The organism is uncultured Maricaulis sp. (assembly GCF_947259345.1).
Classification (GTDB): Bacteria; Pseudomonadota; Alphaproteobacteria; order Caulobacterales; family Maricaulaceae; genus Maricaulis.
The window spans coordinates 1-57,671 of the sequence record NZ_CAMYLS010000001.1; the positions used below are offsets into that span (position 1 = coordinate 1).

At 61.4% G+C, this 57,671-nt stretch carries 49 protein-coding genes, 1 tRNA gene and 1 pseudogene (1 of these 51 running past the window's edge); 24 read left to right on the plus strand and 27 right to left on the minus strand.

The features are described 5' to 3' along the window. The first annotated feature begins 182 nt into the window (after positions 1-182). From lepA to serA, 3 genes are all read left to right on the plus strand, one after another. Positions 183-1,991: a translation elongation factor 4 gene (gene lepA, locus Q0X62_RS00005; RefSeq protein WP_297730273.1), complete on the plus strand. Its 1,809-nt coding sequence runs from the start codon at positions 183-185 to the stop codon at positions 1,989-1,991. Between the two features lie 71 nt (positions 1,992-2,062). Continuing rightward, a complete protein-coding gene (locus Q0X62_RS00010; RefSeq protein ID WP_297730275.1) occupies positions 2,063-2,593 on the plus strand; it encodes a peroxiredoxin in 531 nt (176 codons plus the stop codon). A gap of 134 nt (positions 2,594-2,727) precedes the next feature. Then, entirely contained in the window at positions 2,728-3,933 is a 1,206-nt protein-coding gene (serA, locus tag Q0X62_RS00015; RefSeq protein WP_297730277.1) for a phosphoglycerate dehydrogenase, read from the plus strand. On the opposite strand, the gene Q0X62_RS00020 is transcribed toward serA, so the two are convergent. The 5 genes from Q0X62_RS00020 to Q0X62_RS00040 form a co-directional block, all read right to left on the minus strand. Beyond that, positions 3,930-4,658, minus strand: a complete 729-nt coding sequence (locus Q0X62_RS00020; RefSeq protein ID WP_297730279.1) for a DUF4386 domain-containing protein — start codon at positions 4,656-4,658, stop codon at positions 3,930-3,932. The genes serA and Q0X62_RS00020 overlap by 4 nt on opposite strands. Before the next feature lie 113 nt (positions 4,659-4,771). After that, a complete protein-coding gene (locus tag Q0X62_RS00025; protein ID WP_297730281.1) occupies positions 4,772-5,446 on the minus strand; it encodes an HAD-IB family phosphatase in 675 nt (224 codons plus the stop codon). 52 nt (positions 5,447-5,498) lie between these two features. Next, entirely contained in the window at positions 5,499-6,386 is an 888-nt protein-coding gene (locus Q0X62_RS00030; RefSeq protein WP_297730283.1) for a hypothetical protein, read from the minus strand. After that, positions 6,386-7,039, minus strand: coding sequence for a peptide-methionine (S)-S-oxide reductase MsrA (gene msrA / locus Q0X62_RS00035; RefSeq protein ID WP_297730284.1), 654 nt, complete (start codon positions 7,037-7,039; stop codon positions 6,386-6,388). The genes Q0X62_RS00030 and msrA overlap by 1 nt, the downstream gene beginning before the upstream one ends. An 84-nt stretch (positions 7,040-7,123) precedes the next feature. Beyond that, positions 7,124-7,717, minus strand: coding sequence for a DUF1579 family protein (locus tag Q0X62_RS00040; protein WP_297730286.1), 594 nt, complete (start codon positions 7,715-7,717; stop codon positions 7,124-7,126). Between the two features lie 159 nt (positions 7,718-7,876). Between Q0X62_RS00040 and Q0X62_RS00045 the strand changes: the two genes are divergently transcribed. Continuing rightward, positions 7,877-7,966, plus strand: a tRNA-Ser gene (locus tag Q0X62_RS00045). A gap of 328 nt (positions 7,967-8,294) precedes the next feature. On the opposite strand, the gene Q0X62_RS00050 is transcribed toward Q0X62_RS00045, so the two are convergent. The 8 genes from Q0X62_RS00050 to Q0X62_RS00085 all read right to left on the minus strand — a co-directional run bounded on the left by Q0X62_RS00050 (position 8,295) and on the right by Q0X62_RS00085 (position 14,761). After that, entirely contained in the window at positions 8,295-10,028 is a 1,734-nt protein-coding gene (locus Q0X62_RS00050; protein ID WP_297730288.1) for a recombinase family protein, read from the minus strand. Beyond that, a complete protein-coding gene (locus tag Q0X62_RS00055) occupies positions 10,028-10,465 on the minus strand; it encodes a DUF2924 domain-containing protein (RefSeq protein WP_297730290.1) in 438 nt (145 codons plus the stop codon). The genes Q0X62_RS00050 and Q0X62_RS00055 overlap by 1 nt, the downstream gene beginning before the upstream one ends. Continuing rightward, the gene (locus tag Q0X62_RS00060; protein WP_297730291.1) at positions 10,465-10,938 is read right to left on the minus strand and encodes a DUF3489 domain-containing protein; all 474 of its coding nucleotides are present in this window, start codon (positions 10,936-10,938) and stop codon (positions 10,465-10,467) included. The genes Q0X62_RS00055 and Q0X62_RS00060 overlap by 1 nt, the downstream gene beginning before the upstream one ends. Positions 10,939-11,155: 217 nt before the next feature. Then, positions 11,156-11,674, minus strand: a complete 519-nt coding sequence (locus Q0X62_RS00065) for a DUF5681 domain-containing protein (RefSeq protein WP_297730293.1) — start codon at positions 11,672-11,674, stop codon at positions 11,156-11,158. Then, positions 11,671-12,981, minus strand: coding sequence for a DNA methyltransferase (locus Q0X62_RS00070; protein WP_297730294.1), 1,311 nt, complete (start codon positions 12,979-12,981; stop codon positions 11,671-11,673). The genes Q0X62_RS00065 and Q0X62_RS00070 overlap by 4 nt, the downstream gene beginning before the upstream one ends. Continuing rightward, positions 12,978-13,205, minus strand: a complete 228-nt coding sequence (locus Q0X62_RS00075) for a hypothetical protein (RefSeq protein ID WP_297730296.1) — start codon at positions 13,203-13,205, stop codon at positions 12,978-12,980. Before Q0X62_RS00075 ends, Q0X62_RS00070 begins: the two co-directional genes overlap by 4 nt. Before the next feature lie 99 nt (positions 13,206-13,304). Further along, positions 13,305-14,024 (minus strand): hypothetical protein, encoded by a 720-nt coding sequence (locus Q0X62_RS00080; RefSeq protein WP_297730298.1) that lies wholly within the window; start codon positions 14,022-14,024, stop codon positions 13,305-13,307. 242 nt (positions 14,025-14,266) lie between these two features. Next, a complete protein-coding gene (locus tag Q0X62_RS00085) occupies positions 14,267-14,761 on the minus strand; it encodes a hypothetical protein (RefSeq protein WP_297730300.1) in 495 nt (164 codons plus the stop codon). 126 nt (positions 14,762-14,887) lie between these two features. Between Q0X62_RS00085 and Q0X62_RS00090 the strand changes: the two genes are divergently transcribed. Further along, positions 14,888-15,061, plus strand: a complete 174-nt coding sequence (locus Q0X62_RS00090; RefSeq protein WP_366946079.1) for a helix-turn-helix transcriptional regulator — start codon at positions 14,888-14,890, stop codon at positions 15,059-15,061. Between the two features lie 47 nt (positions 15,062-15,108). On the opposite strand, the gene Q0X62_RS00095 is transcribed toward Q0X62_RS00090, so the two are convergent. The 3 genes from Q0X62_RS00095 to Q0X62_RS00105 all read right to left on the minus strand — a co-directional run bounded on the left by Q0X62_RS00095 (position 15,109) and on the right by Q0X62_RS00105 (position 19,476). Continuing rightward, the gene (locus Q0X62_RS00095; RefSeq protein WP_297730304.1) at positions 15,109-16,206 is read right to left on the minus strand and encodes a hypothetical protein; all 1,098 of its coding nucleotides are present in this window, start codon (positions 16,204-16,206) and stop codon (positions 15,109-15,111) included. Positions 16,207-16,371: 165 nt separating this feature from the next. Beyond that, a complete protein-coding gene (locus tag Q0X62_RS00100) occupies positions 16,372-17,574 on the minus strand; it encodes a hypothetical protein (protein ID WP_297730306.1) in 1,203 nt (400 codons plus the stop codon). Between the two features lie 294 nt (positions 17,575-17,868). Continuing rightward, positions 17,869-19,476, minus strand: a complete 1,608-nt coding sequence (locus Q0X62_RS00105) for a DNA cytosine methyltransferase (protein WP_297730308.1) — start codon at positions 19,474-19,476, stop codon at positions 17,869-17,871. A gap of 73 nt (positions 19,477-19,549) precedes the next feature. On the opposite strand from Q0X62_RS00105, the gene vsr reads away from it, so the two are divergent. Beyond that, a complete protein-coding gene (vsr, locus tag Q0X62_RS00110; RefSeq protein WP_297730310.1) occupies positions 19,550-19,990 on the plus strand; it encodes a very short patch repair endonuclease in 441 nt (146 codons plus the stop codon). Here the strand turns inward: vsr and Q0X62_RS00115 are convergent. From Q0X62_RS00115 to Q0X62_RS00160, 10 genes are all read right to left on the minus strand, one after another. Next, a complete protein-coding gene (locus Q0X62_RS00115; RefSeq protein ID WP_297730312.1) occupies positions 19,987-20,790 on the minus strand; it encodes a DUF6339 family protein in 804 nt (267 codons plus the stop codon). The genes vsr and Q0X62_RS00115 overlap by 4 nt on opposite strands. Continuing rightward, positions 20,790-21,686 carry a hypothetical protein gene (locus Q0X62_RS00120; protein WP_297730313.1) on the minus strand — a complete coding sequence of 299 codons (897 nt, stop codon included), beginning with the start codon at positions 21,684-21,686 and terminating at the stop codon, positions 20,790-20,792. Before Q0X62_RS00120 ends, Q0X62_RS00115 begins: the two co-directional genes overlap by 1 nt. A gap of 3 nt (positions 21,687-21,689) precedes the next feature. After that, the gene (locus Q0X62_RS00125) at positions 21,690-23,528 is read right to left on the minus strand and encodes a hypothetical protein (protein ID WP_297730315.1); all 1,839 of its coding nucleotides are present in this window, start codon (positions 23,526-23,528) and stop codon (positions 21,690-21,692) included. Beyond that, positions 23,510-24,487, minus strand: coding sequence for a PD-(D/E)XK motif protein (locus Q0X62_RS00130; protein WP_297730317.1), 978 nt, complete (start codon positions 24,485-24,487; stop codon positions 23,510-23,512). The genes Q0X62_RS00125 and Q0X62_RS00130 overlap by 19 nt, the downstream gene beginning before the upstream one ends. 43 nt (positions 24,488-24,530) lie before the next feature. Next, complete coding sequence (locus Q0X62_RS00135; RefSeq protein ID WP_297730319.1) at positions 24,531-27,260, minus strand: Z1 domain-containing protein; 2,730 nt, start codon at positions 27,258-27,260, stop codon at positions 24,531-24,533. A gap of 309 nt (positions 27,261-27,569) precedes the next feature. Beyond that, a complete protein-coding gene (locus Q0X62_RS00140; protein WP_297730321.1) occupies positions 27,570-29,519 on the minus strand; it encodes a serine hydrolase in 1,950 nt (649 codons plus the stop codon). Positions 29,520-29,529: 10 nt separating this feature from the next. Then, positions 29,530-31,017: a serine hydrolase gene (locus tag Q0X62_RS00145; RefSeq protein WP_297730323.1), complete on the minus strand. Its 1,488-nt coding sequence runs from the start codon at positions 31,015-31,017 to the stop codon at positions 29,530-29,532. Positions 31,018-31,048: 31 nt separating this feature from the next. Then, the gene (locus tag Q0X62_RS00150; protein ID WP_297730324.1) at positions 31,049-32,608 is read right to left on the minus strand and encodes an amidohydrolase family protein; all 1,560 of its coding nucleotides are present in this window, start codon (positions 32,606-32,608) and stop codon (positions 31,049-31,051) included. Between the two features lie 44 nt (positions 32,609-32,652). Beyond that, on the minus strand, positions 32,653-34,212 hold the full coding sequence (locus Q0X62_RS00155; protein WP_297730326.1) for a serine hydrolase: 1,560 nt from the start codon (positions 34,210-34,212) through the stop codon (positions 32,653-32,655). 32 nt (positions 34,213-34,244) lie between these two features. Next, positions 34,245-35,438: a membrane dipeptidase gene (locus Q0X62_RS00160; RefSeq protein ID WP_297730327.1), complete on the minus strand. Its 1,194-nt coding sequence runs from the start codon at positions 35,436-35,438 to the stop codon at positions 34,245-34,247. A gap of 158 nt (positions 35,439-35,596) precedes the next feature. Between Q0X62_RS00160 and Q0X62_RS00165 the strand changes: the two genes are divergently transcribed. From Q0X62_RS00165 to Q0X62_RS00200, 8 genes and pseudogenes are all read left to right on the plus strand, one after another. After that, positions 35,597-36,310 carry a GntR family transcriptional regulator gene (locus Q0X62_RS00165; protein ID WP_297730329.1) on the plus strand — a complete coding sequence of 238 codons (714 nt, stop codon included), beginning with the start codon at positions 35,597-35,599 and terminating at the stop codon, positions 36,308-36,310. Between the two features lie 250 nt (positions 36,311-36,560). After that, positions 36,561-38,900 (plus strand): TonB-dependent receptor, encoded by a 2,340-nt coding sequence (locus Q0X62_RS00170; protein WP_297730331.1) that lies wholly within the window; start codon positions 36,561-36,563, stop codon positions 38,898-38,900. A 130-nt stretch (positions 38,901-39,030) separates the two neighbouring features. Next, complete coding sequence (locus tag Q0X62_RS00175; protein WP_297730332.1) at positions 39,031-40,149, plus strand: hypothetical protein; 1,119 nt, start codon at positions 39,031-39,033, stop codon at positions 40,147-40,149. Between the two features lie 49 nt (positions 40,150-40,198). Next, positions 40,199-41,221 (plus strand): DUF1611 domain-containing protein, encoded by a 1,023-nt coding sequence (locus Q0X62_RS00180; protein WP_366946080.1) that lies wholly within the window; start codon positions 40,199-40,201, stop codon positions 41,219-41,221. Between the two features lie 2 nt (positions 41,222-41,223). Then, positions 41,224-42,201, plus strand: a complete 978-nt coding sequence (gene dgcA / locus Q0X62_RS00185) for an N-acetyl-D-Glu racemase DgcA (protein WP_297730336.1) — start codon at positions 41,224-41,226, stop codon at positions 42,199-42,201. Between the two features lie 55 nt (positions 42,202-42,256). Then, the gene (locus Q0X62_RS00190; RefSeq protein WP_297730338.1) at positions 42,257-43,393 is read left to right on the plus strand and encodes a DUF819 family protein; all 1,137 of its coding nucleotides are present in this window, start codon (positions 42,257-42,259) and stop codon (positions 43,391-43,393) included. Between the two features lie 34 nt (positions 43,394-43,427). Continuing rightward, the gene (locus Q0X62_RS00195) at positions 43,428-45,425 is read left to right on the plus strand and encodes a serine hydrolase (RefSeq protein ID WP_297730340.1); all 1,998 of its coding nucleotides are present in this window, start codon (positions 43,428-43,430) and stop codon (positions 45,423-45,425) included. 373 nt (positions 45,426-45,798) lie between these two features. Next, positions 45,799-46,215, plus strand: a pseudogene (locus Q0X62_RS00200) (DDE-type integrase/transposase/recombinase); the annotation flags it as partial. Between the two features lie 123 nt (positions 46,216-46,338). Here Q0X62_RS00200 and Q0X62_RS00205 read toward each other — a convergent pair. Further along, positions 46,339-48,435, minus strand: a complete 2,097-nt coding sequence (locus Q0X62_RS00205) for a hypothetical protein (protein WP_297730342.1) — start codon at positions 48,433-48,435, stop codon at positions 46,339-46,341. Between the two features lie 168 nt (positions 48,436-48,603). Here Q0X62_RS00205 and Q0X62_RS00210 point away from each other — a divergent pair, with 168 nt between their 5' ends. The 10 genes from Q0X62_RS00210 to modC all read left to right on the plus strand — a co-directional run. Continuing rightward, complete coding sequence (locus Q0X62_RS00210; protein WP_297730344.1) at positions 48,604-49,800, plus strand: class I SAM-dependent methyltransferase; 1,197 nt, start codon at positions 48,604-48,606, stop codon at positions 49,798-49,800. A gap of 36 nt (positions 49,801-49,836) precedes the next feature. Next, on the plus strand, positions 49,837-50,898 hold the full coding sequence (locus Q0X62_RS00215) for a glycosyltransferase family A protein (protein ID WP_297730347.1): 1,062 nt from the start codon (positions 49,837-49,839) through the stop codon (positions 50,896-50,898). Between the two features lie 63 nt (positions 50,899-50,961). Continuing rightward, complete coding sequence (locus Q0X62_RS00220; protein WP_297730349.1) at positions 50,962-51,696, plus strand: sugar phosphate nucleotidyltransferase; 735 nt, start codon at positions 50,962-50,964, stop codon at positions 51,694-51,696. Beyond that, positions 51,693-52,748 (plus strand): NAD(P)-dependent oxidoreductase, encoded by a 1,056-nt coding sequence (locus Q0X62_RS00225; protein ID WP_297730351.1) that lies wholly within the window; start codon positions 51,693-51,695, stop codon positions 52,746-52,748. The genes Q0X62_RS00220 and Q0X62_RS00225 overlap by 4 nt, the downstream gene beginning before the upstream one ends. 9 nt (positions 52,749-52,757) lie before the next feature. Next, positions 52,758-53,996: a class I SAM-dependent methyltransferase gene (locus Q0X62_RS00230; protein ID WP_297730353.1), complete on the plus strand. Its 1,239-nt coding sequence runs from the start codon at positions 52,758-52,760 to the stop codon at positions 53,994-53,996. A gap of 328 nt (positions 53,997-54,324) precedes the next feature. Next, positions 54,325-55,008: an SDR family NAD(P)-dependent oxidoreductase gene (locus Q0X62_RS00235; RefSeq protein WP_297730355.1), complete on the plus strand. Its 684-nt coding sequence runs from the start codon at positions 54,325-54,327 to the stop codon at positions 55,006-55,008. Positions 55,009-55,109: 101 nt separating this feature from the next. Next, entirely contained in the window at positions 55,110-55,688 is a 579-nt protein-coding gene (locus Q0X62_RS00240) for a hypothetical protein (protein WP_297730357.1), read from the plus strand. Between the two features lie 71 nt (positions 55,689-55,759). Continuing rightward, positions 55,760-56,539 carry a molybdate ABC transporter substrate-binding protein gene (modA, locus tag Q0X62_RS00245; RefSeq protein ID WP_297730359.1) on the plus strand — a complete coding sequence of 260 codons (780 nt, stop codon included), beginning with the start codon at positions 55,760-55,762 and terminating at the stop codon, positions 56,537-56,539. A gap of 12 nt (positions 56,540-56,551) precedes the next feature. Continuing rightward, a complete protein-coding gene (gene modB, locus Q0X62_RS00250; RefSeq protein ID WP_297730361.1) occupies positions 56,552-57,244 on the plus strand; it encodes a molybdate ABC transporter permease subunit in 693 nt (230 codons plus the stop codon). Next, positions 57,241-57,671, plus strand: the start of a protein-coding gene (gene modC, locus Q0X62_RS00255; RefSeq protein ID WP_297730363.1) for a molybdenum ABC transporter ATP-binding protein. Its footprint extends 697 nt past the window's final position; 431 of the gene's 1,128 nt are visible here — the first part of the coding sequence; its start codon is at positions 57,241-57,243; its stop codon lies beyond the right edge, outside the window. The genes modB and modC overlap by 4 nt, the downstream gene beginning before the upstream one ends.

The window sequence follows — 57,671 nt, forward strand, 5'->3', positions numbered from 1 at the left end:
CCCGCCTGCCATCCGGGCATTCCAGTCTGGCGCTGTTGCGTCGCCAGGCGGGCGGGAAGGCCGCTGAACGGGGGACAGGTAGAATTAACGCGCATGGCGACGTTAATTCTACCTGTCCCCATTTCGGCCAAACAGCCTATCCCGCTTGGCCAAACGGCTTGGCGATGCTACCTGCCCGCTCCATGACCATAGATCCGTCCCTCATCCGCAATTTCTCCATCGTGGCCCATATCGACCACGGCAAATCAACGCTGGCCGACCGCCTCATCCAGGTGACGGGCGGGCTGACCCAGCGCGAGATGAAGGAGCAGGTGCTCGACAATATGGAGCTCGAGCGCGAGCGGGGCATTACGATCAAGGCCCAGACCGTGCGTCTGGACTATACGGCGAAGGACGGGAAGACCTATGTCCTCAACCTGATCGACACGCCCGGCCATGTCGACTTCGCCTATGAGGTCAACCGCTCCCTGGCCGCCTGCGAAGGCTCCCTCCTCGTCGTCGACGCCTCCCAGGGCGTGGAAGCCCAGACCCTGGCCAATGTCTATCAGGCCATCGAGGTCAATCACGAAATCGTCCCGGTTCTCAACAAGATCGACCTGCCGGCCGCCGAGCCGGAGCGGGTCAAGGAACAGATCGAGGATGTGATCGGGCTGGACGCGTCTGATGCCGTTGAGATTTCCGCCAAGACGGGCCTCGGCATCGAGGATGTGCTGGAGGCGGTGGTGAAGCGTCTGCCACCGCCCAATGCCGGCAATCCGGACGCGCCGCTCAAGGCGATGCTGGTCGACAGCTGGTATGATGCCTATCTCGGCGTGATCTGTCTGGTCCGCGTGATCGACGGGACGCTGAAGAAGGGCATGAAAGTCCGCCTGATGGGCACCGGCGCCGCTTACCCGGTCGACGGGGTCGGCGTCTTCCGGCCCAAGAAGGAAGCCATCGACAGTCTCGGCCCGGGCGAGATCGGCTATCTCAATGCCTCGATCAAACAGGTGCGGGATGCGCGGGTCGGTGACACGGTCACTGATGACAAGCGCCCGGCCGACAAGGCCTTGACCGGCTACAAGCCGGCCCAGCCCGTGGTCTTCTGTGGCCTCTTCCCGGTCGACAGTGCCGAGTTCGAGGATCTGCGCGAAGCGATCGAGAAGCTGGCCCTCAATGACGCCTCCTTCTCCTACGAGATGGAGACCTCGGCGGCGCTCGGCTTCGGTTTCCGCTGTGGCTTCCTCGGCCTGCTCCATCTCGAAGTCATCCGCGAACGTCTCGAGCGCGAATACAATATCGAGCTGATCACCACGGCGCCGTCCGTGGTCTATCGCATCATCATGAATGATGGCTCCGAGATCGATCTGCACAATCCGGCCGACATGCCCGATCCGGTCAAGATCGACACCATTGCCGAGCCCTGGATCAAGGCCACCATTCTGGTGCCGGACGAGTATCTGGGCGGGGTTCTCAAACTCTGCCAGGACCGGCGCGGCAACCAGGTCGAGCTGACCTATGCCGGCAATCGCGCCTTGGTCGTCTATGAGCTGCCGCTCAATGAGGTCGTGTTCGACTTCTATGACCGCCTGAAATCGGTCACCAAGGGCTATGCCTCCTTCGATTATCAGTGGATCGAGGATCGCGTCGGCGACCTGGTGAAGATGTCGATCCTGGTCAATGACGAGCCGGTTGATGCGCTGTCCATGGTCGTCCACAAGGCCCGCGCCGACATGCGGGGTCGGTCCATGTGTGAAAAACTCAAGGATCTGATCCCGCGGCACATGTTCAAGATCCCGATCCAGGCCGCCCTCGGTGGCCGCATCATTGCCCGCGAAACCCTGTCCGCCCTGCGCAAGGACGTGACCGCCAAATGTTATGGCGGCGACGCCTCGCGCAAGCGCAAGCTTCTCGACAAGCAGAAGGCCGGCAAGAAAAAGATGCGCCAGTTCGGCAAGGTCGAAATCCCGCAGGAAGCCTTTATCGCCGCGCTCAAAATGGATGATGATTGATCGGGGCTTGCCTTCGGCTGATCACGCGCCATCTTCTTGACCAAGACACGCATGCCTCAGGGAGATTGATGATGCGCCGCCATATCGCTGCCAGCCTTGCTGCCCTTGCCCTCACCGCTTCTCCGGCCCTCGCCGAGCTTGATGCCGGTGATGCCGCCGCCGATTTCACCGTCTCCGGCTTCCAGGCCGGTGAGCCGGTTTCCTTCCACCTCGCCGAGGCGCTGGAAGAGGGGCCGGTCGTGCTCTTCTTCTTCCCGGCCGCCTTCACCTCGGGCTGCGAGGCCCAGGCCGCGGCCTTTGCCGAAGCGATCGACCAGTTCACGGCCGAAGGCGCGCGCGTCATCGGTGTGACCGGCGGCAATACGGACCGCCTGGCCGAGTTCTCGACCCAGCATTGTGCCTCGGCTTTTCCGGTCTTTGCCGTCGAGGACGGCATGGCCCGAGACTATGATGCGCGCATGATGATGCGTCCGGGCTGGACCAATCGCACCTCCTATGTGATCGATCAAAATTCGACGATCGCGTTTTCCTGGTCCGATATGAGTCCTTACGAGCATGTCGATCAGACACTTGCCGCCGTTCGTGCGCTCAACATCGAATAATCTTGCGCGCCGACCGGTCGGGGCCGGGGCGCGGTAGCGATATCATGCAGTGGACAAGCGCGTGGACATCGTGTTGCGGTGCGCCATGAAGGGAGGCGATTCTGGCCGCCTCGATGTCCTTGGGAAGCTGCGTGATGTCCGACACTGTCGTTCTGTTTGAAAATGTCCACCCGGTCGCCGATATCGCCTTCAAGGCCGACGGCTATGCCATCGAGCGCCACACGGCGGCGCTGGATATCGAGGCGCTGCATGCGGCCCTCGGGCCGGCCGTGCTGGCTGGCATCCGCTCGCGCACCAAGATGAACCGGGCCGCCTTCGATGCCGCGCCCAATCTGCGGGCTCTGGGTTGTTTCTGCATCGGCACCAATCAGGTCGATCTCGATGTCGCGGCGGATCGGGGCATTCCGGTCTTCAACGGTCCCTTCGGCAATACGCGGTCCGTGGCCGAGCTGACTCTGGCCTCGATCATCATGTTGATGCGCGGCATCCCCATGCGTTCCGGCGCGGCGATGCGCGGCGAATGGCAGAAATCGGCGACCAATTCGCACGAGGTCCGCGCCAAGAAGCTGGGCATTGTCGGCTATGGCAATATCGGCTCGCAATTGTCGGTGCTGGCCAGCGCGCTGGGCATGCATGTCTATTTCTACGACACCGAACCCAAGCTGGCGCACGGCAATGCGCGCTCCTGTTCGAGCCTGGATGAATTGCTGGAAGTCTCGGACGTCGTGACCCTGCACGTTCCCTCAACCGACCAGACGCGCAATATCATGAGCCGCGAGGCGATCGCCAAGATGAAAAAGGGCGCCATCCTGATCAATCAGGCGCGGGGCGATCTGGTCGATATCGACGCGCTCGCGGCGGCGCTGGAAAGCGGTCATCTGATCGGCGCGGCGGTCGACGTTTTCCCCAAGGAACCAGCGTCCAAGGACGAGGCCTTCGTTTCTCCCCTGCAAGCTTTCCACAACATCATCCTGACCCCGCATATCGGCGGCTCGACGCTGGAAGCCCAGCAGGCCATCGGCGAGGACGTCTCCGGCAAGCTGGCCCGCTTTGTCTCGCTGGGCGCCACCAAGGGCGCGGTCAATGTCCCCGAGATCGAACCCGGTCAGATCAAGCCCGGCCGGACGCGTCTGTTGAGCTTCCACTCCAATGCGCCGGGCTTCCTGTCACGGCTCAATGATGCGGTCAGCGCGTCGGGCGCCAATATCGCCGCCCAGCAACTCGAGACCCGCGGCCAGCTGGGCTATGTCGCCGCGGATCTCGAGGGCGATCTACCGGCCGGTTTTGTCGACCATATCAGCGCGCTGGACGGATCGATCAGCGCCCGGCTGATCCGCTAGGTCGACGGGGCGACCCGGGTCTCCCACCGGCGGCGGTTGAGGCCGACGATCAGCAGCCAGCCAGTGAATACGAATTCCGGCAGGGCGGCGGGAATAAGCAGCAAACCGCCGACCCCGGACAGGGATGGCAGTCCGAAATGTACGATGCCGAGCGCCAGATAGCTCAGGCCTGACAGCCCCATGAGGATGCCAAGAAAGCGCGGAAAATAGCCGGACCGGACCAGCAGGATGCCGAGCGCGCAGCCATGCAGGCCGAACAGCATGAGTGCGAGGATATAGCCTTCATTGTGCAGGCCGAGGAAGGTGAGGGCGAGTGTGCCGGCGGCGCCCGGCTCGAGCTGGCCGGCAATGGCAGTTTCGCCGAGCAGGATCAGCGGCGCTGTCTGGGCGAGGAGGGCTGCAACCAGGACAGCACTCATCACCAGGCGAACCGACAGGGCCAGTAGTGCGAGGCCGCGGTCCACCGGGGCCAAGAGGCGGTAGAAGGTCACGGCCAGCACAATATCAAGCACCAGGACCAGGAAATCGGCGAGAAGGCCCAGGCGAAACAATCCGTTCCGGCTCTGGATCAGTTCGGCGGTGGCGCCGGCATCCTGCCAGTCGATCAGGCTGCCGCGGACCGCCATCTGGGCGAAGATTCCGCAGAGGATGATCGCAAGATAGGCCAGGCCGGACAGGCGGGCGAGCGCGACAGGATGGCGGGGGGGTGCGGATGTGCTGGGCATGTGTGCTCCGATGCGGATCTGGTTGTGGCGCCGATGCTCGCGGCCCGCGCGGCTCGCGTCTTGCCGATTTCCGAATCGGCGCATCTTCCCATGAAATGGGGCCGTCTGGTCCGCTAGACGCCCAGCGCCTTGGCCAGCCCGTCGACCGTCCGCACATAGCTGGCGCCGGACCATTCGCAGGCCGCGATCACCACATCGCGCTTGGCGATCAGGCCGAAGCCGATGAAGCGATCGGCGGCACCGGCCTCATAGGCTTCGAAATCCGTCATGCCGTCACCGACCATGATGGTCTCATCGGCCTGTCCGGAAATCGAGGTCAGGATTTCGGCCTTTCCGCCATTGCGCGAGAGCGGGTAGTCCGTATCCAGGCCGGCGACGCGGTCGTCCTCCCACACGAAGCGATTGGCGTGAATATCGCCCTGTCTGAAGCCGAGATCGGCCAGAACCGGTTCGAGCAGGTCGGCAAACCCGCCGGAGATCGCGTGCAGCGTATCACCCTTCTCCCGCAATCGCGCGAGGAGCGGGGTCATGCCCGGTGTCACACGCTGCCGCAAATGCTCCGCAACCGCCGCAACGCCGTCGCGGTCGAGGGCCGCGAGTTGCAGGCGCGCCTCCAGGCTGTCGCGCAGAGCCATGCTGCCGGACATGCCGGCCTTGGTGATCTCGTGCAGACGGGCCTTGGCCGCGGCCCGGTCCGCGCGATCGGCGAGGGCGGCTTCCAGCGCGGTATCCAGCGACTCCACGCGCAGCAAAGTCGAGTCCACATCAAAGGCGATCAATCGTGTCACAGGCCTGTCCTGGTCTCGTCCGGCGCCAGATTAGAGAGACACGACACGCTTGTCAGTCTTCAAGCCAGCTTGCGGGCAGGATCACCGGGCCGGTCTCATTGGCCGGACTCGTCGTGAGGTTGGTGATGGCGCCGGAACCGAGGTCAATCCGGAAGATGTCGCGGGCCTCGCTGTCGGCGGGCAGGCCCGTGAAAACCAAGTGCTGGCCCGTGCTGGACCAGGCGGAGGCAAGGTCATGACCGGGACGTGCGGTCCAGCGCCGGGCCTCGCCGCTCGCAAGCTCGAGTGTGAAAATCTCGGCATCCCCGTCGACGAACATGTCAAAGGCGAGCCGGTCATTGTTAGGCGACCAGGCCGGATGACCAAGATAGGTCGCACCATCTAGATAGACCCGCTCCTGCCCGGTGGCCATTTCGTGCACGACCAAACTCCAGCCAGCCTCGGTCCTGCGGGCAAAGGCGAGGCGGGTCTCGTCGCCGGACCAGGCCGGGTAGCGCTCGATCGCGTCGGACATGATGACCGGGGCGGCCGCGGGGCGCCCAAGGGCGCTGGCGAGCGTGACATCACCGCTTTCGGCATTGCCGGCACTGACCCGGTCGCTTTGCGGCAACCAGACCGGCAAGGCCTCGCCGTCGAATGGACCCAGGCTTTCGCAGCCTGGCAGGCGGCGCGCCTCGGCCGGGTCGGTGGCGAAGTCGGCATACACACCGCTCTGCTGCGCCGGGCGGATCCGTGGGCTGCCCTGGGGGCCGGGCCCGGCGCAGATCATTTGCAGCGGTCCGCCCAGCAGGGGGACGGCAAGAATATCGCCGGCGTCATTCGCATCGCTGGCGAAGAGAACAAGGTCGTCATGCCCATCCGCAGGTGACGGGGTTGGTGCGCAGGCCCAGAGGACCAAGAAGAGCAGGCTTGATCCGGTTGCTGCGCGACCCGCGGGCATCAGGCCGGGGCGCCCGCGCCGATCGGGCAGACCACGCCGGTGCCGCCGATCCCGCAATAGCCGGACGGGTTCTTGGCCAGGTATTGCTGGTGATAATCCTCGGCATAGTAGAAGGGCCCGGCCGGTGCGATCTCGGTGGTGATCGCACCCAGGCCAGCCTTTGCCAGTTCTGCTTCATACGCCTTCGCCGACTGCCGCACCGTGTCGAGCTGCTCGTCCGCCGTCGTGTAGATGGCCGAGCGATACTGGGTGCCGCGATCATTGCCCTGTCGCATGCCCTGGGTCGGGTCGTGGGCTTCCCAAAAGCGTTTCAGGATGTCCTCAAGCGATATCAGGGTCGGATCGAATATCACACGAACAAGCTCGGCATGCCCGGTCGCGCCGGAACAGGTCTCTTCATAGGTCGGATTGGGTGTCGATCCGCCGCCATAGCCAACCGCCGTATGCCACACGCCGGGCGTCTCCCAGAAGATCCGCTCGGCGCCCCAGAAGCAGCCCAGGCCGAGATGCAATTCCACCATACCCTTCGGACGCGCCATGCGGATTTCGCGCCCGGTAATGAAATGCACCGGCGCGGTGGCAATGGGGGTCTCGCGACCGGGCAGGGCCTGGTCAGCAGGGATGATTTCGGATTTCCAGACAGGGTCTGACATGCGGGGGCTCCAGCGCCACGGGATCGACCCTCAAAATAGGTGTCCCGCGCGCAAAAACCAGAGCCCCCGTCCGCTGAAACTGCGTCAGCTGCCGATCCGGCTCCGCTCGATGCGCTGGAAGGGCTGCCAGGTCTCGCCGGCATCGCCACTCGCTTCGATCAGCATGCTGTGATGGTCGCGGTCGGCGATCTCGATGGTGAGCCGGAAATGCGTGCGCGAGCCGTCCGCATTCACGAAGGGCGTGTCAGCGCGCAGATCGTCGACGACGAGGCGGTTATCGTCTTCCATCACGCCCTCGTACACATCCATATTGCCCCAGGTATCGTCCAGCGCCACCAGCCGGAAGACATCCCGGTTCTGGTCGTACTGGATCGTGGTTTCCAGGCGCCAGGGCTTGACCGGACGCTCGGGCACATCCTCGCGCAGGGCCATATTGTCGAGCAGATAGCGGATGGTGACGGTGTAGGCCGTCTCGCCACCGGTCCAGCCGCCCTCGCGGTCACTGTCATACTCCCGAACCGACCAGGCGCCGGCCAGCGGTGCCAGCCGGTCCATCTCCGCGCGGGCTTCTGCCCCCCAGCTGCGGCGCATGGCCTCATCCTGAGCGAGCACGGCCGACGCGGCTCCGGCGAGCAGGCCGAAGACCAGGCCGCAAGCGGCCCATTGTCTGATTGTCATGAATTTCCCCTGTGACCAGACGTGAATGACGAATGGCCCCCTTTCGCCGTCAGATTGCCGTTCCGACCGGCGACTGACAAATGACGTCTTCGAAAGGTGCGAAAGCTGCCCGAGACGCCTTGCAGGATGCGCCGCGATGGGTATAGTCCGCGCCTTCGCGGTGAGGTGGCCGAGTGGTCGAAGGCGCACGCCTGGAACGCGTGTAGGCGGGTAACCGTCTCGTGGGTTCGAATCCCACCCTCACCGCCACATATCTTCTTGAAATAATTAGATAAAACGGCGCCGCGCAATTCCCGCGGTGTCTCCGCGCCTTCGCGGAATTTTCCCTGCATGGAGACTTGGGTGTCTCGGCGATCCGGGCGCGATATGGCCCACCGGTCTCTGTTCGCGCTTTCGGGCAGATCGGGTAGGGCGATTTCCCTGTTCTCCCCAGATCGCAGGGAAATTGGCGCGAAATAGCCCCATATCCCCGATGCAGGGAGGAATTAATCGCGACAATTCAGTGGGTTGTGAGGTATTTCCCTGCGCCGAATAACAGGGAATTGGCTTTCCCTGTTACCGACAAGAACAGGGAAAATTATTTCGCCGAACAGAGAATTTTGCCGTCGATAAATCCAAGCGTTCTGGCCTGCTCATGCCAGTCGAGCGCAATGGGATGGGTCAGGAGATATTGCAGTGTCAGCTCGGGCGGTTGACGGCCGTCGAGGATGGCGGTGGTTATCTCCGGCGAGAGGAAAGCCAGGCGGATGCGTTGTCTCACCGGACTGTCAGTCCATCCGTAGCGCCTGCCGATCGCGGCCAGGGAGATCCCGCGCCGGGTTTCTGACATCCACTGGCGGGCCTTGGCGATGGCGTTGATCAGCGTCTGGTCGGGCGCGCGTTCGAACTGACCGGTGATGATCTTGATCTCGACGCCGCGCCGGCGCAGCTCAAAGCCGGTCTCGATCCGCAGCTTGTCGGGGTCGATTGAATCGGGAGCAATCCCGAGTGCGCGGGCCATGCCCGTGCCCGAGAGCTGGATGGTGAGATGTCGAGGTGCGATCAAGACCCGCTCCACGAGGGCCCGAACCACCTCGCCGTCGCGGGCGCGCAGCCGGTCATGGATGCTGCGCATACCATCTTGCGCCCTGTAAAGCGCGATGGGATCGGCATCGTGAAAAAGCGTATCGCCGGCTTCGGCGAGGTGGTCTGCGATCGCGCCACACACGGCCCGCTCCATTTTGAGGGCGGGCAGGCGCCAGCCGGAGGGGTCATCCTTGCTACCTTGCATCAGGCGTCGTGAGACATAGTAGCGAATGCGCTTGTGCCCGGTTTGTGTTGCTCGCCGAGAGTGGCTGGGCGTCAACCGGTCACCCGTCTCATCGAAGAGCTTGCCGGCCAGCAGTGACTTGGCATCAGGCTGTTTGAGTTTCCGGGTGATCGGGTCCCGCACCCGCGGCCGGGCCGCGTGCGCCTGGAGCTTGTCTTGAACCCGGCTCCAGAGCTCGTCGCTGATGATTGCCTCGTGCTGGCCGTCATGGACCAGATGCTTGTGCCGGATGCGCCCGACATAGATCGGATTGGTCAGGATATTGTGGACCGCGCCGTGCGACAGGACCGCGCCACCAAATTCGCGGCCTGACGCGAACACCCGGTGCTTGGATCGGATGCCCTGGTCCCTGGCCTTGGCGGCAACGGCAGAGAGGCATTCGTGCTTATCATAGAGCGCGAAGAGCGTGCTGATGTGTCCCGCCTCGGCAGGATTGATCAACAGGCCCCTGACCTTCGGGTCGGGATCGACATCGTATCCCATGGGCACCATCCCGCCCATCCACAGACCCTTCTTCTTGGAGGCAGCGATCTTGTCGCGAATGCGCTCGGATGTGACCTCGCGTTCAAACTGGGCAAAGGACAAAAGCACGTTCAAGGTCAGCCGGCCCATCGAGGTCGAGGTGTTGAAGGCCTGGGTGACCGAGACGAAGGAGCAGTTGGCGGTATCGAGCCGATCGATCAGGCGGGAGAAGTCCGCGAGGGATCGGGTCAGCCGGTCGATCTTGTAGACCACGATCATGTCGACACGGCCGGCATCCACGTCCGCCATGAGCCGCTGGATGCCCGGGCGTTCCAGCGTACCGCCGGAGATGCCGCCATCATCATAGCGCTCCGGAACCATCTTCCAGCCTTCCGCCTTCTGGCTGGCGATATAGGCGGCGCAGGCTTCGAACTGGGCATCGAGCGAGTTGAATTCCTGATCCAGGCCCTCCTCGGATGATTTGCGGGTGTAGATCGCGCAGCGGATCGTGCGGCGCTCGCGGCTTAAGGGCGTCTCCATCACGCGGCCTTCTTGCGGGTGATGAGGCCGAAGAAGCGCGGGCCGGACCAGTGGGTGCCGGTTATCATCCTGGCGATGGCGGAAAGCGAAGCGTATGTCTCTTCCTTGTATCGATAGCCCTCTTCCACAACATCAACCCGGTGGGTGACGCCATTCCATGTTCGCATCAGCTGCGCGCCGGGTTTGAGTTTGGGGGCGGCGGGCTTGGGTGTTTCGCCAGCGGCCATGGAAAGCAGGCGCTTTTCGAGGCGCGGGCTGATCCCGCCCCTGGCGTCGGCCTGAAGGTCATAGGCCACAAGGCGGGCGAGGAAGGCCTGGCTGAGACCGCGCGGGGGCTTGCTCGCAAAGCTCGCCATCCAGATCGCCACCAGCTCGTCGCGTGACTTATCCAAGAGACCCTCAAGATCGACCACGATCTTGCGATTGCGCCGGGCCATCAGGCCGCCTCGACGAGTTTGTAGCGCGAGGACCGGCTTCCTTCGAACGGGGGCAGTTTGTCGATCTCGTAGCCGGATTTCTTGAGCCCGGTCAGCGCCGCCCGCGTCGTATGGGGGAGCCAGTCGAGTGCGGTGGCCAGGTCGGGCACGGTGGCGCCGGTGTCGGATTTCAGGAGTGCGACCAGGCGGGACTTTTTGGTTGGCGGGGCGCCAGGCTCCTTCGCCGCGGGCTTGGGCGTCTTCTGATCCGCTATCGTGGGCGGCGCATCGGTCAGGGCCGCCTTGCCGACCTCGGTGAGCGCGATCGCCTTGCCGGTCCTGGTGACAAAACCCCGGCTGGAGAGGTGTTCGAGATGGGAACTGAGTGCCGGCCCCGCGGCCGGAAGGCCTGAGAGTTGATCAATCGGGATCGGGCCGTCCTTACCGCTGAGCGCGTCGAGAATAGTGATATGGGCTTTGGTGAGTTTGGACATGATGGGTCTCCGGCGTGGACCCCGCGCGGGATGCGAGGGGCTGCACTGAGACGAGCCCGGGACCTGCAGGGAAGGTGTGACCGGGCGTGATCCGCATGCATGCTCGGGTCGCGGGCCAAGTCCAGTCTCCAGATACACGCCGGCCCGCCCTGGAGAGCAGGACGGGCCGCGGCGATGTCACTATTATTGTCCTGTTTGCCGCCCTGGGGCGTTAGGCCTAGAGGCCCGGTTCGTCGGTGTCCCCTTCTGTTCCCTTTTCAGTATTCGCGTCCTCGTCCGGCAGATATCCATCCCAGGTTTCAATCACGCTGGGCTCGCCATCTTCATGGTAAAGTATCCGCTCGCCGGGCTTTTTGTAGCACTCCTCTTCCGGAATTTTCGCGTGCACAAGTTTGACGACAATCTCCTTGTTCGCACTCTCCCTATCGGCACGGCGTTGTTCGGCTTCAAGGTGTTGAGCCTTGAGCTGATGCACTTTCTCGAACGCCTTGGCATCGCCTTTCATGGCCTTTTCCATAAGTCGCCGGGCCATCAGCTCATCACCTGTCATCACGACGGTCTTCCCGTTCATCCGGACGGTCTGCTTTTCATCAAGCAGGTCAGCCATGTGGGCGGCCACGTCCTTGGGCTGCTTTTTCGGCCGGCCTCGCGGATTTCCACTCTGTCCTTTCTTGAAGCGCGTGTCCTCCGGCGGTTTGCCATATCCAATATCGTAGTCGGCAGCATCCTTGCTCATTCCAGACCCTCCCACTCAAGACGGATCTCGCTCACAAACGAAAAGCGCTCGCCGGTCTGCTCAAGACGAGCGTCCTCACCCGCTGCCGCTTCAAAACGCCGGACGATGAGGTCGCAATAGCGCGGATCCAGTTCGATCAATCTTGCCGACCGGCCGCATCCCTCAGCGGCCAGAAGCGTTGAGCCGGACCCTCCGAACGGATCAAGCACCAGACCCTCCAGCGGCGTCACATCCTTGATCGCATCAGCCACCATGGCGGTCGGCTTGACGGTCGGGTGCATCGCCAACTCGTCGCGCCGGCCTGCTACCCCTGGATAGTCCCAGACATTGGTCCGGTTGCGGCCAAACCTGCCCAGCTGGACATTATTCGTGTGCCGGCCGCCGCGCTTGGCAAACACCGCGACAAGCTCATGCTTTGACCGATAGAGCGACCCCATGCCGCCCACCTCCTTGTTCCAGACGCAAATGTTCTTCAGCTCACCAATCTCGCCCTCGCCAGCAGCCACAAGCTCGCAGATATGACGCCAGTCCATGCAGGCAAACGTGATCCCGCCAGGTCTCAGGGCAGCGCTGATGCGCGCGGCCATGGTCTGGAGAAAGCCCGAGAATTCCACATCAGTCATCTCACCCGACGCCATGACGAACTCGTCGTGAGTCTTCTTGCCCAGCCCGCTGACATGTCCGGCGATCGGCACGTTGTACGGCGGATCCGTAAAACACGTGTCCGCGATCTCATCGCCCAGCAGAGCATGATAGGTCGCGGCATCGAGCGCGTCTCCGCAAACCAGGCGATGCCGACCCAGCAGCCAGACATCACCAAGCCGGCTGACAGGCGGCCCGTCGTCTGGCGGCGGCACCTCCTCGGCCTCCTCCGGCGTCTCTTCACCGGCCAGGATCACATCGATCTCGCCAGTCTCGAAACCGATCGTCTCGATCTGGAAATCCAGATCCATCTCGATCAGCCCGCCGATCTCCAGTTTCAGGAGTTCATCGTCCCAACCGGCTGTCTCGGCCAGACGATTATCCGCAATGACATAGGCGCGCTGCTGCGCCTCGCTCATCCCGGACAGCCGCATCACCGGAACCTCGGTCAGGCCAAGAGACTTTGCGGCCTCCAGACGGCCGTGACCGGCAATGAGATCAAGCTCGTCACTGACCAGGATCGGGTTAGTCCAGCCAAATGCCTGGATGCTGGCAGCGACCTGCTCGATCTGACGTTTCGAATGAGTGCGAGGATTATTCGAGTAGGGCTTGAGTGCGCGAATCGACACCGTCTCTACGCGGAGGTCCCGGATCGGAGCGGTCATGATGCGCCTCCGAAAACGGGCAGTGGAAAGTGTGCGACAACCTCGGCGGCAAGGAAATCGAACTCCGGCTCACAGGCGTAGTAGGTCCGGCCGTTTGCCATGTTTGCCAGGCAGTAGATCCAGAACCAGGATTGCTTGCCGTCGAGATGATCATCGATATCGATCAAACGGTTTGCGAAGTGAATGTGGCCCGGTTGGACCACAGGGGGATTGAATTTAGTCATTGTTACCTCTTTTGGTTTGCTAAAAGAGGTCGTTAGTTGGAGCACTCAGGCAGGTCTGGTTAGCAAAACAAGTGTACTGGTCGTCAAAACAAGTATCCGCTAGATGATATTGCGCTTTTTCACATAGCTCTCGATCGCAGTCCGCGTGCGGGAGGACCAAGATGCGGACGTCAACTTTATGATGACTTGCGTGACCCAGGCCCCGCTCTTTGATGTGGCAGTAACGCTATATTTGGGGTCCGAGCGCGCCCCGATTGTCACCGGCTCACCCGTCAAATATTCCCAAAGCTTACAGAGCTCCTCGACGGCCCAGGGCAGCGTTGCATCGCGTTGACGGCTGAGCTTCTTGCCCGGATTTCCAAACCGGTCGTTGGGCGGGGTATTGAGATGGTCAATGGCGCGCCAGGCTGCGTCTCTCAGGGAGGCTTCGCTTACCTGGCCTGCGGCTAGGGCCTCTACGACGCTGGGCGAGCGTTGCAACTCGGGCGCATCCATCATCAAGAGCTGATCCAGCAGGGCCTCATGGGCTCGCCCATTAAGGTCCAACACGAGAGCGCAATCGATGACCGGGTGCTCAAGCAGGGTTTCAAGCGCCTGGGTGGCCTGCCGGATTTTGAAGGATCGAGCGCCGCGACGATGGCCACATCGAAGCGACGTGCCGATTTCAGTCAACTCAAGGCGCAGCTGGCCTTTGTCGACTGGAACTTTTGACGGTGCGAGCATTTCCAGCCAGCCGTCCAGGTCCTCGTCCGTGAACTCTACTGGTTTAAAATCAGAAAACCCGTCATCGCTCCACGCCTCATCAATTTTTCTGGGCATGCTCTTCTTGCACTCCGTGATCTTTCCGGGCGCATCACGGCAAGCAATCTAGGCTCGGTCAACTATTGTTTGGGCCGCTCTGATCAATGCCAGGGCGGCTTCGGTACGCCTGATCACAGGCCCAAGTGAATTCGGCAGAGGACCCGTTTGGTGCCGGACGGTCAGCGTGGCTGCGTCTTCCAGTTCGCCCGTCGCCTGCGCGGCGAGATGATGAAAGAGATCAATCTCATCCGGGGATGCTGTCACGCCTCGATTGCCGCGATGAGGGCATCCGCGACCTGCGCCATGTGGTGCAGGCGGTAAGGTGTGTACCGATCCTTGCTCGTCGGGCGGTGATTAGGAACCAGACTCATTTTGCGTTTGCCCATATTGGCGACAGTCTGCACCGTTCCGGAGGGCATCAGCCAAGCGCTCTCCAGCTTGGCATTATGGCCATCGATCGCGACCGCAAGCAGGTAGAGGCCCGGATCATCGCGCCAGGTTGATATCCCGACATCAAACTGGACGGTTTGTGGCCGCGTTTCATCCTGGAAGGTCCAGCTCTTGATCTGCAGGCCGATCGCGTGGTGTGTGACCTTGTCGTGGACCATCACGTCGATACCGTCAGCGTCGACCAGAGGCACGTAGCTCGACAGCCGCCCCTTTGATGCGATCATCAACTGGCAGGCCACAAGGATTTCTGCGGCTGTTCCAAGCTGGCCAGACGTGGGCCGTGTGTATGTCGGTTGAGCTTGCATGACATGCACACAAAGGCTTGGGCCCGAGGGGAAGTCAACGCAAAAAGAGACTCATAGTCTGTAGTCCGAAAGTATGCGCCGGTGTCCGTTGCTTGCATGGACATTCGCCAGCGGCTTGCAGACAACATGCGCAAATTCAGGCGCCAAAGAGGCTGGTCCCAGGAAGAGCTGGCCCATCAGGCCGGCGTGCACCGCACTTACATTTCTGGGGTGGAGCGGCTCGTGCGTAATCCGACAATCACGATTGTTGGACGGATTGCGGAAGCGCTTGGAGTCTCTGTTGGCGACTTGGTGGACTGAGGTCCGCTTTGGCGCAGGAGCGGACCCAGGAAACCACGCGCGTTGCCTCAACCCGACAAGATACGGGGCTCGGGGTGGCGGCTGGAGATCTGATCGCTGTTCTGATGGTTCAGCCAGTACTCGAACAGGTCGAGACCAGCATCAAGTTTCTCGACATGGACGACCTCCTTGGATTCCTCTTCGTCATATGGCGCGGCGAGTCCTTCGACAGTGGAGGCGTCGCCAACTACGACATAGCCGAAGCGCTTCAACTTCACCGCATCGACTGTTGCCCGGCCGCGCGCAAACTCAAGGGCAACTCCGGGCTGAACCCCTACGCGGTAGATCTCGGGGCCGATGACCTCGTAATAGGCTTGATCGCCTATTGGGCGATGTATCAACAGGTGCGGCGGTGCCAGAAGGTCGCTCGCGACCTTTACCTGCAGCTTTGTTGTCCTCCCCGCCGTGTTTTCACGGTAGACCTCCAATTCGAGAGTCTCTTCGAGCGCACGGTAGGGGGTCGTCTGGAAGTGGATGACCCCGTTCGATGACATCGCGATCCGGCGCAGGTCCTCCTCGGCTTCGATCGAGGGGAGGTTCGTCAAATACACGTAGGCGACGTTGGCCAATTCCCTCGTGCCCTGAAGGTTCCAACGAGACGACCGTAACTCGCCGCTAGTGACTATGCCGGAGAAGGCTTCGGGACTCGTGATGTGGAACAGAAGAACGTCGTAGTCGTCGTCCGCGCGGCGCCAGCACTGCCCCGATGCATGCCGTGCCAGCCGCCTAGGGCCTTTGACCTCACACCGGTAGAGCTGTGCGCCGTCATCATGGCTTCTAACAAAACCATCGGACCGGAGCTCGAGAACGAGCCGGGTCAGCTTGCTCTCACGCGGACCGCCGACATCGACAGAGATTTGCGCGACATGAATTCCTGGTTCTTTGTTGAAGACCAAGATGGCCGGGCTGAAGAAGCTTGGTTGGTAGAACCGCCATTTGGAACCAAACTCGATGAACAGAATTTCGGGCAATAGCGTGCTGCCAAAGGCTGCGTGCCCGAGCCTCAGTTTTATAAGGCCGTCGAAGCGGTGGAGAACTTCGGCCCCGAGCCCTGCAGATTGCCTTTCCGGCGGCCTGGCAAGCCGTGAATTGTCTGACGTGTTCAAATGTTTGCTCCGTTCCGACAGACTCTCAATTCAAATGCGGGACCAAATGGGGCACAGGTCATGAAACCGCCCCCGATTGTTCAGATGGTGGAGCGGCTCGCAGAAACTTGGCGCTAGCCAACCAACTAAGGAGTTCGAACAAATAACTGACCGGATTGCAGAAATTCAATCTAGAATAAGTTCTGAACGGAATAATTCACCGATGTAAAATGTGGCAGAATGTTCATCGCTTTTTGCAGTGTTTTTCATTTCGTTCAGGGGCATTTCAATAAAGTTGCCGTAGTTCGGGTCTGGTACTGTTGGTTGTTCCCGTAGTCGCGCGAGAAAATCCCGGTTTATTGATTGGCGGATCATAACGCGCCCAACTTCTCGATCGCTAATGCGGACCGGCCGCGGCAAAGTGAAATTAACCTCGCGAATTTGAAAACTGCCATCACTGTGCAACTCCGCCTGATCGAGTTCAGTACGCGCCCGCTGATCTCTTTCATTTACATACTCTTGGCGTTCAGCCTCTGCCCTTTGGGCACGAGATCGTGTGACACCTGGATGTGCGCCAAGAGGAGCAGCAGTGGCTGCTGCAGTCGTTTCAAATCCCGATAGCCGAAGTGCTCGAGAGGCAACACCGCGGGCCGCCGCATCTTCCGCCAACTCTAGCTGTGAACTGCCCAAGCGGAAAGGTTCCTCCACCTTAGGGTCGACGACCGTCAACCGACTTGGTTCGCCATTCTCCATACCTATGCACAAACCGCAAACAAGGCGTTGTCCGCTGTGACCGGGCGGAAACTCAATTGATCTCTTTTGGGCAATGCCGCCCGAGGGCGGTGGCCCAGAATCACCAAGCTGTGCCTCCCCATATTTTCTTCCTGATTGGGTGCCTTTGCATTCGACGACATGCCAAATCCCATTTGTGTCGCGAGCCACGAAATCAGGGGTTTTATTAGGTCCACGTTTGGCGGTGCGGCGTTGAGAGGCACCCAAGGAGGCGGCGACCCGCTGCATAAAATATCGTCCATCGACGATATGGCTGAAGGTTAATCGCTGGCTCAGCCAGTGCATTGGAACGCCCATCCCAAAATCGTCACTCAGGATGGTCTTCTGGTGGGCATCAAGATCGGCAAAACTTTGTGTCAACCGCAAGTCATTGTCGTTAGTTACGGCGGCTAAGTAGCGAACCCAAGCCCAGAACTCACTCAGTGAAACTCCGGTGGATGATGTTGGCGTCGTCAGATAGCCGATCAGCAACAAAGTGGAGGGGATGTTGACTTGATGCGTTTCAACACCGCTGTGAAAAGTAGAAGGAAAGTCCGGAAGCTTTCCAGACCCTGGCCATGTATTCTCACGTACGTCAACGACAAGTGATCGATTCATGATCGCCTTCTTTTAATAGCTTAGAGCAGCGCGGCAAACGAACGGAACCGGATTCAGCATCATACGAGAACTATGGTGCAAATTTCGCTACCAGATCATTTGGCTCGCTCTAAATTAAGTAGTTGGGTGTCAGAGCTCAACCCAGAGGGGCAATCAGGATAGTGAGGCGCTGTTCATTAAAGCCCCCGCCGAAGCTTCAGAAGGTGGGATTTCGAAGCGGGCGAGACGTAAAGAATAACCAACATTTGGCGCATCTTGGGCAGTATGGGAAGAGCGAACGATGGACTGTCGCGCCTACACCTCGACGCTTTGACCTATGCCAGCACGCGAAGTCACAGGCGCCTGATCCAGCAATCCTCGCAGCACCGCTCCGACCTGCATCGCCAGATAGGGCGGCACCGCATTGCCGACCTGGACGAATTGCTGCGTCCGATTGCCCAAGAAGACGTAATTGTCAGGGAAGGTCTGAAGGCGAGCGGCTTCGCGAACCGTAAGGCTGCGGCATTGCGTGGGGTCAGGGTGGATGAAGTAGTGCCCGTCCTTGGATATGTGGCTGACGACCGTGGTCGAAGGCGCATCCCAGCACTGGACGCGGAAGCGGTCGGCAAACTTGCCTGACTTCCAGTTCTTGTGGTTCGGGGCCAGCGCCTCGGGAAAGTCCGAAGCCTTGGGCGGACGGCCGTTCGCCTGCGAGAAGGCCGAACAGAAGAAGTAGCGCGCCAAGTCGGACGGCATGTGTCCGCGGGACTCATGGCCGGTCAGATGCTCGAGCGCCGGGTCGGTCAGGAAGTCAACGAGCTTTTCCGACGCTGAGCGTGGCGCGGCGACGGTGGTGTCGCTCCGATCAGCGATCCGGTTCTGACCGCGAAATCTGGACAGGGCTGCCTCGGCCGCGCGATTGGTTTTGCCGAGAGGGCTGTCGTCATCGGTATTACGTGTCGCCTGCTCGACCCGTTCCATGCCCGCAACAGCCTGTTCGAACCAGGCGTCCTTGCTGTCCCCACGGCTCAGACCGCTGCGCAACGTCGGCAGCCCCTCCAGTACGTCGCGTACCGTGGCGCGATCGGCTTTTCCCGACGTCAGCGGCGTCCGCAAAAATCCGGGCGCGAGTTGTGCGAACAGGTCGTTCCGGATGCCGACGATGATCACGCGGTGCCGGGCCTGTGGAACGCCGTGCTGTTCAGCACAGATCAGGAAGTCCCGGTTCTCGTAGCACTCGCCCAGCGCGGCCTCTTCCCGATCGGACGGTGACAGGGCGATCAGGCGATACCCGTTGCCGCGACTGCCTGCCGCCTCGAGGTCGGAGCGCACCTGAGCGAAAATGCGTTTGCCGGAGACCGAGGAGGACAGCATGCCCTTCACGTTCTCCATCACGAAGGCTGCCGGGGAGAGGCGGTTCAGGATGCGGATGTATTCGCGATAGAGGAAATGGCGATCATCCTCCTCGGCGACATAATCCGACTTGCCCCGGTTTCTCGAACGGCCAACCAGCGAGTAGGCCTGACAGGGCGGCCCGCCGATCACGACGATGTCGTCGCCGCACCCGGCTGCCAGGATGTCGTCCATCCGGCGGTCCATCTCGGCATTGCCGGCCTCGGTGCCCAGCTCGAGAAGAAGGGCTTCCTGCTCCGCGGCCGACCATCCCGCCGGGTGGGCAGCCTTGAGCGCGTCCAGCGCGATCTCGCCATGAGCAAACGCATAGTACGCCTTCGGCAGGCGACCGGCCGGGAATTGCCGCGTGAATGCGCGAAGGGTCAGTGTGCGATGGGCCGAGGCTTCCTTCTCGACCGAGAGTGCGATCTCGAATACACGTTCGCCGCTCTCGTCCAGCACCGACGAGAAGCCTTCAGCCAGCCCGCCCGGGCCGGCGAAAAGGTCAACCACTCGAAAACGGCGCGACATGCGTGATGGGTCCTTAACTTGACGGATATCCTGTGTACCAGGACCGTGGGCGATTGCCAGGGGGCAAGTGACATTGACCGATATCGTCGATCGCAAGACCCGGTCCCGCATGATGGCCGGCATTGGCGGGAAGGACACCAAGCCAGAGCTTGTTCTCAGGCGAGCGCTGCATGCCCGCGGGCTTCGCTACCGCCTTCACACGAAGAACCTGCCAGGCAAGCCCGATATCGTCCTTCCGAAGCACAAGGCCGTAATCTTCGTGCACGGCTGCTTCTGGCATCGCCATCCCGGGTGCCGTTATGCGACGACGCCGGCGACTCGGGCCGAGTTCTGGGCGGAGAAGTTTCGCGGCAATGTCGAGCGTGATGCCCGAATCCTGGCCGATGTTCGATCTGCGGGTTGGCGCACCGCGGTTGTCTGGGAGTGCGCGCTCAAGGCTCGTGATGTCGATGCGGTTGCCGACCGACTCTCAGGCTGGCTCCACCGGGAGGGTGGTCACGTCGAAGTTGGCTAGCCCACGCCGAGCGCGCTGGCGAGAGCACGCAGTCGGCGCGGTTTTACCTCGTGTTCACGGCAGGCCGCTTCGAACACGGCATCCATTTCAGCCGCGAGACTGGCGTCATCGAGACAGTCGAGGCGCCTGACCATGCTGGCCAGCCGGATCGCCTTGACCGCTGTCCGCATCACGGGTTCCATCCGCGATTTCCCGACCCGTTCGGCGCACCGGTTCCAGGCCTCCGCGATAGCGAGGGCAAGTCGCGCATCTCCGGCGATTGCGGGCCGTTCCACGATCTGGACGGCGGCATCCTCGGTCAGTGCGCCAAGAAGGTCCCACCGAGCAGATGAACTTTCGCCACGGTCGAGACATTCGGCGCGCAACCAGAGGCGCTGGAAGGCATTCCGGGGGCCACCCCGGAAGCGATCCGCCGAAAGGCCCGGGAACCGCCAGGCCGTTATCGGTCCGAACAGGATTATCGAAAGGTAGGCCCAGACATCGTTTCGCAGGGTTTCTGCGGACGCCAGCAGAGCGTGGCCCGCGAGCAAGCGCGCGCAGGCGGCATCGAAGCCGGCCTGTTGCGCCTGGCTCGGTGCAGTCGGATATCCATGCTGGCTGGCAAGATCGGCCATGTTGCGCCGCAGGGCCTCGAGCTCGGCCGGTGTCGCGGGGGATCCGCCGGTCGGCGCAACGGTTACACCGGAGGGCATGACCTCCGCGAAGTCGGCGGCGGTGTCGCTCCCGGCCCGCTCGCGAAGCTCCGATACCTGGATATCGACGAGAGCCGCCGAAATGCGCGGCAGAAGAACAACACTCATCAATCTGCTCCTGCATGATCGGCCGCGGCCTGGATTTGTGACCGGAAACTGCCGGGGCTCGTTTCGCGGATGCGCCGGACAGCGGCGAGAGTCTGACCTGGAAAGGCCTGGTCGAGCCAGCTGCGGATCTGCCCCCCGACGGTAGTTTCCTCGCAATCGGAAAGCAGGTCGGCCGCGCCGTCGTTGGCAAGCGTCGTGTCGATCATCTGTGTCATGACATCAGCCATTACCGTGTGAAGCGTCAGCGGGTCAGCCTCGAGGAACCGGGACGAGAAATCATCACTGTCACTGTTCACGTAGAGGCGCACACAGCCGCCGAAATCCTGGTGCGGATCACCGGGCGCCCAGTGCAGCATCCACAGCGCGCCAGCCTCGCTTCGCCCCGGAAACATCTTGGAGAAACTTGCAAGTTCAATCGGGAAACGCGGTTCCTGACCTTCAAGCCGGGTATCGACCACGTCACTCCAGAGACGGGCGCCGCTTTCGTGAGGCGCAATCGGGCTGCCCTGGCCGCCCGCAGTATCCAGAACGATGTCGGTTTCCAGGCGCAGCCGGTGCGAGAGTGTTCGGCCCGGAAGGTCGATCGAGATTTCCGCCTTGCCCTTGATCAGCTGGCTAGGATAGCGCCGCACGCGCCTTGGCAGGCTGCCCTCGCCGGTGCCGACCGAGACGAGGACGCGAAACGCAGTCCCGGCGGGATCGAGACCGAGTGCCGCACAGGCCGCCTCGAGGTCGACCGACAGCGTTCTGCGCGCCACTATATCTGTACCGTAGTCCCAGTCCGGCAGATAGGCCGCGAGATCGCTGACCCGGCCGGCCGCATCCTGAAGAATCCAGTCCGATGCATCGACCTCGCCTGCCGGGATCGTCAGGTGGGGAAAGGCAATATGGGTCACGGCCTACTCCTCCTCGATCAATTGGGCTTGCAGGGTGACGGCTCGGCCGGATACCACCGTGAGAAACACCTCAAGGTCCGTCTCCGTGTGAGAAACCGTCACCTCGGAGGCAAGCGGCACATTGTTTCCATCGCCGTTCAGGATCTCGAGGATCGCAATCGGCATGGTTGCGTCAGGGTCGAGCGAGCCGCCCTCGACAACGAATTCCGGGCGAAGCCGTATCCGCCGCCGCGTGCCTTCGTCAGCGCCGGGCACCGCAATAGTGAAGCGTGCAACTGGCTGGTCGCCGCGCACTTGCAGGCCAGCGAAAGTCGGCTGTGCCAGGCGGGCAGCCCGACGTGGCGTCGACTTTCTCGAGCGCCTCCTTTTCTGCGTTGACCGGGTCGGCGCGGCCAGCATCTGGCCAATCGCGGCGGAGACCTGCGCAAGCGGCGCGCCTTCCCCCGCGCCCTTCGCGTGTACCAATGCTGGATTGGCAAAGCCTGCTGCCGCCTCGCGGACACGGCGGATCGCGACATTGACGAAGGTCTTGCCATTGCCGGGCGGCAGAATGGCCGGTTGCCAGTCATCGTGAGCGGGAGGTTCTGCAGCCGCAAAGGCTTCCTCGACCTCCGCATCGGCTGTTGTCACGAACGCGCCACCCCATTCGAGCACATCGGAAGAGAAGGGTTCGCCATCGTAATACCGGACAACGAGCTCGACCGGGCGCATGACGGCGATGTGTGCGGAGTGCGCAGGAATGATGCTGAACTCGTCGGGCACCAGTTTGCGGCGCCGACCGCGCATGCCCGAGGCGATCTTCAGCTTGCCGAGATCGCGGGCCGGGCGATGCGACCGGATAGTTTCGCACGCTCCGGGATCCCGGCGGATTTCCTTGAGCGCTTCCGCGTAAAGATCGAGAGGCGGGAAATCCTCCGGGCGCGGGATCGCGAACGCTCGGCCATCAAGTTCGATGGAAACGCGCATCCGCCGGTCTTCGGGCACGTCGTCGAGCATGCGTGGCCAGAAGTACCACAGGATCGACTCCGCCAGCATGCCCGCAGCAACAGAGCCGTCACCGTCCACGAAACGTGGCATGACGATCATCAGTGACGTGCCGCTTGAAGCGGGATCGCGCGGCAGGAAGCCGAGCGTGTCCGCGAGCGTGGCGGCGGCTTCACCTTCAAGCGGATCAACGAAGTTTTCGCCCGCTTCGCTTACGCCCCACCAGTGTCGACCGGTGAAGCGCTGGATGTCGCCATCGTCCCGGCGACGTTCGAATGCCGAGCCGAGATGGCAGCCCATGAGCCTGCGGATCGGTTCTCCACCCGCCATGGTCTGCGTGTCGACCACGAGTGTCGCGCATTCGCTGGACAGGTAGAGCGAGGTCTTCCCATACCCGTATGTTCCGCCGCCCTGGTGCGTATCGCGGCGCGAGCCGACATTGCGGAGAAAGTCGATGAAATCGGTTCTGGTCTCACCTTCCGGAATGCGATCCGCGCGGGTCGGTCCCGCGAGGCCGATCGTGCCGAAATCGCAGATTTCCAGGACCCAGGGTGCGTCCGCCTCGGCCAGCCGACCGAAGGCGCTCTTCGGCTCTCCGTCCGCCAGCGGCGCAAGGTCGGTAAGCGTTCGTTCGAGCATGGCGGCCTTTTGCTGTGGGTCGAGCCGCCGCAGGCGCAGGTGGATATCCGGTCCGCGGCCCAGTTTCGCCGCATCGGTACTGTTCTGGATTGCCTCTCGCACGACGGTCGGCAGAAGATCGATGTTCGGCGTGCCGAGCAGCTTGCGAAAACCGTCCGCCGCCAGGTTGCCGGACGGAGAATAGGGCTCGCTGTATCGGATCAGTCGGGGCTCAGACATGTACAGACCTCTTGAAGTGTCGCGTTGAGGGCATCCGCGGAGAGGCGGCAATCGCGGGCCTTGGCCAGATCGATTTCGTAGCTGAGCCCCTCGACGCCATGGGGCAGCTTCCCGCCGACGAATGACGGCGCGCTGATCCGGGGAAAGTCGCCGGTGACCGCGTACAGGACCTCGGACACCATGCGGAATTTCAGCCGGTTCCAGACCGGGACATACGGATCCGGGCAGCCCGCCCTGTCCAGGATGCTCCGGATCGCGGGTGCGTCATCTGACCGTTCAAACGCGGTTTCCGCCAGGCTCGCGATTGAAACCGGGCCTCCGGCGACGTCTTCGAAGGTGACGCGGAAGAGGTGGAGATCTCCCCCCGCGGGTGGATCCAGCTGGTCGATCGAGGAGATGGTCAGCCGGTCCGAGTTACGCGCGCGTGTCGCCTTGACCTCGATGGCATGATTGCCGGCCGTGAAGTCGTGGCGACCCCGCAGTGGTCCCTGCCAGGCGCGCCACGCATTGGGCGAAAGGTCCAGCAGGTGGTTTAGCAGACGAAGTTCGCCGGCGAGGCCGCAGATTTCCTCATCGGGCACGGCATCGTCGCGCGCAAGAAGCAGGTCACGAAACTCGCGCAGCGAGTCCGTGAGCGCGCAGCGGCTCGGTTCACCGCGCTCGATCCGTCCGAGGATGTCCGACACGAATTCGGCAAATACGGTTTCCAGGGGCTTGTTGGTGCAAGTCACCGTGACATAGCAGACGGGACGGCCGTCGACGGGATAGGTGATCTCGGAAATCGCGAGGGACGGCGTGGACTCAAAACCCCTCGCTCCGTCACGCGTATCGACGGGCAACATGATCGAGGCGGCATCGCCGGCGAGGCTGAACCGCACCATGCCGTGACGTGTCTCGATGTCTGCCGGTCTGCTGATCGCGTCCCGAAGGCCGGTTTCAGCCAGTCCGCTCCGGAGCATCGCCCAGTGCTCCTGCGGGGACAGGATGAGGGGTTCCCTCGCCTCAGGCATCTTCGTAACCGGCGGCCTGGCGCTGGGCGCGCTGTTCTGCCTCGTTTTCCTCGATCGCGTCGAGTTCGTTCGCGGACAGTTCCGTCAGCCTCACGTGGAGATAGACCTCCCGCCCACCGCTTGTGCCGGGGAAGACCATGCCGAGGCCGAGAATGTCCATCGGCGCGCCAAGGCTTGTTCTCACCGTGCTGGCACGCCTGGGATCCGGCGCGGAGTTTCTATCAATCGGATAGAGCAGGAGCTGCGGCTTTGCACCGACAGCGGCCTGCCGGGCAATTTTCAGACTGATCCAATCGTCCACTAGCGGCTTGCCGTCGAGTGCTTCCCGACAGTCGAACAGGACATCTCGGCGGGACATCAACGCCTTGATATCCGCCATCGTCGGCGATTTCTGCTCACGTTCCGGATCGCCCAGTCGTGTGCGCCGGACGGTCTTTACGCGCCCGATCGAGCCGAGCGCAGCTTCTGATGGTGCGCCGTTGCGCCCCTCGATCACACCCACATTCCAGGTCGCCAGTCGCTCGCGCTGATTGTCGATGAAGTCGTGCAGGAAATCGGTCTGAAGCTCGCGATGGTCTTCATGGACGGAGTATTCGCGCAGAAAGGCGAGGATCTGCGAGACCGGGACATCGCGGTAGAGGATCCGATCGACGGAGGTATCGCGTAGCTTGAGCATCTCGCACTGCGAGACAAGGGCGCTGCCGGCGTCCCAGTTGCCCTTCAGCGTCGCTTCCGCGCCATCGCCGAGGGGGAAGCGGATCGTCTGGGGGTGTTCTCCCCAGTAGCCGATATTGCACACCTCGGCCGATCGCATCTTGTTGCGCGCGGTGATGGCCATGCCCGGGATGGAGCGAATGCGCACCGCGAACTCGGTCGGTGTGACCGGTCGCTGACGATACTCCTCCATGTCCTCGCGGATTTCCGCCTCGATCCGGGCCAAGGACCGGAAGGCCAGCATGAGTTCCTCGGGCATCCACACGCGGGCAAGGTCCTCGTAGCCGCCGCGATAGCCGAACCAGCGCCCCATCTGGAGCAGGGTGTCGTATTGCTTCGACTTGCGCAGGAAGTAGCTGACGCACAGACCCTCCAGCGTCAGACCGCGAGCCAGGACCGTGCCGCCGACCACGATGTAGGTCTTCGGCCCCTGGTCGTAGTCGATGCGGTCATCGCTCTCGCCGTTCTCGACTGGGAATTCGAGGGCGTCCAGTACGCGGGGAATGTGTTCGGTCAAGGTGTCGAAGGTCACGGTGCTTGGCCAGCCGGGGCGGCGGCTCACGGCGGTGATTTCGTCTTCCCAGAGCGACCGCATGCGGTCGAAGGCTTCGCCACGTCTGTCGCGCAATGCCGCACGTCGCATGTCGACCCAGCCCTCGATTGCGCGCGCCACGACATTGTGAAGTCCGACGCGATAGGAGGTATGAACCAGCATGGTCATGTGGGCGTCGACATGACCTCGCGCACGGCGCGCAGCGCAGGCGGCAATGTAATAGAGGATCGCGTCTTCCAGGCTGCCGGGCATGCCGGGCGTGAAATCGTCCGGATCCTCACCCCTAGCCGGTTGGAGCATGTCGAGCTCTTCCGGAGCGATGTCCCGGATAACGTTGAGACCTTCCTCCTCGGGCTGCTCGTCGTCGGCGTCCCGGGGTTCCACGCCGAAGAGATCGGCTGCACCGAAATATCCGGCCGGTTTGGGCAGAGCGGTAATGAAGCTGCGCGGATAGAGATCGTCCAGTTTGCCGTCCGGGGCATACGGATCGATCAGTACATTGGCGAACGGTGTGGCCGTGTAACCGACATAGGACGAGCAGGGCAGCTGCTTGAGAAGCTGGCGAATGCAGTCGTTGATCGTCGCGATCTGCATGTCGTCCGGAGCGCCATTGGGAGACGCCTGATCGGCTTCGTCATCGATGATCAGAACCTTGAGCTGACGACGGGCCAATTCGCCGGTGCGGCGCGCTGTGTCCAGAAGTTTGCCGAGTGGGCCACCCCATTCGCCACCGTCCGACCTTGGTCGGCGTGCGATCTTCTTCACGACGGCATAATAGGTGGTGTCTTCCGAAGGGCTGGAAAAGCGGCCGCTCGGCCGGCCGGCAAAATCACCGTCGGGCGTCGGGGCGGTTAGCGCTTCCCAGTGGTGCTCGTAGCGCGAGATGATGTCCTTTTCCAGGCGCGCCTGCGTCTGGCTGCGCAGCTTGTCGGTCATGCCGGCAAGGACGATGACGAGATTGTAGCCGGCGTCGACCGCTTTCGCGATGACGGCGGTCATGTTGGCCGTTTTGCCGGACTGGACGTAGCCCACAACAAGCCCGCGACAATCGAACTCATCCCGATTGGGATTGCCGAGGAGGGAGACGACCTCGGAGGACGAGGCGTCGATCGAGTTGATCGTCGGGTCCTCTTCCCAGCCCTTTTCGTCGATCAGATAGGACCGAAGCGCCTGCCAGTGGAAGTCTTCAGGCCGGGGCCCGCTGTACCAGTCTTCCGGCCGGTCGAAGATCGAGTGCGAGGTTCGGACCTCGTTGCGTTCCTGCTCGGCCACCAGCACCGCCGTTGCCGCCTCGAAGTCGGCCAGCCCCTGACCTGCAAGCGCTCCCAGCATGGCCTCGATATTCTCGCGGCAGAGTTCGGCCGCGCGCTCTGCTCCGCCTTCGCATCCGGGCAGGAATTTGCGGATGTTCTCGAGAAAGGCACGGGCCTGAGGGTTCAGCGGTTCTGAGGTCATCGTGCTTGATCCTTATGGCATTCCACATTCGCGCGAAAGTCGTGTCGTCGGCCGACGCACGGCGAGGAGAGGTTCTATCCCTATCCCTTTGCGAGCATGGAGGAAAGCGTATGCACCTTGGCCAGTTGCTGAATGCTTATAGAAATTGTGGATATCGAGGTGCGCCGACGGCCTCCCGGTTCGACTCTCGTGTTTTCAGGGATCTGCGCGGAAACGGGCGCATAATCTCCAGTATGGGAAACCCGTATCCGGACCATCCGTTCGAGTGCGGCCCGCACCTTTGCCTGTACGGGATCCGCGGTTTTGGCGCTATTCCGTCTCGACGTAATGGTAGACGTGCTGGCTGTCGCGCGCGGTGAGCGTGCGGGCACCGTCTTCTTCGCCGACCTCGGCTTCCAGGTGAATCACGCCTGGTCCGACCGAGACGATCGAGACCGTCCCGTCCGGGTTGGCGCGGGTGGCCAGCGGCGCGCGTATGGATCCGGCCTCGACCCAGGTCTCGCCATCCTGCTCAAACACTGTGATCGTACCGGTGCCCGGGCTTTCATAGCGGGTGGCGAGATTGTCGAGGATCGCCGGGTCGCCGGGAATGTCCAGACCCTGGCGCCTGACCTGTGATTGAGCCTCAAGGCGGGCGGCCGCGGCCTCGACCTGGCTCATGGCTTCGGGATGGCCGTCATAGAGGACTTCGACCAGGCGTCGCAGGAATGGGCGCAACATGACAGCGCCGGTGTCGGCATTGGTCAGGATGACTGCACCCACACCGGACTCGGGCAGCGCGTACCAATTGCTGTGATATCCCGATAGCGTGCCGCCATGGGTGACCACCGGGATGCCCCAATGCTCTTCGTCGAACAGGCCCATGCCGTACCAAACGCCATCGGCAACCTCGACGCCCCGTTCGCGGCGCGCGAGGAGGTTTTCCTCGCTGACCAGGCGTTCGCCGTCAGGTGTCAGGCCGCGTGACAGTTCGAGCTGAACATAATGCGCCATGTCCGATGTGGTGGAGAAAGCGCCGCCGGCCGGGCGATAGGGGAAGACCGCCTGGTTGAAATGATTGGTCATGACGGTTTGCTCGCCATTTACATTCAGACCGTGGGGTGGTGCCCAGTTCCCGGTTTCGCCGGTGTCGAAATCAAAGGTCGTGTCGAACATGGCGAGCGGCTGGAATATCAGCTCGTCCATGGCGCGGTCATAGGCCGCGCCAATTTCCATGTCCGGATAAGCCAGTGCGCCGCCGACATAGCCAGCCGCCGCGGCCATGTTGTTATTGTACTGGAAGAGCTCGCCGAACGGGCTGGTCGGCTCGGTTTCCGACAATTGCCGGAATACATCCGACGCCGGCGTGTCCTGGTCGGCGAGAATAAAGCCCCAATCCTTGCGTGGCAGACCTGTGCAGGCGCAAAGGAGGTGGCGGACCAGGGTGGATTCGGTGGTGCTGTCTGATCCGAGGCGGAAGGACGGGTAGAGATCAACCACAGGCTGGTCCCAATCGAGCAGGCCCTGGTCGACCAGGATGGACAGGAGCAGGGTCGACATGCCTTTCGTGTTGGACGCAATCATGAAGCTGGTATCAGCGTCGACGGGTTCAGGCTGACCGAGCGAGCGGACGCCGACGCCGCCTTCATAGACGACTTCACCCTGGTCGATGAGCGCGAAGCCGACCCCCGGCACGTCCAGCCGTTCAGCGGCCTCCTCAACGAAATCGCGTAGCAGGGCGATGCGTTCGGGTGTCAGGCGATGGGCAGTCTGACCGGAAAAGTCCTCCGGCGCATAGCCTTCAGCCTGGACGGATTCGCGCGCCTGTGACACGGCGGCCGAGCGGATATTGGCGGTCGACTGGGCCCCGTTGACGATCAGGACCGTCCAATCATCGCCCTGGCGTAAAGCCATTGCGTTTACGGTGGCCTGTTCGGAGGGCGAGGTCGCATAGCTGATGCTGACCCGCTGGTCCCAGCCATTCTCGGATGCGGCTGGCGTTGTCAGTTCGACCGTGCGCTGCGCGTCCGGGTCATAGACCTGCCAGGCGGCGCGGGCGGCCGCCAGGGCATTCTCGGCCTCGCCGACCGCGATAACAGCAATGTCGAGATTGCCTTCCGGGGCGGTGATCACGGCGAGGTTGCCGCGCTGATCCAGCGTCCACTCTTCCGGCTGGGCGATGGAGGGCGCATCGGCTGGCTGCGCCAGTGCCGGCCCGGCGAGCCCGGCCGTCATGAGGGCGATGGCAGAGACAAGTGTTCGAACGGTCGGCAGGGACATAACGGACTCCTCAATCAGTAACGCGGTGATAGGCCATGTAGGGTTGATAGCTGAAGGACAGGACGAGACCGGATCGCCCGGGATAGAATTGAACCCGGTCAAACGGGCCATCCTCGCCGGCGCCGGTGACTTTCTCAAAAGTCATTGGACCGATGCGCTCCCAATAGGAAACATCGTCCAGGAAACGAATTCGGATAGCATTCTCGCCGGCTCCGGTGACCTCGATATCGTATTCCTCGCGCGCAGGTTGGGCGTAGTTGCGTCGGTTCATGCGGTAGGCGCCGGTTGGCAGGACCTCGCCCTCGGCACGCGGCTCGCGGGGTGTGGGGGCTTGCGGGAAGACGCGCCCGATGATCGCGTTGGTCAGGTCCGTGCGCCCGACCGAGCTTTCACTGCCCCCCGTGGTCGAGACGAAGAAGCCGAAATTCTCGCGCGGCGCGAGGATCAGGTTGGAATGGAAATCGCCGGTATTGCCGCCATGACCGATCAGGCGCGGACCGTCTTCCTGCACGACGTAGAAGCCGTGCGCCATCCCGGGCAGGTCCGGCGCGTTGCGGATCGAATTGCTCATCAGCAGCTCGACCGATCCCGTTCCGAGAATGCGGACATCCCCCAAAGCGCCGCCATTGAGCATGGCGCGCATGAAGCGGGACATGTCGTGCGCAGTCGCGGAGGCGGACCCGGCGGGCATGATCAGGCTGAACAGCTCAAAGGGCTGGGCGGTCAGCAGGCCGTCCTCGATCTCGTAGCCCGTGGCCATATGGGCGGCGAGATGCGCGGGCAGGGGTTCCCGAAAGCTTGTGGCGTGCATGTCCAGCGGTTCGAAAATATGGGTGTTGGCATAGTCGGCGAAGGCTTCGCCCGATAGGCGCTCGACAATATAGCCGGCCAGCGCAACGCCGTAATTGGAATAGGCGATCTCGGTGCCCGGCGCCCAGACCCGTTCGGGAATGTGTTGTTGGATCCACTCGCCATAATCCACCAGCTCATCCACTGTCGCGGCGGTAATCCCGCTGACATCGCTCATGCCTGGCGTATGCGAGAGCAGGTCACGGACCCGCACCGGCTGACCCTCGAAGTCTGGAATGTGGAAGTCGATATAGGCGTTTACATCCTCGTCGAGATCGACGTGCCCCTCCTCGACCTGCTGCATGAGGGCCGTCCAGGTGAAGAGCTTGGAGACCGAACCTGGTCGAAACAACGTTCTGGCCGGGTCCACACGCGAGCCGTTTTCAATGTCTGCAAATCCATAGCCGGCGGAGAAAAGAAGCTCACCGTCATGGACCACCGCGACGGTGGCGCCGGCGATCTCATGGCTCCTGATCTGCTGGGCCATGACACCGTCAATGAAGTCGGCCAGACCATCCAACTGCGGTTGGTCAGCGTCTGCTGATACCGTCGCCGGAGCCGCCTGACGGGCGTCGGCATGGGGCAGGCTCGCGACTGTGAGCAGGGCGAGGGCGGTCGTGGCACCAAGCCAGGCACGGTGATGTGTCATGAGGCACGTTTCCTGTTGGCTGCGGGCGTGATCAGTCGGGTTGCTCGATGCGGCGGACCGGCCGTCCTGGCAGAACGGCAGTGTCGAGTTCGCCGCCGCTGACCAGCACTTGTCCGCCGACGATCACATATTCAAAACCAACCGAGGTTCGGGCCGGTTCGGCATAGGTCGAGCGGTCGCTCACCATCGCGAAATCGAAGATGACGATATCGGCGTCGGCGCCCTCCTGCAGGCGGCCCTTGAGCGCCATTTGCGGGACGGCGTCCTCAAGGATTTGGGCCGGGATCAGGCTCACCTTGGCGAGTGCGTCGCCCAGGCTGAGCGATTGGCTCTCCCGCACATAGATACGCAGAAACCGGGAGAACGTACCTGCACTGCGCGGATGCGATTCCGCATCCGCCGGCAATGGCCAGACATTGTCGCCGACGGGGTCTCCATGCTGGCTCCATCCGCCGCCATCCGAAGCGATGGCACCGCCGGGAAACAGGATGGACTGGGCGAGGATGGCCGCGTCTTCCGCATTATTGTCCGGGTCGATGAAGTGCACGACAATATCCGTATTCGGCTCCTCCGCCTGAAGGCGATCGAACTCCGCATCACTCAGCGGCACACCGTCGAGGGTAAAATCGGATTTTTCGATATCACCCAGGCGTGCCTGCCAGGTCTCGCCTTCAAAAAGGGCGGTCCCGATGGCCGTCGAGCCCGCACCATAGGGGTAGGCCTCCACCGAGATATTCACGCCATTGGCCTGGGCGCCCTCGATCATTGGACGGATCTCGCCGATATCGCGAATGCTGATACTGTTGAGGTGGGAGATGTGCATGTCGGCGCCTGTGGCGGCCGAGACGGCAACCATCTCCTGGAAGCCTTCCAGCGAGCTGTCGGGCTCGATATTCGACAGATAGCGGGCATGGGTGAAGGTCGGCACATCATGCGCGGCCGCCACCTCGTGAAGGGAATAGTACTCCATCCGCCCGGAGCCCGGCACGTAGCCAAGCAGGACGCCAATGCCCAGCCCGCCCTCTTCGAGGCCCGTCTCGACACGCTCCAGGACCTGCCGGGTTTGCGCCGGACTGGCGGGGGTATAGCGCCAATCCGGCGCATCCGGGTCCGGAGAGAAGGAGTCCCGGAATGAGAGCGGTTCATAGCCGGTCAATTCGGCAGAGCGCGCTCGCAACCAATTCACTGATGCACCGTAATTGATCGGCCGCCCTTCGGCTTCGGCGGTGTTGTAAAAGTCGGCGACCGGATAGACTCCGGATTCCAGTTCCAGCGCGGTCGTGACGCCATCGAGCGCCTGGACGCGCCCGGCGAGCACGGACTGGCCATGGGCGTGCAGATCGATAAAGCCCGGCGCCACAACATGGCCCGATGCGTCGATCATCTGATCGCCGTGGATCATGTCGCTCGTGATCTCGACAATGCGGCCATCGCGGATTCCGACATTGAGGACGGCGTCGAGCCCGCTTTCCGGATCGATCACACGGCCACCCATGATGGCGAGGTCGTGGCTTTCGTCCGTCGAGGCGGGCTGGGCGCACGCGGCGGACAGACCGGCAAGGATAAAGCAGAAGGGTAGCATCTTGATCATGAAGGGACTCCTCGCGGCGTCGAAATTCCGGCGTCGGTTGCTGTCTATTGTTTGGTGAAGTGCAGGTCGCCGAAGTCGAAGGAGAAATCGGTCGTGTCTGAGACCGGCTCCATGGTCATGCCTGTGACCTGACCGTCTACAATGATGAAGTCGGCATAGGCGTCGGCATTGAGGCTGCGGTCGGGCCAGCGGGCCACAAAGCGGTCCGGGGCGACCGGGACAAGCGGTGCGTCGAGGACCTCGGAGCGGCTCATATCGATGAAGAGCCCGCCATTCCTCATCTCGATCGACACGGCACCATACCAGGGATCCATATAAATGCCGGTGTAGGCGGTGAGATCGCGAACCGGTTCGATCGCGACATCCGGCTGATCGCCCGCGCCGGAATCCTGAACCGCCATTTCCTGACTACGCGTATAAACACCGTGCAGCACACCGATCCAGTCAGCGGCCTCATCACCCGCTGCGGCTTCCGCCAGCAATTGGAGGGCGAGCGCTGACGACGCGTAAGTCGAGACATTGGAGCTGACGAAAACGGCAATATCCTCTTCCGGCAGGAGCCCGAAATAGGACGAGGCGCCCAGCAGGCCGCCGCTATGGCCAACCATCAGCTGGCCGTGGAAGTCGCGCAGCGTCCAACCCAGCCCGTAGAGCGAGAAATGCGTGCCGCCGAGCTGTTGCAGAAGTGGGCTCACGCCCTGTGGCGTAACGCCGGTCCACAACTCATTGACCTGAGCCTCGGAAAGCAGACGCGTGCCGTCCTCGGCAATCCCTTCATTGAGCCAGAACTGGGCCCAGATGGAGAGGTCGTCGATCGAGCAGCTGATGCCGCCGGCCGGCGATGTGCTGTCACCGATAATATAGCGCGGATCAATCGGCGCGGCGTCGGCAACGCCCGGCGGCCGTGAGTGCTGGGTGATGGTGTTGTCATCAGCTGCCGCAACGCTCGGGCGGGCCTCGCAACTGTCCATCGCGAGCGGATCGAAAATGCGCGCGTCGAGTACATCGGCCCAAGCCTCGCCCTCGACACGGGCCACGACTTCGCCGGCGATGATGTACATCAGGTTGTCGTAGGCATATTCCGACCGGAAACTGGTGGCCGGCGGGATATGGCGGATGGCGGCCAGAATGTCGCTGACTTCGGGCTTGCCGTCCGGGAAGACAAGAAGGTCTCCGGCGCCGAGCGGCAGGCCGGACCGGTGGGTGACCAGGTCGCGGACGCTGAATTCCGCCGTGATATAGGGGTCGGACATGGCGAATTCCGGGATGTAGTCGCGCACAGGTGCGTCCCAGTCGACACGACCCTCATCGACCAGCATGGCGAGGGCTGTCGTGGTGAAGGCCTTGCCGATCGATGCAAAGGGAAACAGCGTGTCGGTGTTGACCGCGGTGTCCGGGTCGCGAACATCGCGAACGCCATAGGTCCGGGTCAGGATGACATCATCGCCTGAGACGACGGTGACGGCCATGCCGGTGACATTGAAGGAGTCAACAGCCTGGCGGGCTGCTTCGTCAATTCGTTCCGCTGTGAGTTCCTGGGCCGAGGCGGCTTGGCCGGCCAGCGCCATCAGGGTCGCGGCTGTCGCGAGCAGAATGCGTTTCATTATGTCCCTCCGGGCGCCTGGGGCGCCCTCATTCATGATGTCCAGATATTGCCCAGGGCGCGTCTGAAATTGCCGCCAAGGACCAACTCGATATCGGCATCGGAATAACCGCGCCGGATCAGGCCTTCGGTCAGATCGAAAATTTTTCTCGGGTGGTCAAAATCATCGGTGTCGATGCGTCCACGGAAGGCGTAGGACTCGTCATAGCCGCTGCGCAGGCGCTCATAGGCCGCTGGTGGCACGTCATCATAGCCATCCGCGTCCATGTCACTGCCGATGCCGACATGTTCGATGCCGACCAGATTGGCGACATGGTCATAATGGTCGAGCAGATGCTCGATCGTTGTGGGCTCGCGGTCGCGGACGAAATTGCGAACACCGGTTATCCCCATCACGCCGCCGGCCCGGGCCATGGCGCGGATGGCTTCGTCGGACTTGGCGCGAGGATGGTTGCCGGCCAGTGCCCGGACATTGGAGTGGGTGATCAAGGCCGGCGCGCTGGAAAGCTCGAACGCGTCCAACGTCGTCCGGTCACCACAATGCGATACGTCGACCGCCATGCCGACTTCGTTCATGCGTTCGATGATGGCGACGCCGAAGCGGCTGACCCCGCCATCCACGCGTTCGGTGGCGCCGCTGCCAATGCGGTTCTGGGAATTATAGGTCAGCTGGCTGACGCGCTGGCCGAGATTGTAGAATTCATTGACGTCGTTGGGTGAATTGAAGTGGTGAGCATTCTGGATTCCGACGATATAGCCGATCCGCCCCTCATCCTGGATTTGGTCGAGGTCCGATACGCCATCAATTCGCCGGAACACGTCCGGTCGCTCTGCCGCGTAGGCATTCATGCGCGCGACAAAGCTCAGGGCGCTTTCGCGGCCCCCCAAACCTACGGCCGGATGGAAGACATTGATGCCCGAGGCGCGCAGCTTTTCGAGATGAGCGTCGGTGATGGCATAGCCGTCCTGCAACGCGGGCTGCGCGCTGTAGCCGGCTTCCAGCATGTCCCCGAGATCAGCGAGGATGGAGAGCATGTCGATCACCAGGCTGCGTTCGACGAGCTCCAACGTGCGCGTGGAATAGGTCGTCGCGGAGTCGGCGAACACTTTGAAATGTCCCGAATTCAGCATCGGAGCCGTGACCGCAGCGGCAAGCCCGCCTTTCAGGAGGCGGCGCCGGGTCGAGACTGGTTCACGCCTGGCTTTGGTTTGGTGATCCTGCTTCATGTTGACGGCTTCCTCACACGCGTTTTCGCGATTACGCTAGCCGAAAGGGATTGGACAATACAGCCTTAATTTCTAATAAGGCGTCCATAAATGACGGGCAAGCAGGCAGCAGGCGTGTATACGGCTGCATAAATGTCAGGAATGAGGCGGTTATCGGCATGAGCAGAACTCCATCCAATCAGAAGGGCAGCCGGCAGAGCGGCGTCGATTCCGCCTCGGCCTACGACGTGATCATGGATGCGATTGTTACGCAGAAGCTCGCGCCCAGTCAGAAGGTCTCGGAAAATATCCTCACCGAGATGTTCGAGATCAGCCGGACCACTGCCCGTAACATCATGGAGCAGCTTACCGCCCAGCAATTCCTGGTCTCGGTGTCGCCGCGCATCACCCGCGTCGCGCCGCTCACCCTGCTTGACGTGAAGCAGAACTTTGCGATGCGGAAGATGTTGCAGCCCGAGATATTTGCGATGGCCGCGTCCCAGGTGAACCATGCGCAGATCAGCAGGATGAACGAGGAAACGTCCCACAGCGTGCCGGTCGAGGACGACGCGCATGCGCTGCGGCTTCTGAAGGCGAACAAGCAATTCAACGTCTTCATGGCGCAGCAGGTGAAGTATCCGCTGCTGATCCACTGGATCCGTCAGCTCGAGGATACAACGATGCGGATCTACTGGCTGTATGTGAAGATGAACCGGACGATGCCCTATACATGGGAGCATCAGCGCGCGCTCGTCGAAGCCATCAAGCGCGATGCGTCCAGCGATATCCGCGAACAGGTCCACAAGATCCTGTCGAGCTCTGAAGAGCGGCTACTGGACGCCATCTTCATGCATGATCAGATGTATATGCAGGACCTCAAAATCCCTGAATAGCGGCCCGGGCGACGAGACTGTCCTGTCTGATCGCGGTCGATGTGGCCGCGGTCGGCGCGTGCTCGTGTTTCATTTAATGCTGCTCTTACAAAGCGTTATGGAGGGCGTGTGCCTTCGCGGCAACAAAATGCGCCGCTTCTGGAGAATGCGAGAACACATGACTTCCCAACTCGGTATGGCTGCGTTAGGGTGAATTAAGGCTGCTATACGGATCCATTCCACAGCCATATCGGGGGACAGGGAGGAAGTTATGTCTAGCCAATTCAAGATTGCTCTGCTTGCAAGCGTGGCGTTTACGGCGCCAATGGCCGCTCAGGAAGGTGACCAGGCCAGCGACGAGACGGACGTCATGCGCGATGTCATTACCGTGACCTCGCGTTTCCGCGAGGAGTCCGTGCAGGATATCGGGGCCAGTATTGCCGGTATCACCGGTGAGGATATGCGGGTACGAGGCATTCAGGATATTGAAGATCTCGCACGCGCTGTGCCCGGCATGCAAAATGTCAAAACGCGCCAGAACTCCAATGATATTGCCATTCGCGGCGTCCGCAGTGCCGGCAGCGGGTATGAAACCAGCACCGTCTTCAGCGTCTTTCTGGACGATGTGTCAGTTACCGGCTCTGGCAATATCCGGGACTTCAGCTCCGCCGACCTGAACCGGGTCGAGGTCATCCGCGGGCCGCAACCCACCCTTTTTGGTGAGGGCGCTGTCGGCGGTGTGATCCGCTATTTCACCAATGACCCGGACCTTGATGGTCCTACGGTGACCGGCCAGGCCAATGCCCGCATTGAAACGATTGAAGATGGTGGCATGGCCTATGGCGTCGAGAATGCCACATCCTTCATCTTCGTTCCGGGCGAGCTCGGCCTTCGGGTCTCGGGCTTCCGCCGCGAGGATGACGGCTTCATCGACAATCCGAGTGAGGGCGAGGACGTCAATGATTTCGAGACCGTGGGTGGTCGCGCTGTTCTGCTGGCCCGCCCGACCGTCAATCTCGAACTCCGTCTCTCCGCCTTCCTGTCGCGCGATGAAATGGGCGAATCCACCCAGGTGGATCCGGGCTCCGACCCGGAAGACCTGACCTTCAGTGCCTCGCCGCGCTCGGGCAGCTATACCGATGATTTCGATCTCTATTCCGGTCGAATCTCGTACGATTTCGACGGGCTCGAACTGACTTCGGTCACAGGCTATTACGAGCGCCGCAACGCGTCGGCCCTTTTCAGCGCGGGCAATTCATTCGGTCTCGCGCCCTTCTTCCCGACGGTCGACACCACAACCTTCTCGACGGGTTCCGGTGAGTTCGAGCAATGGTCCCAGGAATTCCGTCTGGTGTCCTTCCTCGATGGTCCGCTCAACTATACGGCGGGCGCCTATTACCGTGACCGGTCAGAAACCAGCGGCCAATTCCTGACCTGTGCCGGTTGCGTCACGGTCACAACGCCGCAAACGCCCAATCTGGCGACCCGCCTGGCGGAAACGCAGACCGAGCAATACTCGGCATTTGCGGAGTTCACCTATGATGTCAGTCCGGACCTCCGGCTGATTGGTGGCGCGCGCTACGTCAATGACACGGTCACGGCCACCCTTCTCCAGGATAATGTCGTGAACCTGGTCCCGCAGTTTGACGGTGGCGGCAATCTTGTCCCCTGGACAGAAGCCAATCCGATCGACTTCGTCAGCACGCTGGCGGTTCTGCAGGGCGCCGGCGTCGGCACCATCTTCGAATTCCAGCTCGAGGAATTCCTTCCGCGCTTTGGGGTCGAGTATAATCTCAATGATGACGTGCTGCTCTATGCCAATGTTGCCCGCGGCGCCCGTAACGGTGGCATCGGCAATGCCATCGCCGCGCTCGGCGCATCCGGCGGCAACCAGGATGTCTTCCTCGCCAATCTCACCTTCGACGAGGACTCAGTGCTCTCGATCGATGGCGGTGTGAAGGCCGCCTGGCTGGGCGGTGACCTGATCACCAATGTCGGTGTTTTCAGGACGACATATGAAGACACCCAGATCGGGGTCAACACACCGGCCAACAATACCATCAACGGACCCGAGCAGACCATTGTCGGCATGGAGCTGGAATCGTCCTATCAGGTGACTGACAGCCTCTCGGCCTTCCTCAACATGTCGGTGATTGATGCCGAGTTCGAGGACGGGATGGTCATCACGTCAGCTCCCGGGGGGGCGATCGGTCCGTTCGATCTCCAAGCTGGCAATCGTCCGGCCAATATTCCGGAATTCACCATGTCGATGGGCTATTCCTATTCCCGCTCTCTGGGCGCGAATGGCTGGATGCTCAATTCAACCGGTTCTTTCCAGTATATCGGCGAGCGGTTCTCGAACGTTCAGAACTTCCAGTCGGCGGAACTTGATGCGCTGGAGAGCCTCAATCTGAACGTCGATATCTCGAACGATGTGTGGTCGATCGGCCTGTTTGGCACCAATCTGCTCAACGACATCGAAGCCGTCAGTCTGGCGTCCAACCCGCTGCAGCAATTCGTGACCGCGGGTGGAGCGCTCGATGCACCGATCATCGCGACGAGCGTCAATCGTCCGCGCACGATCGGTATGCGTGCGAGCCTTCGCTACTAGGCAATCTGTTGGGCTTTGCCCGGCGAAACCTTCGTGTTCCGCCGGGCATGCCGCCCCGCTGAGCGGGTGCGACGTCACCCGTGTGACTGCAGCCGCCTGACTTCATTCAATGGGCCGCCCGGAAAGCGTGATGAGCAGCTTTTTCAGAACATATCTATTGCCCGGACTGGTGTTCCAATCCGTCATTATCGGTGGCGGTTATGGCACCGGACGAGAGATCGCCGAGTTCTTCCTGTCGCATGGCGCGGTGGGAGGCTTGGCCGGCTTTCTGGTAACCGCCGCGGTCTGGGCGGTGCTCCTGGCATTAGGTTTCGAGTTTGCCCGCCTGACCAAGGGGTATGACTACCGGACCTTCTTCAAGGCCTTGCTGGGGCCGTTCTGGCGCCTGTTTGAAATTCTCTACCTCCTGATCGCCCTGCTGGTCTTGTCGGTGCTCGGATCCGCTGCCGGTCACATGGTGGCCGAGGCCTTCGGTGTCCCGACCATGGTCGGGGCGCTTGGGCTGCTATTGGCGATCGGGACATTGGCCTTTTTTGGCAGCACGGCTATCGCCCGGATCATGGCGTGGTGGTCGGGGCTTCTTTATGCGCTTTATGGTGTTTTCTTCGTCTATGTCTCTGTCTCCTATGGCGATGCGATCACGACGGCGCTGGCGACCGGGCAAAGCGAAGGGGCCTGGTTGCTCGATGGTGTCCGCTACGCCGCCTATAATCTGATCGCTTTCGCCGCCGTTCTGTTCGTCTTGCCGCAACTGAAGACGCGGCGCGAGGCGTTCACCTCCGGCGCGCTGGCCGGCTTGATCAGTGTTGTGCCGGGCATCCTCGTCTTTCTGGCGATGCTGGCCCGTCATCCTGAGATCCAGGACCAGGCCGTTCCCGTCGTCTATCTCCTGCAGATGCTGAATGCGGTCTGGCTGAGCATGCTCTTTCAGATCGTCCTTTTCGGGACCTTTGTGGAAACCGGGGTCGGCATCATTCACGCCATCAATGAGCGGATCGAGACCGCGCTGAAGGTCGGCGGCCGCCGCTTTCCGCCCCTGGCCCGCTTTGGCCTGGCGGTCGGATTGCTGGCAACCGCGATCTTCCTCGCGGAAGCGATCGGCATCATAGACCTGATCGCCAGCGGCTATGGCGTTCTGTCGTACGCGTTCATCGCGATCGTGGTGCTGCCCCTGCTCACGCTCGGTGTTTTCAAAATCGCAACGACCCCAAAAAATGAAGTGGAGGACTCCCATGTCGCTCGCCAGTAGAACTGAGGACCTTCCCAGCCCGGTCGCGCGCGATACCGGGCTCGCTGCCGTGCAGCTGCGCGCGCCCTATCTCATCTATTTCGGCGATGTGCAGGATACCGGGCACGCCAAGACGGGCCTCGGCCTGATCCAGTGGCGCCCGGAAGCCTGCGCCGGTCAGCTTCGTTCCGATGGGTGCCAGGTCGATGGCGGCCTGGTCGACTTGTCGATCAGCGAGGCGGCCCGAGCGGGTGTCGGATCGATTGTGATCGGTGTGGCGTCTGAGGGAGGGGGCATTCCGGACGCCTGGGTGGGCGATCTCGCTGCCGCGGCTCGGGCTGGTCTGGATGTTGTTTCGGGCATGCATGTCCGGCTGGGTGATTTCCCGGGGATCGCCGCTGCGGCCCGGGCCTCGGGCGCGCGGTTGATTGATGTCCGCACGCCGCCGCAACGCCTTCCAGTTGGCACGGGCGTGAAACGACCCGGAAAACGTCTCCTGACGGTCGGTACTGACTGTGCCGTCGGCAAGAAATACACGGCGCTGGCGATCGAGCGGGAAATGCGAAATCGCGGGCTGGATGCCGATTTCCGCGCCACCGGTCAGACCGGCATCATGATTGCCGGCAGTGGAATTCCGCTCGATTGCGTCATCTCCGACTTCCTGTCAGGCGCGGCCGAAATGTTGTCACCGGCTGCAGCCGAAACGCATTGGGATGTCATCGAAGGCCAGGGGGCGCTGTCCCACCCAAGCTTTGCCGGTGTGACCCTTGGCTTGCTGCACGGCTCCCAGCCGGATGCGCTGGTCCTGTGCCATGACCCGTCGCGGGAATTCCTGCTCGGGACCGGCGCAGGGGTCGATTATCCCGTCCTGTCGGTAACCGACGCGATGGCGCAATGCCTGCCCTTCGCGCGCCGGGTTAATCCGGATGCCTGCTTTGTCGGCCTTTCAGTGAACACCTCGATGTTCGCAGAAGCGGAACGACAGGCGTTGCTCGACCGGTATGAGCAGGAGACAGGCCTGCCAGCCGTCGATCCGATCAAGGACGGTGCCGGTCTGATTGTCGACAAGGTTTCTTCGGTAACGGGAGTATGAGTATGCGTGTGAGCGTCCACCGCGAAAGCTGGCCCATGCTGGCGCCTTTCGTGATCACCGGTCATGTTTTTGACAGCCTTGAATCCGTTGTCGTCACCCTCGAGCAGGATGGCGTCGTCGGGCGCGGGGAAGGCGTGCCGGTTTACTATCTGGACGAGGACGCGCCGGGATTGCTGGAGCAGATCGAGGCGATCCGCCCGGCTCTGGAAGCAGGGCTGACGCGCGACGCGCTGCAGGACCTGCTGCCCGCTGGCGGTGCCCGCAATGCTGTCGATTGCGCTCTCTGGGATATTGAGACCCGCAAGACGGGCAAGTCCATCTGGGAGCTGACCGGGATCAAACCGGCTCCCCGGAAGACCGCTTACACGCTGGGCATCCAGGAGAAACCTGAAATGATGGCGGCCCAGGCGGCCGCAGCCAAGGGCTATTCGCTGATCAAAGTGAAGCTGAATGATGTCGACCCGGTCGAACGCGTCGCCGCAATTCGCAAGGCGCGCCCGGATGCCGAAATCATCATCGATGCCAATCAGGGCTTCACGATCGACTTGCTAAAATCGGTACTGATTCCCTTCGCGGAGCTTGGGGTGGCGATGGTCGAGCAGCCTCTGCCGCGTGGCGACGATGCGGCGCTTGAAGGCTTTGTCTCGCCCATTCCCCTGTGTGCGGACGAGAGCTGCCTTCATCGCGGTGAGCTTGCCACGGCGCTCAAGCGCTACGACATGATCAATATCAAGTTGGACAAGACGGGCGGCCTGACCGAAGCGCTGGCGCTTGCTCAAGCAGCGCGCCAGGCGGGCAAAGGCCTCATGGTCGGTAATATGCTCGGCACGTCCCTGTCCATGGCGCCAGCATTCGTGATCGCCCAATTGTGTGATTTCGTGGACCTGGATGGTCCGCTGAACCTTAAATCCGACCTGCCGACCGGCATGGTCTACAGCGGTGGAACGGTCAAAACTCCCCAATCCGGCTTCTGGGGATGAGTGATTGCCGCACCCTTCCTGTCCGGTGTTCCGACCCCGCTAACGAGCCGGGAAGATGATCGCGCCCGACAATGTCTTCGGCCTGCTCGCGGCCCTGCTCGCCATCTGCGCGATGGCCGCCGGGCTTGAGCGGACGAATTGGGGCAAGCGCCTGTCCGGGGCCGGCATTATCCTGCTCGTCGCCCTGGCGGGAGCGCAGTTCGGCGTGTTGCCGCGCACCGCTCCGCTCTATGGGGCGATCTGGACCTATCTGGTTCCGCTGGCAATCGCGCTGTTTCTGCTGAAGGCAGACTTGGTCAAGGTGTTCAGCGAGGGTGGACGGGTCCTGATTGCCTTCCTGATCGGCATGGCCGGGACTGTATTCGGAGCCTGGCTGGCGACGCACCTTGTCGATCTGGGGGATAGTGAAGCCGCGATCGCTGCCGTCTTCACGGCAACCTATACCGGAGGCTCGCTGAACTTCGTGGCCGTCGCGGAAGCGGTCTCTTTCGATGACAGCTCACAGCTCTCGGCGGCGCTTGCCATCGACAATATTTTCGGTGTCGGCTTCATCATCATGCTCAATCTGGCGGCGGGCTGGTCGGTCCTTCAGCGCCGTTATGGCTGGCGCATGGAGACGGTCCGGCGGGTCGAGCCAGTGGCGGATGCCGGGCCGGATACGCCAATCAGCCTGTTCGGCCTGACCACGGCCCTGGCTGTTGCGGCGGCCGCGGTGGCACTCAGCGGTCTGGCAGCCGAGGCACTTGGCATCCCGGAATACACGCTTCTCATCATCACGGTTCTGGTGACGGTTGTCGCGACGGCCGGGCGGTCCTGGCTGGCGGGGCTGCGCGGTGAGGTCTTGCTGGCGATGATGTTCATGTACCTCTTCTTCGCGATTATCGGCGTTGGCGCGGATATCGGTGCGATGCTGAGCGCGGCACCGGGCATGTTCGTGATGGTCGGATGCATCTTCGTCTCGCATCTCGCCTTCATGCTGATCGCCGGCCATGTCCTGAAGCTGAACTATGCCGAGCTGATTACCGCATCGCTGGCCTGTATCGCCGGTCCGCCCATCGCGGCGGCGATCGCCATCCTGTTCAAATGGCGCAATCTCGTTGCGCCTGGAATTCTCACCGGAATTCTCGGTTATGTGCTGGGAAATTTCGTCGGGATCGGAATGTTCGCCCTGTTGCAGGGTGGAGCACCGTGACCGTTGTTTTGGTATCCAAGAGAGGGAGGCTCGCATGCCTTTCGGAACACAGTTGAAGTGGCTGACCGCTGCGCTGGCGGCGCTCAGTTGTGCCTCGGCCTTTGCCCAGGACACGCCGATCGATCCGGCCGATCCCGCCGTCATCGACGGCGCAGTCGCGACGCCGGAAACGGAGCCTGTCACAGCACCGACCGAAGCCGGTTCGCCCAGCCTGACCCGCAGCGATGTTGACGCCTGGCTGGACGGCTTCATGCCCTATGCCTTGTCGGAAGGTGATATCGTTGGAGCCCAGGTGACTGTCGTTCGCGACGGTGAAATCCTGACCAGCCGCGGCTATGGCTATGCCGATCTCGCTGAACGGCGCCCGGTTGATGGCTACGAAACCATGTTCCGGCCAGGCTCGATTTCCAAGCTCTTCACCTGGATTTCGGTCATGCAGATGGTCGAGCAGGGGCGTCTGGATCTCGACGAGGATGTGAACACCTATCTCGACTTCGAGATTCCCGCGACCTTCGGCGAGCCGGTTACCATGCGTCACCTGATGACGCACACGCCGGGTTTCCAGGAGCGCTTCCGCAATCTCATCATCGGTGATCCCGAGCTGGCCCTGCCACTGGAAGATTTCCTGAAGCAGGCGGCGCCGCCTTCGCAGATTTTCCCGCCGGGCGAAACGCCGGCCTATTCCAATTACGGTACGGCTGTGGCCGGCTATATAGTGCAGCGCCTCGCGGGCCAGCCTTTCGAGGACTATGTCGCCGCGCAGATCTTCGAGCCGATGGGCATGGATCTGGCGACCTTCCACCAGCCCCTGCCGGAGCGCTTCGAGCCTTACATGTCCAGCGGCTATATCAACGCAGCCGACGGCGAGGCCCAGTATTACGAGCTGGTGCCGATGGCTCCCGCCGGATCGATGGCTGCCAGCGGTGAAGCGATGGGCCGTTTCATGATTGGTCTGCTCGAGCGCAATCCTGATGTGCTCGCGCCTGCGACCTGGGAGCAGATGTATGAGACGACCTACCAGCTGACACCGCCGCTGAATGCGATGGCACTGGGCTTCTGGGAGCTCGACAAGGGCGGTTTGCGCATTCGCGGCCATGGCGGCGATACCGGCTTCTTCCACTCCGACCTCAACGTCATGCTGGACGAGAATGTCGGCATCTATGTCGTCGTGAATTCCTCCGGTGCCGGTGCCGGGCCTTTGCGCTTCGCCGTCACGGCGAGCTTTGCCGAACGCTATTTTCCGGAGACGGTCGAGCCGGTCGGTCCGCGCCTCGAAACGGCGATGGAGCACGGCGCGATGGTTGTCGGGGAGTATGAGAGCTCCCGCACGGTAGTGACCAATTTCGCCGCCATCCTGCGCTTTCTCGGCCAGGAAAGCATTTCCATGAATGCCGATGGCGATCTCGTCTACATGATGTTTGGCAAACCCACTGTGTGGCGTGAAGTCGAACCCTTTGTCTGGCGCCATGTTGATGGCTATGAGCAGCTCGCCGCGACCTTCGATGAAGACGGCACGCTCGCCTATGTCACCTTTGAACCGGTATCGCCGATCATCCATCTGATGCCGGCGCCCTGGTACCGGGCGGGTTCGCTGGTCACGCCGCTCTTGTTCCTGTCGCTTGGCCTCCTGCTGGTGACGCTGATCCTGTGGCCCGTGCGGGCGATTGTGCGCTGGCGCTACGGGAAAGCCTTTCCGCTCAGCGGTCGAGAAGCGATGTCCTACCGTTTGGTCCGTGTTGGTATCGCCCTGGTCTTCGTCTTCCTGACGGCCTGGTTCATGCTTTTCCAGACCCTGTTTTCGGATCTGGCAGGCTTGGGCTCCGGCTTCGGCACCCAGCTCTTCCTCACCATGGCGATGCAGCTTTTGCTCTATATCGCCGTCGCGGCGGCGGTCTGGAATACGCTGACCGTCTGGCGCAGCCGCCAGAGCTGGTTCGCCAAGCTCTGGAGCGTCATCATCCCGCTCATGATCCTCTTCGTGATCCTGTTTGCCGGGCTGAATGGTTTGCTCAGCTGGGAGACGAATTTCTAGCACCACGCAAATCTGGATCTGAAAGGCGGCGGGGAAGCTGGCATGCGTGCCCAGCTTCCCCGCCGTTCGTGTGTCGACGCCGAGATCTGGCTTTTATGGTCGAACGGGTGGACGCAGCCCGCAGCGGTCGCGCCGTGCTATTTCGACAGGTGCCGTCTCGACGAAGTTCCTGCGAGGGCTTGCCGCGAACCCTCAAAACGGGTGGTGCGAATCCGGACGCCCCGAGACTAGCGTCCCGCAACCTCCACCCCACCCCCTTCGAGACCAGTCAGGTTTTGTCTGACACCACCTCTTGGAGACTGGAGCGAACCTTCAAGACGGGTAGCCCGATCCTTGCCTTCCAGAGACCACCTCGCGCCAAACTCCGACCACCCTCTGGCGCGCGGTTGATCACGAAGGTGAAGTGCTGGAAGCCTATGTCACCAAGCGCCGGGATCGCAAGGCAGCATTGAGATTTTTGCGCAAAACGATGAAGCGGTATGGCAATCCCGATGTCGTCGTGACCGACCGGTTGCGCTCCTATCGGGCAGCGATGAACGTCATCGGTAATCCTGGCCGCCAGGAGACTGGCCGCTGGCTCAACAACCGGGCGGAAAACTCGCACCTGCCGTTCAGGCGAAAAGAACGAGCGATGAGCAAATTTCGCAGCTTCGAAACGCTCCAGAAATTCGTTTCCACTCACTCATCCGTCCACAACCATTTCAGCCACGAACGCCACCTAAACCGCAGAGGAACATTCAAGCAAAACCGATCCGCCGCCCTAGCCGAATGGCGCCAACTCGCCGCCTGATCGTCGGAGAAGGCGCTACGTTCGAGACACCTTCGCTTTAGTCTGACAGCACCCCGTGCTTCGATATCCGTTCGCCTTTACCTGCCACCGCCGACTTGGCGAATTGTGGCATCGGCTGGCGATCTAAGTCAGGTTGACGGGGATTCTTGGGCCGCGAGGCCTTCGTCCAGCAGCTTCCGCCGAACGGCTCATGTCCAGAAGTGCCGTCTCGAGATTACGAGCGAACCGCTCGGCATTGCACAAGGGTGAAGCAGCCACTTCCTGGCGCAGCGATTGGCGTATTGCGCGCAGTGCATCGTGATCGCTGGCCAGAGTAACTGTTTTCTCAATGTATTCCGCGTCGCTGCAGGCGATCCACTCGGTGCGACCGATATTGGTCAGGTGGCTTGCCGAGTGTCGCCCGGCGAAGGTCGGGCCAGGAAGTGTGACCACGGGATTCCCCATCCAGAGCGCTTCGCAAGTGGTGAGACCGCCCGAGTACGGCCATGTATCCAACGCAATGTCACAGTGATTATAGCTTTCCATCAGGTCGGCGTGCGGCGACGCCGGCTCCATCGAGATCCGATCGGCCCGGATTCCATGAGATTCAAACCAGCCGCGCACCCGTTCACGGGCGTTTGATGAGGTAAAACCGCGGCCCTTCAAGCGAAGTCTGCTATCCGGAAGCTTCCGGAGAATCTCCGACCAAAGACCGACGACCACCTCGTTGACCTTCGCTGGATTATTGAAGCTACAAAAGGTGATGTGCTGATTAGCGATGAAGGGCGATGACGCCACGGGCGCTGCATATTCGGGCGGCTCATAGACCACATAGCCGTCCGGCAAGCGGTATATATTTTCCGAAAAGCGAAACTCCTCCGCCGCGGGCACTTCAACGGTGTCAGCCAATAGCCAGTCAATGGCCTCCATCCCGGTCGTGTTGTACAGGCCCCCGACCCACTTGGCTTGAACCGGCGCCGGCGTTCTTGCGACAACGGCCGGCCGACCTTGGTTTGTACCTGCCATATCGATAAGAATATCAAGGTCATCTGCCCGAATGACTTTGGCGACGTTATCATCGGAAGCGCCGCTGATGTCACGCCAGACACTGCTGATCTCTTTGAGGCGATTTGTGAAATCGTCTCGGCGGCCCCCATTGCTGTACACGAAGAACTGAACGTTGAGCCTGTCTACCTTTTCAAGGCCAGCGAGCGATAGATACAGGGTCGGATGACGATGAAATGTCCCGGATAGAAGTCCGACTCGCAAAGGTTTGCTGACATTTGGGCGATGGCGGCGTCTTGACTGCGTGATATCGCGCGAGATGGATTTGGCGTGTGAATCGATTTCCGCGCGGATATCCTCTGCAGTTGCGTCCGGTGCGTAGTGCATTGCCATAACAGCATTGCCGATAAGCATCGGATCAGAGGACTCCAGTTCCGTTGCCTTTCTGAACTCCTGATAGGCCTCCGCAGGCCGACAGGTTTCCTGCATTATCAGGCCGAGTATATTCCTGGTCCGCCAGCTCGTTTCACCCAACCCGATGGCTTTTTGAACGCATTGTTCGGCTTTGTCATAGGAGCCGGCTGTGCGGTGTGCTGCCGAAGCGAGCGACCATAGGGTGCCGTCATGCGGAGCCAGCGCTTGTGCGCGTCGTAGCCATTCCAATGCGCGCTCAATTCGCTCTGCTGAGATGCATGATGTGGCGGCTGCCTTGAGCGCCGTGGCTTCGGCATCTGGCGTGTCGAGCCGCTTAAGCGCTTCTGCATACAGTCCCACATTCTGAGCGCTCGTGGGCCAGGCCGACACCAAACTCCCGGCGGCCTCGATTGCGGCTTTATGTTCGCCCAACCGCATCAAGCACACGCAGAGCATATAGTAATCTGTTTCATTGTGGCGCCCCAATCGACGCGCCATCCTCAGTGATCGCTTCGCATCAACAAGGTTGCCCAACGCAAACTGAACCGACCCCAAATGTGCATGGTAATCCGGATTTCGTGAATTGACCTGGAGGGCGCGTTTGCAGCTTGTGCAGGCCGATCTGAGGTCGCCGGCCATTGCCTGGGCGGCAGCCAGGGCGGTCAAGGATTCAGCCAAAGCGCCAGCTTTTGGCGAGCCTCGATTTGCAATTGCTTCTGCACGCTGCAACTCCCTGTTGCGGCCGCAGTCCAAAATTGCCGTGACGTCGGGATTGTCATTGTTCAGAGTGAATTTGAAATTCAAGCTACTACGCTTTTTCATGGCTATAATTATCGTTTTATATCTGACGGTTAATGGTGATCAGCTTGTGCTGCCCGCACGGACGTGATGCGCTGGCCGGATGCGAAAACCATTTGGGTTGTCACCTAAAACCATGCCTAGCTTCCCAATCAATCCAACGCCCTGATCAATCGATAGAATTTGTTTAACATGAACCAGCCGCTGCCTTTTCAAGCCCGGACCGGGTGTCCCGCCTGTTCGGGTGAAGCGGGTTCCTTGGGATACGCTATCAGCAATGTACCTGCCAATAGCGTGCGCATTCACCGCTCTGAATCTGCAGCGTCCAGTATTCCAACCGGCGATATTGACCTCGCCGGATGTCTGTCCTGCGGCTTTATCTGGAACACTGCATTCGATCCGGACCTGGTCGAATACTCGTCAGATTATGAGGCGACGCAGGCGTACTCCGAGACTTACAGGCGGTTTTTGCGCGCGCAAGCTGATGAACTCGTTGAAGCCTATGGACTTCGCAATAAGCGGATTGTCGAAATCGGGTGTGGCCATGGAGAATTTCTGGCCGAGATTTGCGAAGCCGGCGAGAACTTCGGGATCGGGTTTGATCCGGCGTTCTCTGCAGATCGGGCGCCGTCCATAAAACGCGGCAGCTTCGAAGTCAGGGCCGAGCCCTTCGACGCAAATACGAAGCTTCCCGAAGCTGATTTCATCTGTTGCCGGAACACTCTGGAGCACTTGGCAGACGTTGGTGAATTCGTCTCGGGCCTGCGTGCGGTGATCGGTGAAAGCGGTGAGCCGCTCGTTTTCTTCCAGGTGCCTGCATGGGAACGCATTGCGGCAGAGGGTGCGTTCTGGGACATTTATTACGAGCATTGTTCCTATTTCACGGCGGCTTCATTGACCGCCCTCTTCGAGCGCAATGGATTCGACGTTCTGTCCTGCGAACGCAGTTATGGCGAACAGTATCTCTCCTTGCTCGCACGCCCGGCCCGGGATTCGGGACGCCCCCCGCTCGCCTGCGGGAGCGGTTTCGGAGACCTGATCGAAGCCGGCCATCGTCTGCAGCAAGAAGTCAAAGAGTGGACGACGCTCCTCTGCGACCACTCAACCGGCAGCGGGCCGACCATTCTTTGGGGTGGCGGCTCAAAGGCGGTCGCGTTGTTGACGACTTGCGACATCGCTGACGGTGTTCACGGCGTCGTTGACATCAATCCATACAAGCAAGACGCCTACCTTCCGGGTTCCGGCGTCCGGGTCATGGCTCCCGAGGCGCTCAAATCGGTGAAGCCCGAGCGGGTTGTCGTCATGAACCCGATTTATGTGAAGGAGATCCGCGCCCGTCTTGCCCAGCTGGATGTGACGACTCAGGTCATCGGATTAGGCGTTGAATAAACTGCGGCAACGCGACGAATTGGATCGTTTAGGAACATGACTACGAAAATTGAAGTCTGCATACCGGCTTGGAATGAGGCCGAAAACATTGCCGCGACGATCGACGCCCTGAACAAGCAGACTTTCAGGGATTTCCGCATCAGCCTGTTCGACAATAATTCCGATGATGCCACTATCGACATCGCTCGCGAGACCGTGCGCGACATCGATTTGCGTGTGTATGGGCGTACCCACAACATTGGGCAGAACGCCAATATCAACCGGATGGTGCTCAATACGGAGTGCGAATTCGTCGCGCTTGTGAGCGCCAATGACCTGGTTTCTGAGAACTATCTGGAAGAGTTGCACGGTGAGCTGGATCGCGATCCGGGTGTGGGCAGCGCCTACAGTCATGCAATCTATGTCGACGACAATGGAGCGCCTTTCCCGAGCCAGCCGACCAACTGGGAATTCTTCTCGCTGCTCCACGACGATCCTGTCGTGCGGGCACGCGGCTCGATTGAAAAGTACTGTCAGGCGACGAATTTCTTTGCCCTCTACCGCAAAAGCATTCTCGACCGGATGCAGCCGCAGCCCTTTTGCTATGGCGGTGACCACATATTTGCCTGCGAGGCTGCGCTGTACGGGAAAGTGGTGTGCAACACGACCGCCAGCGTGCGCCGCAGTGTCCCGCCAGGGGCCGAGTCTGCCGGTAAACGCATCGATCACTTGATCAGGCTGTTTTCAATGGATCAGCAGCGTGGCCTGCAAGGCAATTCGAAAATGGGTGCGTTTGACCGCATCACCCCGCTGTTCGATATGTTCCATGGCTATCTGGAGATGCTCAGGTTATCCGATCTGCCGCATGATGACCGAGCACGGTTGGTGAACGCTGGCGGCGAGGCCTTTTTGCGGCGATATGGCGGCGGGCTGGATAGCGACTTGAAACGTTTCAAGCCAATCGCGAAACAGATTGCAGAGGCGGTGCAATCGAATGATATCCTTACGCGGATGATGGCACGCCATGCATTACGTAAGATAGATGAGTGCCTGTTCATCAAACACGATGCCGAACTCGTCGAGATTCGAACCCGCCTTTCAAACGTTTACTGCGTTTAAGTTGCTTGATTTCGCTCAGGATTGGCGCCATTCAACGGTGCCACGCAGTCAGCGAGTGAATTTGTGAAAGTAGTTATTTTGGCAGGGGGGCGGGGCTCACGCTTGGGTGAGGCAGCATCTGGCAGGCCTAAAGCGCTTGTTGAAATTGCTGGCGTACCGGTGATCGAGCGCGTCATGGCGATCTATGCTGCGTATGGGCATACCGACTTTATTGTCGCCACCGGCTTCAGGGCCGATCAGATATCTAATCATTTCGAGGAAAGCCCGTCCATCGATGCCCGATGCGTAGGGTCGCGGGCGAACTGGTCTGTCGACTGCGTCGATACGGGCGCACTGACTGCAACGGGCGGTCGGATCAAGCGACTAGCATCCCAAATCGGGGGCGAGCCTTTCATGTTGACGTGGACCGACGGGTTGGCGGATCTGGAGGTGGACCGCCTTCTGAGCTTTCATCGCAGCCATGGCAAGCTGGCAACCGTGACCGCCGTCCGTCCACCGCCGCGTTTTGGCCATCTATTGATTGAAGGAAGCCGGGTTTCGGCGTTTGAAGAAAAACCCGAAGCGAGGGAAGGGTGGATCAATGGAGCATTCTTTGTGCTCGAACCTGGCGTGCTCGACTACATCGACGGTGATGATACCGCGTTCGAACGCGGGCCCCTCCCGGCGCTCGCACGCGACGGTCAATTGATGGCCTATCGGCACGAAGGGCGCTGGAATTGCCTGGATACACCCGCTGATGTCGAAGCGATGGAAACGCTCGCTCATGACGGCATTCTGCCAGGCCCCGCAAGACAATGAACGGGGCTCGAATACTGGTAACAGGTGACCGTGGGTATTTCGGAAGCATTCTGGTCCCCATGCTTGTCGAACATGGGTATCGGGTCAGCGGAATCGACCAGCGATACTATGATGGTTGTGCGTTTGGTGAATTTCAGCCTGTCGTGGACTCGCAGCGAAAAGACATCCGCGACATCACCGAAGACGATTTGTGCGGCGTCGACACGGTTATTCATCTCGCTGCGCTTTCCAATGACCCGCTCGGCGACATCAATCCCCAGTTGACGCTTGCGATCAATCACGAAGCGTCCGTCCGACTGGCCCGGCTTGCGAAAGCGGCGGGCGTTCGGCGGTTTGTGATGTCGTCGAGCTGCAGCACTTATGGCAAGGCTGGCGATCAGGTGATCTCGGAAACGTCGCCACTGAATCCGGTCACACCTTACGGGTTGTCCAAGACACTGGCGGAGGTCGGCATTGCCGACCTGGCTGACGATTTCTTCTGCCCCGTCTTCCTGCGCCACGCCACGGTATACGGCTTAGCGCCCATGTTAAGGTTCGATCTCGTGATCAACAATCTGGTGGCCTATGCGGTTGCCACCGGGCAAGTGTTTATGAAGAGCGACGGCAAAGCCTGGCGTCCACTCGTGCATATCGAAGATGTCTGCGCCGCCTGTATCGCGGCCGCGTCGGCCGATGCGAAACTCGTACGCAGCGAGGTCTATAATATTGGGCGAACGGAAGATAATTATCAGATATTCGAAGTCGCCGAGATGATTGCCGCGGCGGTTCCAGGGGCGCGAATTGAATATGCCGACGGCGCCAGCCACGATGAACGTTCATACAATGTCGATTTTACCAAGGCGACAACGGAATTGCCCGGCTTCGAGCCGAGATGGACTGTTCGGCGGGGTATCGACCAGTTGGCTGATGCGTTTATCGGGGCGGGCTTGCGTAAAGAAGACTTCGAAGGCCGGCGCTATAGCCGTGTCGCTCGGATCACCGATCTGATGCGCACTGGCACCCTTGATGAAAAATTGTATTGGCAGGAACCCTCCACGCTCGCTACCGGCTAAGGTTGATCGATGTTTGTGCCCGTTTCACGTTGCCGCTCTTGCGGCAGCGACACGCTGTTCTCGGCCCTCACCCTCGGTACGACGCCTCTGGCGGACGGGCTCGTCAGCAGTGAACACGTTGATGCGGCGGATCCAACGGCGCCACTTGCCTTGGTCACGTGTGCAGACTGCAGCTTGGTTCAACTGTCCGGAACGATCGCGCCGGACATACTCTTCCCTGCCGACTATCCCTATTATTCTTCAGTTTCGCCACGCCTGATGGCGCACTTCGCCGAAAGTGCGCAATCTCTAATCCAATCTCGTCAGCTGGGCGTGAACTCGATGGTGGTCGAGGCGGCGAGCAATGATGGATACTTCCTGAAGCATTTTCAGGCTTCCGGCATCCCAGTGCTTGGCATTGATCCTGCGCGCGGCCAGGCCGAACAAGCGCGTGCCCTCGGTATTCCGACCCTTGCATCGTTCTTCAATGCGAGCCTCGCGGCGACGCTCCGCCACAAGGATGGCGTCGCAGCTGACCTGTTTCTGGCGAATAATGTTCTCGCTCATGTGCCGGACATCAACGATTTCGTTGCGGGTATCGCTATCCTGCTGAAAGAGGATGGCGTGGCCGTTATTGAAACGCCTTACCTCTTGGACCTGATCGACAATGCCGAGTTCGACACCATCTACCATCAGCATGTGTTCTATTATTCAGTGACCGCGCTTGAACGCCTATTTCTAAGACATGGCTTGGTTATCAACCAGGTCGATCCAATCGGGATTCACGGTGGGTCAATTCGCATTTTCGTCTCGAAAAATGACAAGATGACTGACGGGTCAAAGGCGGCCTTCCTCGCGAGAGAAGCGGAACGCAGACTCAATGAACCGGCGCTCTATTCCGGCCTTCAGGCCAGCGCCGCACGAGTTCGACACGATCTTACAAGCCTGTTGGCGTCGCTCAAGGCGGATGGCGCCCGCATCGTCGGATATGCGGCTGCGGCAAAGGCCACGACGATGATGGCTTATTGCGAGATCGGGCGAGACCAGCTCGATTACCTTGTTGATCTTAGCCCGGCGAAGCATGGGAAGTTCATGCCTGGCAGCCGGATTGGAGTCTTTCCGACGGAAAGACTGCTCGAAGATCAACCGGACTATCTGCTTATCTTGGCGTGGAATTTCGCTGAAGAAATCATGCATCAACAATCTGAGTATCGACGTCGCGGCGGTAAGTTCATAATCCCGGTGCCGGAATTGCGCGTCATCAACTGATCGATTTAAGGCACTCTGTTTGTGACATCTGTCCGATGAACTTGCCGCCAGTTGATCGGCTTCCGGGGCGTGGACTGGACAAGGATGCGGGTCTGCAACTCAAGACAAGGTCGGGCGCCGCCACCGCCCCTGATCGGCGAGGCCGGCCGGCAGGAGATTGTGGCTCTGGCCGGATGTCTCGGCCTTGAGGCCTGAGTTACGATTGACGCCCGACTTCGAATATCATCGCCCATTCGCCCAACAGCACCGTCTGGAATGCTCCCTTGTCTCGGACGGTTGAGTGTGGACGATGGTTCCATCGATGACACCTAGCCCCCGGGAGGACGGTATGAGCCAGCGGACGATCGTGATCACAGGGGGTGCCGGCGTGCTGGGCCAGGCTGTCGCCCGCCGGGCCTGCGCCAATGAAGACAGGGTCGTCCTGCTTGATCGTGCGGAGATCAGTGAGTCTGCGGATCTGGCCGGGGATGTCCGCATTGGGGGTGTTGACTTGACCGACACCGATTCCGCTGGCGAGGCCTTCGCGTCGATTGCCAAGAATTGCGGCGGTCTGGACGCGCTCCTAAACATTGCCGGCGGTTTCGCCTGGGAAACGCTTGAGGATGGTTCTGTCGACAGCTGGGAGCGCATGTTTGCGATCAATCTGCGCACGGCCGTGACGGCCAGCAAGGCCGCCTTGCCCTGGTTGAAAGCCAGCACCTCAGGTCGGATCGTCAATGTCGGAGCCGCCGGGGCGGTCAAGTCGGACATGGGTATGGGCGCGTATGCAGCGTCAAAGGCAGGCGTGGCGCGTCTGACGGAAAGCCTGTCACGCGAACTGCTGGGCCGGGTCACCGTGAACGCGGTCCTGCCCTCCATCATCGACACCCCGGCCAATCGCGCCGACATGCCCGATGCAGACCCGTCTGACTGGGTGGCTCCGGATGATCTCGCGGCGGCTATCCTCTTCCTCGCCAGCGAAGACGCCCGCGCCATCACGGGAGCTTTACTGCCTGTGACAGGACGTGTCTGAGGGCAGGCTGGCCTGATCACCTGATCCACCTAATCTGCGTGCAAAAGGGGGCTGTCGGAGCGGCCCGGCCCTGCAGCCGCAAGTCTGGGGTGGAGTCACCTATGATCAATCGCATCGTATCCGGGCGGCACAGCTCGCTCGTCAGCCTGCTCATTGCCTGCTTGTCGGTGGCCGGCGCATCGGCCCAGTCCGCTGACCGACCGCCCCTGGCGACGGAGGCTGAGGTTCGCAATGCGTATCGCGTATTGCAGGAATGGGTCACAGCCTATGTTGAAGGCGATGACCTGGCCCACCGTCAACTGACGCATGAGCGAATTCGCCAATGGTATGATCGCCGCCGCTGGCGCGACATCATGCGGGGCGCCCGGGCCCGGAATGGCGAGCTTGTCGCCTTTAACGTGACCATGGCCGGTCCGGTTGATGCTGAGCGTCTGCCCTGTACCGAGATGGGGCATTGCTATCGCCGCGGGCTGCAATATGCGATTTTCGCGATCGAAACCGAATACGAAACGGCGAGCCCTCCGCAGCCGGAATTTGCTGTGATGGCGATGACCGATCAGGGCTGGCGCTTTGCCGGAGGGACGATTCTCAACCGGCCCATGGGAGAAAGCCTGCTCATTCTCGACCGCGCCGATGAGCGCCGCTACCGGCCCAATCTCATGATGCTCGAGGATTTCTGAGGGCAGGCTTGCCGGGCAACCGGGCGCCTGCGAAATATTGGCCTTGGTGGAGGGCAAGGGCGATGGGACGCATGGTTCGACATTTCCGGATCCTGGCGGGATGGGTGGTCTTTGCCACCGTCCTCCTCGCCGCAAACTCAAGCGCCCGCGCCGATGATGTGACCGTGTTCGCGGCCGCCAGCCTGCGGACCGCGCTGGACGAAATCGGGGATGCCTTCGAGCGGGACACCGGCCACCGGCTCACACGGGTCTATGCCGGCACGCCAGTTCTTGCGCGGCAAATTGCGCAGGGGGCGCCGGCGGACGTTTTCATTGCTGCGAACATCGACTGGATGGACTGGCTGGAGGCGCAGGGGCGGGTGGTTTCCGATACGCGCCGTGATCTGGCTGGAAATCAGCTTGTGGTGATTGCTCATGGCGCGGATTTGTCGCCCTGGAACGAACTTGGCGGGGAGGCGTGGGTGGACATTCTGGACGGTCGGCCGCTGGCCATGGCGCTGGTTGACGCTGTTCCGGCGGGTCTTTACGGCCGGGCGGCGCTCGGCTCTCTTGGGCTTTGGGACGAGGTCGGCGGGCATGTCGTCCAGACTGACAATGTTCGGGCCGCCCTGGCGCTTGTAGCGCTTGGCGAAGCGCGGCTCGGGATTGTCTACCGCAGTGATGCCCGCGCCGAACCTCGCGTTTCCATTCTTGGCGTCTTTCCCGAGGACAGCCATCCGCGCATTCGCTACCCTGCGGCACGGGTGGCGGGCCGCGAGCACGCGGCCAGCGAGGCCTTGCTCGATTATCTGCAGAGCGCGGCCGCGCGCGAGATCCTGCGGCGACAGGGTTTCGTCGTCGATGATGACTAGCGGGGCAGGCGCATGGATTGGCTAGGGCCGCAAGAATGGCAGGCCGTCCGCCTGTCGCTGCAGGTTGCGGCCTGGGCGACCCTGCTCAGCCTGCCGCCCGGGGTCTGGGTCGCTCACCTTCTGGCCCGGGGGCAGTTTCCCGGACGGTCTGTCCTCAATGCGCTGGTCCATCTTCCGCTCATCCTGCCACCGGTTGTCACCGGCTATCTTCTGCTCTGGGTCTTTGGAACACAGGGTCCGGTCGGGGCCGTGCTGGAACAATTCGGACTGGTTCTGGCCTTTCGCTGGACCGGGGCTGTGCTGGCCGCCGCGGTGATGGCCTTCCCATTGCTTGTTCGCGCCATCCGGCTTTCAATCGAAGCGGTCGACCCGCGCCTGGAGCAGGCAGGGGCGAGCCTCGGTGCGTCCCCCCTGGCCGTCTTTGCGACCGTTACCTTGCCGCTGGCCCTGCCGGGTATTCTCGCAGGTATGGTGCTGGCCTTTGCCAAGTCGATGGGCGAGTTCGGGGCGACGATCACCTTCGTGTCCAATATTCCCGGCCAGACCCAAACCCTGCCCACGGCGGTCTATGCCTTCCTGCAAGTCCCCGGCGGTGAGGCGTCTGCCCTGCGCCTGGTCGTCATCTCGGTGGTGATCTCGATGGTGGCCTTGTTGGGGTCGGAATTTCTGGCCCGGCGCGTGAGCCGGCGAGGCAGGGTTTCATGACCCTTTCTGTCGATCTGCGGCACAGCTTTGGTGATTTCAGCCTCGACGCCCGCTTCGAGGCGCCCGCGGGCATCACCGTCCTTTTCGGTCGGTCCGGCGCCGGCAAGTCGAGCCTGGCCGGTGCCGTTGCCGGCCTGTTTCGGCCAGAGGCCGCGCGCATCAGCCTCGACGGCGAGACCCTGGTCGATACGCAGCGTCGTGTCTTCCGGCCGCCGCATCGCCGCCGCGTGGGGTGCGTGTTCCAGGATGGTCGCCTCTTCCCGCACCTCAACGTCCGCCAGAATCTGCTCTACGGCCACCGCTTTGCATCAGGCTGGCAGGCCGAGGCGCGCGACTTTGATCCCATTGTCGAGATGCTTGGCCTGGAGGCCTTGCTGGAAAGAGGCACGACCGACCTTTCCGGCGGTGAGCGTCAGCGTGTGGCGCT

What these genes read in the sequence shown, in the direction of transcription:
- serA (WP_297730277.1), top strand. Translation starts at nt 2,728, where the DNA reads ATGTCCGACACTGTCGTTCTGTTTGAAAATGTCCACCCGGTCGCCGAT.
- Q0X62_RS00175 (WP_297730332.1), top strand. Translation starts at nt 39,031, where the DNA reads ATGAGCAGCTTTTTCAGAACATATCTATTGCCCGGACTGGTGTTCCAA.
- Q0X62_RS00125 (WP_297730315.1), bottom strand. Translation starts at nt 23,528, where the DNA reads ATGTCTGAGCCCCGACTGATCCGATACAGCGAGCCCTATTCTCCGTCC.
- Q0X62_RS00020 (WP_297730279.1), bottom strand. Translation starts at nt 4,658, where the DNA reads ATGCCCAGCACATCCGCACCCCCCCGCCATCCTGTCGCGCTCGCCCGC.
- Q0X62_RS00030 (WP_297730283.1), bottom strand. Translation starts at nt 6,386, where the DNA reads ATGCCCGCGGGTCGCGCAGCAACCGGATCAAGCCTGCTCTTCTTGGTC.
- Q0X62_RS00100 (WP_297730306.1), bottom strand. Translation starts at nt 17,574, where the DNA reads ATGAATCGATCACTTGTCGTTGACGTACGTGAGAATACATGGCCAGGG.
- Q0X62_RS00080 (WP_297730298.1), bottom strand. Translation starts at nt 14,024, where the DNA reads ATGCCCAGAAAAATTGATGAGGCGTGGAGCGATGACGGGTTTTCTGAT.
- Q0X62_RS00170 (WP_297730331.1), top strand. Translation starts at nt 36,561, where the DNA reads ATGTCTAGCCAATTCAAGATTGCTCTGCTTGCAAGCGTGGCGTTTACG.
- Q0X62_RS00115 (WP_297730312.1), bottom strand. Translation starts at nt 20,790, where the DNA reads ATGAGTGTTGTTCTTCTGCCGCGCATTTCGGCGGCTCTCGTCGATATC.
- Q0X62_RS00140 (WP_297730321.1), bottom strand. Translation starts at nt 29,519, where the DNA reads ATGTCCCTGCCGACCGTTCGAACACTTGTCTCTGCCATCGCCCTCATG.
- Q0X62_RS00210 (WP_297730344.1), top strand. Translation starts at nt 48,604, where the DNA reads ATGAACCAGCCGCTGCCTTTTCAAGCCCGGACCGGGTGTCCCGCCTGT.
- Q0X62_RS00240 (WP_297730357.1), top strand. Translation starts at nt 55,110, where the DNA reads ATGATCAATCGCATCGTATCCGGGCGGCACAGCTCGCTCGTCAGCCTG.
- Q0X62_RS00105 (WP_297730308.1), bottom strand. Translation starts at nt 19,476, where the DNA reads ATGTCGCGCCGTTTTCGAGTGGTTGACCTTTTCGCCGGCCCGGGCGGG.
- msrA (WP_297730284.1), bottom strand. Translation starts at nt 7,039, where the DNA reads ATGTCAGACCCTGTCTGGAAATCCGAAATCATCCCTGCTGACCAGGCC.
- Q0X62_RS00070 (WP_297730294.1), bottom strand. Translation starts at nt 12,981, where the DNA reads ATGACCGCTCCGATCCGGGACCTCCGCGTAGAGACGGTGTCGATTCGC.
- Q0X62_RS00195 (WP_297730340.1), top strand. Translation starts at nt 43,428, where the DNA reads ATGCCTTTCGGAACACAGTTGAAGTGGCTGACCGCTGCGCTGGCGGCG.
- Q0X62_RS00190 (WP_297730338.1), top strand. Translation starts at nt 42,257, where the DNA reads ATGATCGCGCCCGACAATGTCTTCGGCCTGCTCGCGGCCCTGCTCGCC.
- Q0X62_RS00055 (WP_297730290.1), bottom strand. Translation starts at nt 10,465, where the DNA reads ATGGCCCGGCGCAATCGCAAGATCGTGGTCGATCTTGAGGGTCTCTTG.
- Q0X62_RS00165 (WP_297730329.1), top strand. Translation starts at nt 35,597, where the DNA reads ATGAGCAGAACTCCATCCAATCAGAAGGGCAGCCGGCAGAGCGGCGTC.
- Q0X62_RS00060 (WP_297730291.1), bottom strand. Translation starts at nt 10,938, where the DNA reads ATGTCCAAACTCACCAAAGCCCATATCACTATTCTCGACGCGCTCAGC.
- Q0X62_RS00155 (WP_297730326.1), bottom strand. Translation starts at nt 34,212, where the DNA reads ATGAAACGCATTCTGCTCGCGACAGCCGCGACCCTGATGGCGCTGGCC.
- Q0X62_RS00090 (WP_366946079.1), top strand. Translation starts at nt 14,888, where the DNA reads ATGCGCAAATTCAGGCGCCAAAGAGGCTGGTCCCAGGAAGAGCTGGCC.
- modB (WP_297730361.1), top strand. Translation starts at nt 56,552, where the DNA reads ATGGATTGGCTAGGGCCGCAAGAATGGCAGGCCGTCCGCCTGTCGCTG.
- lepA (WP_297730273.1), top strand. Translation starts at nt 183, where the DNA reads ATGACCATAGATCCGTCCCTCATCCGCAATTTCTCCATCGTGGCCCAT.
- modA (WP_297730359.1), top strand. Translation starts at nt 55,760, where the DNA reads ATGGTTCGACATTTCCGGATCCTGGCGGGATGGGTGGTCTTTGCCACC.
- Q0X62_RS00130 (WP_297730317.1), bottom strand. Translation starts at nt 24,487, where the DNA reads ATGCTCCGGAGCGGACTGGCTGAAACCGGCCTTCGGGACGCGATCAGC.
- Q0X62_RS00150 (WP_297730324.1), bottom strand. Translation starts at nt 32,608, where the DNA reads ATGATCAAGATGCTACCCTTCTGCTTTATCCTTGCCGGTCTGTCCGCC.
- Q0X62_RS00040 (WP_297730286.1), bottom strand. Translation starts at nt 7,717, where the DNA reads ATGACAATCAGACAATGGGCCGCTTGCGGCCTGGTCTTCGGCCTGCTC.
- Q0X62_RS00205 (WP_297730342.1), bottom strand. Translation starts at nt 48,435, where the DNA reads ATGAAAAAGCGTAGTAGCTTGAATTTCAAATTCACTCTGAACAATGAC.
- dgcA (WP_297730336.1), top strand. Translation starts at nt 41,224, where the DNA reads ATGCGTGTGAGCGTCCACCGCGAAAGCTGGCCCATGCTGGCGCCTTTC.
- Q0X62_RS00225 (WP_297730351.1), top strand. Translation starts at nt 51,693, where the DNA reads ATGAACGGGGCTCGAATACTGGTAACAGGTGACCGTGGGTATTTCGGA.
- Q0X62_RS00160 (WP_297730327.1), bottom strand. Translation starts at nt 35,438, where the DNA reads ATGAAGCAGGATCACCAAACCAAAGCCAGGCGTGAACCAGTCTCGACC.
- Q0X62_RS00135 (WP_297730319.1), bottom strand. Translation starts at nt 27,260, where the DNA reads ATGACCTCAGAACCGCTGAACCCTCAGGCCCGTGCCTTTCTCGAGAAC.
- Q0X62_RS00235 (WP_297730355.1), top strand. Translation starts at nt 54,325, where the DNA reads ATGAGCCAGCGGACGATCGTGATCACAGGGGGTGCCGGCGTGCTGGGC.
- Q0X62_RS00085 (WP_297730300.1), bottom strand. Translation starts at nt 14,761, where the DNA reads ATGCAAGCTCAACCGACATACACACGGCCCACGTCTGGCCAGCTTGGA.
- Q0X62_RS00075 (WP_297730296.1), bottom strand. Translation starts at nt 13,205, where the DNA reads ATGACTAAATTCAATCCCCCTGTGGTCCAACCGGGCCACATTCACTTC.
- Q0X62_RS00145 (WP_297730323.1), bottom strand. Translation starts at nt 31,017, where the DNA reads ATGACACATCACCGTGCCTGGCTTGGTGCCACGACCGCCCTCGCCCTG.
- Q0X62_RS00065 (WP_297730293.1), bottom strand. Translation starts at nt 11,674, where the DNA reads ATGAGCAAGGATGCTGCCGACTACGATATTGGATATGGCAAACCGCCG.
- Q0X62_RS00010 (WP_297730275.1), top strand. Translation starts at nt 2,063, where the DNA reads ATGCGCCGCCATATCGCTGCCAGCCTTGCTGCCCTTGCCCTCACCGCT.
- Q0X62_RS00215 (WP_297730347.1), top strand. Translation starts at nt 49,837, where the DNA reads ATGACTACGAAAATTGAAGTCTGCATACCGGCTTGGAATGAGGCCGAA.
- Q0X62_RS00050 (WP_297730288.1), bottom strand. Translation starts at nt 10,028, where the DNA reads ATGGAGACGCCCTTAAGCCGCGAGCGCCGCACGATCCGCTGCGCGATC.
- Q0X62_RS00230 (WP_297730353.1), top strand. Translation starts at nt 52,758, where the DNA reads ATGTTTGTGCCCGTTTCACGTTGCCGCTCTTGCGGCAGCGACACGCTG.